Raw genomic sequence first — 53337 nt, 5'->3', positions numbered from 1 at the left:
GAATTAATGATCGCCCGTCAGCTGACCTATTATTCTGCCTGGCAAAAGGACCACGACAAACGTTGTGACCTTGAAGCAGGTATGGCGAAATTGCTGGGCGCGCGCGTGGCCTGGGCCTCTGCCGATAACGCACTACAGATCCACGGCGGCAATGGCTTTGCGTTAGAATACCAGATCTCCCGCGTCCTTTGTGATGCCCGCATTCTGAACATCTTTGAAGGCGCGGCTGAAATCCAGGCCCAGGTGATTTCCCGCCGTCTTCTTGGGTAAATCGGCCTCTGGCTTGCGCAAAAACGCAGCGCGGGCCAGATTTATCGCATGAAAAATCTTCTCCTCCCCGCAGGCCTCCTGCTTTTGGCTGCCTGTGCTGACGAAACCTCATCTGGTTACGCAACACCGGGCGCGGAATATCATCTGCGCGAAATCAACGGCGCTGCCTTCAACGCAACGGCAACGATTACTTTCCCGGAAAAAGGCGCAATTGCCGGTCGGGGCCCCTGCAACCTATGGTTTGCAGATCAACCCGCGCCTTATCCCTGGTTCACCCCCAGCCCCATTACATCCTCAGAAATCGGCTGCTCGGACCTCGACCAGGAACAGGTGTTTTTCACCACCCTTTCCACCATGGATCTGATCGAATTCAGCGGACCTGTCTTGCTGCTCTCAGATGGCGAAGGCGGCAAGATGCTGTTTGAAGCGCGTTAATCCTGCCGCGCCAGAAGCTCGATCAGACGCTGCCGCGCCGCAGGCAAGGAACGTGACCCCAGCGATGGCGCGACATGATGCGCTAGGAAATGCCCTGTCGTATGCAACCCGTCCCGGATTTCATCATCCGTGACGGCCCCCTGCCCAAGCAAACATTGCGGCAGGGGCAACAGGCGATCCACCCATTTCCCGGCTCCGGCCCGGCTGACAGCCCGCCCGGTTTTCGGTGACACATAAATCAGATCATCCCGTGACCCGGTGACCGCGCATTTCGACAGCGACAGACCAAAGCCCAACTCGTCCAGCAACGCCGCCTCCCAGCGCAGATAGGCCAGCGGCCAGGCCTCTGTGGCAGCGAGCAGATCAAACAGCGTGATCGTGCGCTGATATAATCCCGGATGTTTTTCACGTTCCGCAAAAGCAAAACTGATCAGGGCACAAATCGCATTAAGCCCTGCGAGCGCCAGACGATCGTTCATCACCCCAGCCGCCCGCGCACGCAGAGGTTCCACGGTGAAACTGCCTAGGTGTTCTTCCAGCCGCGCACGCCAGGTAACATCCAGCTGATTGCCCGGCTGCAAGTGTGCCGCCAACTTACGGGACGTGCCTCCACGCACGACGCCTGCATGCAGTCCGTGGTTTGCAGTAAATACTTCCAGAATTGCGGAGTTCTCTCCATGCCTGCGCACAGAAATCAAAACCCCTTCATCACGCCAGTCCATAAACAGACTATATGACGTGGCTGCATGGGCGGCCAGTCCCCCAATCTCTCTCGGAATGCTTTCAGAAACAAAATCAAACGTCGTTCGTGGGTGACTTCGTTCTATACATTAATTGAGAAAATCGTGCCGCACCTGTGATTTTTCGGTCAGGAACCCGGGTAATCCCCGCTAAATTTAAGGTGTTAAAAAATAGAGTTTCCCTGCCAAATTAAAACAACTTACGGCTCATATTTGATCTCTGGAAGTTTCCCGGGAAATGCGGGGAGTTGCCCCCCGGAGGTTACAAAAAGCCTGGTTCATCCAATAGATGACGTCCAGCTTTATCTTCCACTTCAATCACCCAGAGGTCGGGGTCAAAGCTACGTTGTTTCGCAAGAGTCGTGTCGACTGTTGCTTCATCCCCTTGCACCAGAGAGATCCAAGCACGTTCCCCAGTCATCAGATCAAAGCTACGTTGAAAAGCTTCTGCCTGCCCATCAAGCGTGTTCAGTTTGATCAGTACAGCACCCGCCGTCAAATCGCCTTTTTTCACAACAAATACCGGGATATCCGCCAGACGTAGGCGCGTCAGATAGGCAGATACCCAGAATTCAGCCGTCAGGCGGCTCATGCGTTGCCGTCACGAAAGTTAAGGCCCATTTCGTTGTAGCGTTCTTTTTCTTCCAACCAGTTCGGGCGCACTTTCACCTGCAAAAACAGGTGCACACGACGACCTAAGAATTCTTCCAGTTCCTCACGCGCGGCTTTGGATACAGCCTTGATGGTTTCACCCTTATTGCCCAGAACGATCCCTTTGTGACCATCGCGCATCACAAAAATCTTCTGATCAATTTTGCAGGACCCATCTTTACGTTCTTCCCAGTGCTCGGTCTCCACCGTCATCTGATACGGCAACTCCTGGTGCAGACGCAGGGTCAGTTTTTCACGGGTCATCTCTGCTGCAATCATCCGCATGGGCAAATCAGCGATCTGATCCTCAGGATACAGCCAAGGACCTTCGGGAACTTGTGTTGCCACCCATTCGCGCAGCGCATCAACACCATGTCCACGCTCGGCAGAAATCATAAATGTTTCTTTGAAGTCATAGGCTTCGTTCAAATCCTGGGTCAGCTTCAGCAGCACTTCAGACTTTACCCGGTCAATTTTATTGATCGCCAGCGCAACGATCTGGTTTGGTGAGATACGTTCAACCAAAGCATCGATAATTGCCTGGGCGCCTTCGGTAATCCCACGATGCGCTTCGATCATCAGAACCACAACATCCGCATCTGCAGCGCCGCCCCAAGCCGCCGCCACCATCGCGCGGTCAAGCCGACGACGTGGACGGAACAGGCCGGGTGTATCCACAAAGACCAGCTGTGCATTTCCTTCAATCGCGACGCCGCGAATGCGGGCGCGTGTGGTTTGCACCTTATGGGTCACAATGGAAACTTTCGCCCCCACCATCCGGTTTGTCAGGGTGGATTTGCCCGCGTTGGGTTCACCGATCAGGGCCACAAAGCCCGCGCGTGTATCTGTCATTTTGCTATCTCCAGACGTTCAAGCAACGCCTTTGCTGCGGCCTGCTGGGCCTCGCGCTTATTGCCTGCGGTGGCTTTTTCAGCTTCACCCGTCTGCATCTGCGCTTCAATTGTAAAAACCGGGGCGTGATCCGGCCCGGAACGGGCCACTTCCACGTATTTCGGCGGCTGTTGTTTGCGGGCCTGGGCCCATTCCTGCAATGCGGTTTTCGCGTCGCGCGCGTCTTCTTCGACCTGATGAATACGTGCGCCCCAGAGACGCAGGATCAAGTCACGGGCCGCATCAAAGCCGCCGTCGTTATAAACGGCCGCAATGACCGCCTCCATGCCATCACCAAGCAGCGCATTTTTGCGACGCCCACCTGACAACATTTCAGAACGGCCCAGTTTCAGGACAGCCCCCAGATCAACTTCACGGGCAACATCCGCACAGGTTTCTTTACGTACCAGCGCATTAAACCGCGGCGCAAGTAGCCCTTCAGCCGCCTTCACATCTGCCGCGAGCAACGCATCTGCCATCACCAGACCAAGCACACGATCCCCAAGAAATTCGAGCCTCTGGTTGTCATCCCGCGTGGCCGAAGACATAGAAGAATGTGTCAGCGCACGGATCAACTGGGCTGGATCCTCGAAGCGATGCCCTATGCGGCCTTCAAAGGCCTTGAGTTCTGCTGAAAGTTTCACTCGACCGCCTTAAAGAAACGATCTGATCGCCAGGTCCAGAAGTAAAAGATACGTGTCCCAGCAGAAGAAAACATGACGCGATCAGCACGGCCAATCAGACGATCAAAGCCAACAAATCCAACGCCACCACGGTTCTGTGACACGCGTGAATCGCTGGAATTGTCACGATTGTCCCCCATGAAGAAAAACTCTCCTTCCGGCACAGTGAATACCGGAGTGTTATCTGTACGTGCCGGGGAAACATCCAATATCGCATGCGAGACACCACCTGGCAGCGTTTCGATATAACGATCTTTGGTGCACTCACCTGTGCGCGACTGGCAAACCGGCGTGCGGCCTTGGCTGCCCTGTGGGCCGCGTGGTTCCACGAATACCCCGTCCGGCACCTGCGGTGCAGCTTCGCCATTGATATAAATGATGCTGTCTTTCACCTGAACGCGGTCACCAGGCAGTCCGATCAAGCGTTTGATATAATCTTGATTGTTGGTTGGATGGCGAAAAACAACCACATCGCCACGTTCCGGCATAGATCCGAACAAACGGCCAGAAATCGGGCACGCTGAAAACGGGCAGGAAAACTGTGAATATCCATAGGCCATTTTGTTCACAAACAGGAAATCCCCGACCAGAAGCGTGTCTTTCATTGACCCAGAAGGAATGAAAAACGGCTGAAAAAACAACGTACGGAAGACGCCTGCAATCAGCAGGGCCCAGAAAACGGTTTTAATCGTCTCAACAATGCCGCCTTCGGCTTTTTCTTCCAGTTCTTCGCTGTGCATCAGCCTGTCCTGTTTTGTGGCAAGCCTTAAGCGGCTGCAAAATCTGTCCTGCCGGATATGAGGTGCCAGGCGCACAGAGTCAACCTGATCAGCCGTTTTGCGCGGCTGGGCGACGGGCTTCAATAACCACAAAAGCCTGTGCCCATGGGTGGTCATCGGTCAGGGTCACATGGATGATGGCTTCATGTCCTGGAGGGGTCATTTCATCCAACCGTTCCTTTGCCCATCCCGTGACTTCCATCACAGGCTGGCCCGTTTTCAGATTGCTGACCGCCATATCTTTCCAGGAAATGCCCATAGCAAGCCCAGTACCCAGCGCTTTGGAGCACGCCTCTTTTGCCGCCCAACGCTTTGCATAAGTCCCGACCACATCTTTGCGCCGCTCTGCTTTGGCACGTTCAGTTTCAGTAAAGACACGATTTTTGAAACGATCGCCGAAACGATCCAGCGTACCACTGATACGTTCAATGTTCGCAAGATCCGTGCCAATACCTAAGATCATTCCGGGCTCCGGAAAATTTCGCCAACAAGTTCACCTGTTGATTGATTCAGCCAGAACGCCAGTTCCACCTCAGTTGAAGATGTACCGTCGTCGCCATACAAAAACGCCGGAACCTCAAAGATCAGACCAACCGCTGGATCATAACGGGCTTCAAGCTTGGAAAACTCAATCCCAGTGAAGCCAAAACTTTCGTTCAAAGAAATCACCTTGCATTGGCGTGCGCCAACTTCATCATAAGGCGGCGACAACACCAAAATATGAAACGCCGCAGCCGCAGGTTCGATGGTATCCACCAGCGCAAGGCGCACTTTTCCCTCGGCAAACATACGTGTGTTTTCGGACCATGGTTCAGCAATATTACGTGCCGATGCCTGCCAGTCACACTCATTGATCATCTGTGCTGACGCCCCCTGCGCACCAGCCACCAGAAACACACCTGCGATCATCGTGTTCAAAAATGTCTTCATATCAACCTCGCTGTAAAAATCTTCAGCGCCGCTGCACCAAACAGTGCGGCAAAGGTAAATTCAAAGCCACGGCGCATTTTCATATATGCACGTACCATTCTGTCAGATGAAAACAAAAATGCATAGCCAATGAACACAAGAGCCGATCCAGTCAGCAAAAACGCCCAAAGTGCCAGTGCGCCCCAGATCCCAGCATCTGCCGGAATAACAATCGCATAGACAGATCCCCAGGACAGGATCGCCTTGGGGTTGGTCAAATGTAACAGCATCCCTTTGCCAAATATTTGCGCAGGCGTGCCGTGATGGGCATTCTCAGCCTTCAGTCGTGAAGGGTTCAAAGCAGATCGCAGGGATTTCACCGCCAAAAACAGTAAGTAAGCTGCACCACTATAGCGCAGGATTTCAAAGATCCAGACATGGGTCATCATCAATGCCCCCATACCCAACGCTGCCATCAGTCCCCAGAATGTACTGCCACTCAGGACGCCCAGCGAAAAACACAGGCCTGCCTTACGCCCAACTTGCATCGAAGTCCCCGCAATCGCAAGATTTGCCGGGCCAGGACTTCCCCCGGCCACAATCCAAGCCAGCCAAAGGAATGCCAGCTCAGCTAAAGTCATCTTCGATCTTCCTATCCATTATTTTACGCTTATTTTTAAAGCCTAACGTCAGAAAGAACCGATTCACCAATAAGGAAACAATACCGGAAATCGCAACAAGCAGCACCCAAATACCGACCGAAAACGACCCGAATATCCGTGACCATTCAGGAAGGAAGCTCATGAAAAAACCAAGGATCGCTGTAATCCCAAGCGCAACAACCGTCATTACCATTGCTGCCGTCCATGCCTCGCCATTGGTAAATGCGCCCTCATCTGACTGGGCACGTTTCTGTCCCTCGAACATAGCCGCTATCATTGCGGGCATTATCGACGTTGCACTGCTGCTCAGATCAATTCCGGTCACACGCAGTAAAACTTCTAACCCAATTCCAAGACCGAAGGCCGTCGCGATATAAACCAGCCCATAGCGTATTGGGTTTATCAGCCCCATCAGCTTCGCGCCTCATCCATCAGGCGACGCATCTCAGAGATCGCCGGCGTCAGGCCCCGGAACATGGCTTCGCCCATCAGGAAATGTCCGATATTCAGTTCCATTACTTCGGGGAAAACTGCAATCGGCTGTACCGTATCATAGGTCATCCCGTGGCCCGCATGGACTTCTAGCCCAAGGGAATGCGCAAATGTGGACATCTCGCGCAAGCGTTCCAATTCCGCATCACGTTCTTCAAAGCGGCCTTCCGCATGGGCATCACAATAGGCACCCGTGTGCAATTCAATCACCTCTGCACCAATACGGTTCGCAGCTTCAATCTGGGCACGGTCCGCCGCGATAAAGATCGACACACGACAACCTGCCTCACGCAGGGGGGCAATGAAATGCGCCAGACGGTTTTCATCGCGTGCAACTTCCAGCCCCCCTTCTGTGGTTTTTTCTTCGCGTTTTTCAGGCACGATACACACAGCATGGGGTTTATGGCGCAGAGCGATTGCCTGCATCTCATCCGTTGCCGCCATCTCAAAGTTGAGAGGGATGTTCAAAGCATCCATCAGCCCGTCGATATCACTGTCGGTAATGTGGCGGCGATCTTCGCGCAAATGTGCCGTAATGCCATCTGCACCGGCTTCTTCTGCCAGCTTTGCCGCACGCACTGGATCAGGGTATTCACCGCCACGCGCATTACGCACCGTAGCCACGTGATCAATGTTCACACCAAGTCTGAGCTTTCCAGCAAAATTTGCGCTCATGGCACACTCCTGTCCGTTCTGCGGGCCTGCCTTGCATTCCCACCTGATTCTTACAGAAGCCTACTCCCCCCGATCAGGAAGGTCAGCCGCTTTTTGCGCCATTTCTTCCTGCACTCGCGCCGCTTGTTCTGCTGCTTCTTCCGCTGCATCTCTGGCATCTTCCCATTTGGCGCGGGCTTTCTCAGCTTTTTGCGCAGCCGCAACCGCCGCATCTTCCGCAGCCTTCGCTGCTTTCTTTGCGCGCAGTTCTTCGAATTTCTGCAACAAACGTCCTTTGCGGCGCTTCTGATACAGATCAATCACAGGCACCGTCATGTAATAACAGATGGTTCCAGCAATCAGGCCCGGTATGATACCGCCCACCAGATAGGGCAGGAAAATAGTATCGTAGAAATCCCAAAGGAACGTCCAGTTGGCATCTTCTTCATTGAAAATCGCAAGAAAATTCCGCCAAAGCGTCACACCAACTCCGACATCATCCGTATGTGGTGTCGCAGACGTGGCATGCCCCATCAGCCCAAGCAGATATTCCCCCAGCTTTAGGCTGGAGGCCGCAATAAATGGAAATGTCAGTGGATTGCCAAAAAACGTTGCCAGAAGGGCCGCAATGATATTGCCCCGCATCACTTTCGCAAGACCAGCTGCCACAAAGAAATGCAGGCCAAAGAATGGCGTAAAGCTTGTGAACACCCCAGCAAACATACCGCGGGCAATACGGTGGGGCGGATCCGGTAGGCGGTGCAGGCGATGTTTCACATACATATACGCCCGTTTCCAACCGGTTTTCGGCCAGAGAAAATCCCGCAGGATGACCAAATTCGGTCGTTTATCGCGTCGTTTAAAGACCACCTCAGCCCCTTATGCTGCCTCTATCAGGCAGTGTTTCCTGGTTTGCGGTCCACATTCCGAAAGCGCTCTACCGAAGCAACATCACTGTCCGCCTCAAGCCCCATCATCACCATATGCAGATGTTCAGCATCCCGCAGATCTATATCAATCAGAAGGCGGTAAAAGTCTGGTTTACGTTCCACAAATTTCAGATCCGAGATATTGGCCTTTTGTTCGCCAATCAATGTGCAAATTCGTCCCAACACACCGGAATCATTGCTGATGGTCACATTCATTGTCACCGTGTGTTCAGCCGCATGCCGGCCGGAATGCCAGTGCAGATCAACCCAGCGTTCGGTTTGATCTTCCAGTTCACCCAACACCGGGCAGTCAATGCCATGCACAACCACACCTTCACCGCGATAGGTAATACCAACGATACGTTCTCCGGGCACGGGCTGGCAACAGCTTGCACGTTGCGAAGTCTGATCTTGCGCAAGCCCTAAAACCGCACGTCCGGTTTCAACTTCGTCGCCCTGATGTTCCGCCAGTTCAGGATAAAGGGTTTCAACAACATCCCGTGCTGTCAATTCTGCGCTGCCAAGACGCGCCAGTAACACATCACTGTCCTGCAACCCCAGGTGCCGCGCAGCCGTAGCAAGGGCCTTATCACTTGCCACTTTACCGATATGTTCAAACGCCACACGGGCCAGTTCGCGCCCCAGTTTAACAAATCGTTCGCGATCATCTTCACGCAAGGATCTCCGGATCGCGGCCTTGGCTTTGCCGGTTGCCACGATATCAAGCCATGTTGCCTGTGGGCGCTGTCCTTCGGCGGTTGTGATCTCAACCGATTGTCCATTGCGAATCCGGGTCCACAGTGGCACCCGAATGCCATCAATCTTTGCACCGACACAACTGTCCCCGATCCGGGTGTGAATAGCATAAGCAAAATCAAGCGGTGTTGCCCCACGGGGCAGCTTGATCACCTCGCCCTTAGGGGTAAAACCAAAGACCTGATCCGTGTACATTTCAAGCTTCACATGCTCAAGAAACTCGTCGTGATCATCCGCCGTATCAAAGCGCTCATTCAGCGTGGCAACCCATTGGGCCGGATCAACAGCAAAGGGGTTTTCGCTTTGCACACCATCCTTATAAGACCAGTGCGCCGCGACACCAACTTCCGCCACATCATGCATCTGCGGCGTACGAATTTGCACCTCGACACGCTTACCATCACGCCCCGAAACCGTGGTATGGATGGAACGGTAACCGTTTGATTTTGGTTGTGAAATATAGTCTTTAAATCGTCCTGGAACCGCACGCCAGCGTGTGTGAATTGCCCCCAGAACACGATAACAATCTGCATTATTTTCCGTAATAACACGGAAGCCATAGATATCCGAAAGCCGTGAGAACCCCTGGTCTTTTTCTTCCATCTTACGCCAGACAGAATACGGGCGCTTGGCCCGGCCATAGACCTCGGCTTTGATGCCCGCCTTTTCCATTTCCAGTTCGATGTCGCTGGTAATCTTTTCTATGACATCGCCGCTTTCATCGCGCAGATGTACAAAGCGGCGCATGATGGATGTCCGGCCCTCAGGGTTCAAGACGCCAAAGGTTAGATCTTCCAGCTCTTCGCGCATCCATTGCATCCCCATCCGGCCTGCAAGGGGAGCAAAAATATCAACGGTTTCACGGGCTTTCTGCACCTGCTTTTCCGGACGCATGGATTTGATCGTGCGCATATTGTGCAGACGGTCAGCCAACTTTACCAAAATTACCCGCATGTCCCGCGCCATTGCCATGAACAGTTTGCGAAAGTTTTCGGCCTGCTTTGTCTCACTGGACGACAACTGCAGATTGGTCAGCTTCGTAACACCATCCACAAGATCTGCAACTTCGCGGCCGAACATTTCCGCCACTTCACCAAAGGTCGAACCGGTGTCTTCAATCGTATCATGCAGCAATGCAGTAATGATGGTTGCATCATCTAAACGCTGCTCAGCCACAATCATCGCCACGGCAACGGGGTGGGTGAAGTAGGGTTCACCTGAATGTCGGAACTGCCCTTCATGCATACGCGCGCCGTAATCAAACGCCGCGCGGATCAAATGTTCATTGCATTTAGGATTATAGGCGCGGACGCATCCGATAAGATCGTCGACAGTAGTTTCTTCTGCCATCCTGGCCGTACTCTTCCGGGCCTTGAAAGGCCCTGCTGGGGTTAACCCTGGCCCTGTGCTTCCATCAGCTGGCGCAGCAGGCGCTCTTCACTCATATCGTCGTCCGCAGGTTTATCTGCCTCAGCGCCCATCAAAAGTGCCATTGCATCTTCTTCCGGTTCATCAACTTCGATCTGGGTTTGGTTGCTTTCGATTGCGCGTTCGCGCAGCTCATCAGCAGTTTGTGTTTCGTCCGCGATTTCGCGCAGTGCAACAACAGGGTTCTTGTCATTGTCGCGATCAACCGTAATTTCCGCACCCGCAGAAATTTCACGTGCCCGGTGAGAGGCAAGCATAACCAGTTCAAACCGGTTCTGTACTTTGTCGACGCAATCTTCAACCGTAACGCGGGCCATGGGAGCTCCAATTTATAGCGGATGTCTGAAACCGATGATTTACGCTGCGATGCAACGGAATTCAAGCAACATTTGAATCAATCCCCTGATCCCGTGCAATTCTTTCCGGTTTCCGACAGATTATGTCCCCATTGGCTGATCTACAGGCCGAATTCCCGCACATGCCCCCTCCGGAAGTGCCGAAATCAGGGTTTTCAACGACTGCCCGGTTACCGGATGCACCCAATCCGGGACCACATCCTGCATGGGCAACAGCACAAATGCCCGGTCAGTGATTCGGGGGTGTGGCAGGATAATCTCTTCCGGCGCACGCTCCATTTGTGTCGATAAAGATAGGTTGCGCCAGAAATCGAAGGTCTCGAGATCGGGCAAAATAATTTTTTCTACAGCCAATAAATCAAGGTCTAGGGGGCGTATCCCCCACCTTTTCAGTCGCTTTCTACCAGCATTTTCTTCAACCTCATGTAACCTTATCAGCAAGTCTTCAGGTGCTATTGTGACCTTCAGAAGGGCCACCGCATTTACAAAATCGTTACCGATTCCTTCTGGAAAACAAGGGCTATGGTAAAAATGGCTGACCTTCTCGACATCGATCTCTTCGCTGGTCAGTTCCCTGAGGGCATTTTGTAGCCTTTCAGCCATAAGATGTGATTCGCCGGTATCATTTGCACCCAGTGCAATCAGCGCCCTCATCGGGCTAATGTTACTTTTCAACTGCGTCCCCCCTGCCTATATGCAATAAATGTGGTAAGTTTCGAACCTGAGGTCGCCAGGCCTCTCGTAATTAGTAAATCGGGACGGAACGTTAAGATACCGAAAGGGATTTCATGTTTTATCGAGACGAACGGCTGGCGCTGTTCATTGATGGCTCTAACCTATACGCTGCTGCAAAGTCACTGGGTTTTGACATCGACTACAAATTGTTGCGACAAGAGTTCATGCGCCGTGGCCGAATGCTGCGTGCGTTTTACTATACTGCGCTTCTGGAAAATGATGATTATTCACCGATCCGACCTCTGGTCGACTGGCTGAACTATAATGGGTTCACAATGGTCACCAAACCGGCACGGGAATATACGGATTCCATGGGTCGCCGTAAGGTGAAAGGCAATATGGATATCGAACTTGCTGTGGATGCTATGGAGCTTGCGCCCCATGTCGATCACATTGTCCTGTTCTCCGGGGATGGAGATTTCAGGCCACTGATCGAAAGCATTCAACGTAAAGGTGTTCGTGTATCTGTGGTGTCTACCATTCGCTCGCAGCCCCCAATGATCTCAGATGAACTTCGCCGCCAGGCGGATAACTTCATCGAACTGCAGGATCTCAAAGATGTAATCGGGCGGCCTCCGCGCGAAAACTTTGATCCCGCAGCGCCTGAGACACCTGAGTAAACTATCAGGATTATGACAACTATGGGCGCGGCAGACCACGGCGTCGCGCCCATAGATCCCTTTCCGGTTCCCAGCTGACGCTAGGTATGGACCTCTGCAGTCTCCGCGCCTAAACATAGGGCAACAAACAGGACGGCAGCATGACCAAACTTCCCCCACTGACCATCTATCTTGCCGCTCCGCGCGGTTTTTGTGCCGGTGTTGTGCGCGCCATTCGTGTTGTGGAAATGGCACTAGAAAAATGGGGCGCACCTGTCTATGTGCGCCACGAAATCGTGCACAATAAATTTGTCGTCGACGGGCTGAAAGCCAAGGGCGCAGTGTTTGTCGAAGAATTATCAGATTGCCCGGATGATCGTCCGGTCATTTTTTCCGCCCATGGCGTGCCAAAATCCGTACCTGAAACCGCCACCGCGCGCGAAATGATCTGGGTGGATGCCACCTGCCCACTGGTGTCCAAAGTGCATATCGAAGCCGAACGTCACTCCGCCAACGGCTTGCAGATGGTGATGATCGGTCATGATGGGCATCCCGAAACCATTGGTACTATGGGACAACTGCCCGACGGTGAAGTCTTACTCGTCGAAACCCCGGCAGATGTCGCAAAGCTTAACGTCCGCGACCCGGGACAACTGGCCTATATCACCCAAACCACTCTTTCTATTGATGACACCGCAGATATTGTCGACGCCCTAAAAACCCGTTTCCCGGCCATCGTCGGCCCGCATAAAGAAGACATCTGTTACGCCACCACCAACCGCCAGCACGCGGTCAAGGCGATGGCACCAAAGGCTGATGCGATCCTAGTGATCGGTGCACCCAATTCCTCAAATTCCCGACGCCTGGTCGAAGTCGGAGCCGCTGCCGGATGCAATTATTCGCAACTGGTAGAACGCGCGACCAACATCGATTGGCGCGCGTTGGAAGGGGTGAAATCAGTCGGCTTGACAGCGGGTGCATCCGCCCCCGAAGTTCTGATGGATGAGGTCATTGAAGCTTTCCGCACGCGTTTTGATGTTAATGTCGAACTTATTGAAACCGCTCAAGAAAACATAGAATTCAAAGTGCCGCGCATCCTGCGTGTACCGGCCTAAGGATCCAGTAATATGTCTCCTGAATTTCTGCTAATCGCTTTGATTGTTGTCTGCGCCCTTGGCAGCGGTGTGATCTACGGTGTGTTTGCTTCTTTCGAACGCCACAAAGTTCTCGAAAGCCCCCGTGCACGGGCCTGGATTAGACGTGCTTTTGCAGCAAGCTTCGCCGGGTCTGGCTTGAATTTTGCATTCGAAAAGGCCTGATATGACAGCCGATTTAGAAACCATAAAAGTCTACAACGCCCCCAGCGCCGATTACGCGGATATCAATCTTAAAGACGCTGCATCGCCAGAACTTCTCGCTTTCATCGATCGCTTGCCGGTCAAAGCCCATGTATTGGATCTCGGTTGTGGTCCCGGTCACATGGCAAAAACCATGATCGACGCAGGCCATGTGGTTGACGCCGTTGATGCTTCGCCCGAAATGGTAAGTCTTGCACATCAGGCCATGGTTCCAGCGCGGGTCGCTCGCTTTGAGGATATCCATGAAGACCAAATCTATGACGCGATCTGGGCCAGCTTCAGCCTGCTGCACGCCCCACGCGAAGCCTTTCCAGCCCTTCTCGGTCAACTCAGCAGCGCCCTAATGCCAGGCGGACTGTTCTACATTGGGATGAAACTTGGACACGGTGAACATCGCGACAGTATCGGACGTCTTTACAGTTACTTCACCGAGGATGAGCTGCTGATACATCTCGCGAATGCTGGCCTGACAGATCCGCAGATCACGCGTGGATCTTCTATCGGACTCAGCGGTGAAGAAGCACAACACATCACAATCACACTACGAAAGCCTGACAATGCCTGATCTTCACGCCTGGACCGATGGTGCCTGTTCCGGAAATCCTGGCCCCGGTGGCTGGGGCGTGCTTTTGCGCGCGCTAGACGGAGAGAACATCCTAAAAGAACGCTGCCTGAAGGGCGGCGAGGGTGAAACCACCAACAACCGAATGGAATTGATGGCGGCAATATCGGCACTTGAAACACTGGAACGTGCCTCTGAGTTGACCATCACCACCGACAGTTCATACGTCAAAGATGGCGTCACAAAGTGGATTTTTGGCTGGAAGAAAAACGGCTGGAAAACCGCGGCGAAAAAACCGGTGAAAAACGAAGATCTGTGGAAACGCCTTGATGCCGCCCAGGCCCGTCATCAGGTGACGTGGAAATGGATCAAAGGACATGCCGGTCATGCAGAAAATGAGCGTGCCGATGAATTGGCGCGGGAAGGTATGGAACCGTTCAAGAAGAAGCGCTGAGCCGTTTCAAAATTTCAGGCTACGGATCGAATACACCGTAACAAATTTAAAATTCAGCGTGTCGGTCCGTATTTCTGCCATAACCAGATCAACAGAATGGCCGCCAGAACTGCTCCGACAAAACCGCCAAACCAACCCGCAACATGAGCAACAAAACGCAGCAGTACGCCACCAATGATCGCCCCCAGAACACCAATAGCGACAGTGGTCAGGATGTCTGTTTCAAGATCCATCACACGGGTTGCAATAAAGCCTGCCCCCGCTCCGATAATCAGTAAAAAAATAATGATCCCCATTACTTCCTCCAGTGAAAAGGCACGATGATCAGGGCGCCGACCGACGAAATAATTGCATTCATTCCCGGTGAGGAAAAACCAATTCCAAACATGATGCGCACAAAATAAAATAGAAATGCACCACCGACGCAAATGATGATCGACTGCAGATAACCATTCTCCGTAAATCCAGATTTTTCAGAGGCATAGCCTATAATTCCGGCGATTACGACCGTTCCCATCAAGACCAGAAACATGTATTTTCCTTTATAAAACCGTGCCTTTTTCAATCGGCTTGCCACGTTGAAACACATCCGCATCCTGCGCAGCTTTCCCGGCACGCTGCAAGCGTTTCAGGCGCACAGCCCCCGTACCACAGGCAATAAGCAATTGGTCGTCAAGCACTTCTCCTGGCTGACCTTCGCCCTCTGCCAACTCAGATCCATGCAGCTTCAGGCGTTCTTTTCCCAACATACACCAGGCCCCCGGAAATGGCGAAAGACCACGGATCTGACGGTCAATTTCTACGGCGTCACACATCCAATCAATTTGCGCCTCTGACTTATCAATCTTGTGGGCATAATTCACACCTGCATCAGGTTGCGGCACCGGCGCCAAATCGTCATATTTCTCAAGAGATTGAACGATCAGATCCGCCCCCATAACCGCCAGGCGATCATGCAATTGCAAAGTGGTTTCAGTTGCACCAATCACCAGTTCATCCCGCAGTAGAACGTCCCCCGTGTCCAGTCCTGCATCCATTTGCATGATGCATACGCCAGTTTTCTCATCCCCAGCCATAATCGCACGATGGATGGGCGCAGCCCCCCGCCAACGCGGCAGCAACGATGCATGAATATTCAGACAACCCTTTGAAGGGGCGTCCAGAATCGATTGTGGCAAAATAAGACCATACGCCACGACAACCGCGATATCCGCCTTCAAATCGGCAAAGGCCCCGACATCCACCGGATCTTTGAAATTCAGCGGATGGCGCACAGCCAGACCAAGTTCCTCTGCCCGTGCCTGCACAGCGGTCAGCCGGTCTTTCTTGCCACGCCCTGCAGGACGCGGTGGTTGGCAATAAACACAGGCAATTTCATGCCCGGCATCAATCAACGCGTCCAACGCTGACACTGAAAAATCAGGAGAGCCCATAAAGATGACGCGCATCACTTGCCCCCGGACTTCATGAATTTTTGCGCTTTTTTTACAAGCATCTGGCGTTTCACAGGTTTCAGGTGGTCAAAGTACATTTTTCCCGCAAGGTGATCGATCTGGTGCTGAACAGAGGTTGCCCAGATGCCTACGAAATCGCGTTCTTCCATCATCCCATCCGCGTTCATAAATTCGACCGTCACCGCACGTGGACGGCTGATCACGGCAGAGACACCAGGCAGATTTGGGCTGGCTTCTTCGTGTTCGCGCAATTGCCCCGAGGCATGCAACACCTTTGGGTTCGCCATTAATACAGCCTTGCCACGTTCATCCGACGCATCCACCACCGCAAGCCGCTGCATCACCCCGATCTGCACTGCCGCCAATCCGACACCCGGCATTGCATCCATCGTAGATACCATGTCTGCCCAAATCTGACGGATTTCATCTGTGATCTCAGTTACATCAGCTGCAACCGTGCGCAGACGCTTGTCAGGCCAGGCCACATAGGCACGTGAATTACCCTGCATGTTCATCCTTCCGGTAATCAATACATAAGACCCCGTTCAGGTGATCCAGTTCATGTTGCACACAGGCCGCCGCAAAGCCTGTAAATTCTTCGCTATGTTCTGTGCCCTGCAGGTCCTGCCAGCACATGCGCACCGATGCCGGGCGCGTCACCGATGTCAGATCTCCGGGAATCGACAGACACCCTTCCTCACGGCTTGCCGTCATTGCGGACACAGCGGTGATCTGGGGGTTCACAAAAACCATCGGGCTGCGCCGACCTTCTTTCCAGGTCACGTCCATGACGAACATCCGTCGCGTGATCCCCACCTGAGGTGCGGCAAGGCCACGGCCAGGCGCATCATACATGGTTTCCAACATGTCATCGGCAAGCGCCGTCAGCATGTCGTCAAAGCGATCTACAGGATCACACATCTTACGCAAAACCGGGTCCGGATGTTCAACGATTTTGCGGATCATACGTTATCCCCGTGCCATTTCACGTTTTAATTTCTGCATCTTACGCGTAATCATCTGACGCTTCAGGGGTTTCAGATAATCGATAAACAACGTGCCTTCCAAGTGGTCAATCTCGTGTTGAACACAAGTCGCCCAAAGCCCATCGAATTCTGCTTCGCGGATCTCGCCATCACGATCCATCCAGCGCACAGCAACCTCAGCTGGGCGTTCGACCTCAGCATACTGATCCGGAATGGAAAGACAGCCTTCGTCATAGACACTCCGGCTTTCGCTCTCGTGAATAATCTCTGGGTTAAACATCACGATCGGCGCGGGATCCACATCATCATCTTTTTCGCAATCCAACACGATCAACCGCTGCAAGATACCCACCTGGGGGGCCGCAAGGCCAATGCCAGGTGCATCATACATTGTGGACAGCATATCATCGGCAAGCTTCTTCATCTCATCGGTCACAGATGCGATGGGGTCACAAACCTTTTTCAGGCGCGGGTCGGGATGGATCAAGATCGGGCGTATGGTCATGGGCTTGATTTAAGACATGCGCGCCCGTGTTGCAACGCCTCTTGCACCCGAGAACAAAGCCTGTAACGTGCTGCACAACAGAGAAGGAACTGACATGAATTTCGACGAGATTATCGACCGGCGCAACACACATTCTGCCAAATGGGACGCGATGGAGCCCGTTTACGGCGTTCCGCGTGACGAAGGCATTGCGATGTGGGTGGCCGATATGGATTTTCGTCCACCTCAATCTGTGCAAGACGCGCTTGAGACAATGAAAGATCAGGGCGTATACGGATATTATGCCGACGAAAAATCCTACAAAGATTCAATCTGCTGGTGGATGGAAACCCGTCACAACTGGACAGTGGATCCGGCCGCAATCTTTACCACCCACGGTCTGGTAAACGGCACATCCATGTGTGTGGACAGCTTCACGAAACCAGGCGACGGCGTGGTTCTATTCACCCCGGTCTATCACGCCTTTGCCCGCGTCATCGAAGCATCTGATCGCCAGGTTGTCGAATGCCCATTGGTGGTAGAAAGCGGTAAATACAAACTGGATTTCGCGGCATATGATGCGCAAATGACCGGCAATGAAACCATGCTGGTGTTCTGCTCTCCCCATAACCCTGGTGGCCGTGTCTGGTCGCGCGACGAATTGCAGGGCGTCATTGATTTCGCGAAACGCCATGATCTTATTCTGGTATCTGATGAAATTCACCACGATCTGGTTTTCCCTGGCGCCACCCACATTCCGATGGCGAACGTAGATGACAGTGTCGTAGATCGTCTGGTGATGATGACCGCAACGACGAAGACATTCAACATCGCAGGCAGCCATTCCGGCAACGTCATCATCCATGATCCTGATCTGCGCGCACGTTTCCAAAAACGCATGAATGCCATGGGGATCTCGCCAAACTCCTTTGGCATCTACATGGCCGAAGCTGCATATTCCGAAACGGGTGCCGCCTGGCTTGAAGCACTGATCGCTTATCTCGACGAAAACCGCCGTATCTTGGATGAAGGTCTGAATTCCATTCCCGGCGTGAAATCCATGCCAATGGAAGCAACCTATCTTAGCTGGGCAGACTTTTCCGGCACAGGCATGAACAGTGACGAATTTATCAAGCGTGTTCAGGAAGATGCCAAGATCGCCGCCAACCACGGCATCACATTTGGCAAAGGTGGTGAACAATACTTGCGCTTCAACTTTGCCACGCCACGCGCAAATATCATTGAAGCCGTCAGCCGCCTGAAAGACGCCTTCAGCGATATGCAGTGAAACGTTTCTTAAGAAACCTTGTCCTGGCGATTTTTGCAGTTCTGGCAATTTTCGCCGGGGCAATCTACTGGCTGCAACATTTTGCACCGCCCCCCCTGCCGCCGGATCCTCTGACCGGGCAGATTGATCATATTTTTATTGAGAAATCTGAACGTCGCCTGACGGTTTTTCGTCAGGGCAAAGCCCTACGCAATTACCGAATTTCTTTGGGTTTTGAACCTATAGGTGACAAATTTCAGGAAGGTGATGGCAAAACTCCGGAAGGCTTGTTCACCATCAACCGGCGCAATCCGCAAAGCGCCTATCACCTGTCTCTTGGCATCGATTACCCACAGGCTGATGACCGCGCGCGTGCCCAGGCGGCCGGTGTTTCGCCTGGCGGTGACATTTTCATACATGGTCAGCCCAATGATAGATTCGGGATGACCGCAATTCCATGGGACTGGACAGCCGGATGCATTGCGGTTTCCGATCCGACCATACAGGAATTATGGCGCATCACCCCAGACGGCGCCACTGTTGAAATCAGACCTTAAGACGACCCAAGCAACGCGATTGGCGCATCCTCTTCGCGCACAAAATCCAGCGGCGCGCGATCAAGAACAGCAGTGCTGCGTTTGAAATCGTAGTTCATGCGACCGAACTCTTCTTCAGACGCCACAATCAAACACTGATACAGGTGGCGCGAACCATCAAACAGATCGACCAATCCGCGTAATTTCGGCGCGTCAGCTGCATCTAACGAGAACCCGGTATCCCATAGTTTCAGCACCGGATACATTTTTTCATCCACTTGAACGCGCAGACGACTGCTGCGTTTTTCGGCCTTCAGACGTGCCTGATCCAGACCGTCCTGTACTTCCTGAGAAATATACGTAGACATGTTTAACCTTTTCATCACCCACCCCCATTCTTGCGCGCTTACGGTGAAAATCAAGTTAACCTTTTGTCTGTTCTGAATTTTGCTGCGCGAATATCACATGCCCCCAATAAAGTTTCTTCTCAGTACCCTCATGTCCGCACAGAAAATGCGCGCAGATGGACACTTTCGGATCAACGCGTTTCCATAGATCCTAGCATGATACATCCGCAGGAAAGGGAATGTGCAATGGGGCTTTTGGTTGACGGGATCTGGCAGGATAGCTGGTATGATACAGCATCTGAAGATGGCAAATTCAAACGCCAAGAAGCAGGTTTTCGCAACTGGCTTACCTCTGATGGCACAGCCGGCCCATCCGGACGCGCCGGATATGCTGCGGAAAGTGGTCGGTATCATCTATATGTGTCCCACGCTTGCCCATGGGCCCATCGCGCGTTGATTTTTCGTGCGCTTAAGGGACTGAAAGACCACATCTCAATCTCTGTCGTCCATCCGGATATGTTGTCCGATGGCTGGACATTCGCCACTGATTTTGACGGGCTGAAAGGCGATACATTGCTTGGAAAACGTTTCATGCGTGACGTTTACCTTAAGGACACCCCGGACCTGACCACACGTGTGACCGTGCCCGTACTATGGGATAAAGAAACCAATACGATCGTTTCAAACGAAAGCTCCGAAATCATCCGGATGTTTAATTCTGCCTTTAATGACATTACAGGAAACACCCTAGATCTTTGGCCCGCCGCCCTGCGCAGCGATATAGAAGACATCAATCAACGTGTTTATAATGACATTAACAATGGTGTGTATCGCGCGGGATTTGCCACATCTCAACAAGCCTATGATCAAGCCGTGCATCAATTGTTTGATACGCTTGACTGGCTAGAAAACCGCCTTGCCGATCATCGCTACTTGGTTGGCAACCGTCAGACAGAAGCAGACTGGCGCTTGTTCACAACGCTTATCCGATTTGATCCGGTCTATCACCTACATTTCAAATGCAACCGCAAACGCCTGATCGATTATCCAAATCTCTGGGCATACACACGTGATCTGTTTCAGACGCCCGGCGTAGCAGAGACCATACATATGGATCACATCATACGGCATTATCATTACAGCCATGACACGATTAATCCGAACCGCATTATACCGATCAATCCTGTACTAGATTATTCAGAACCACATGAACGTGGTCAGTTGGCGCCTGCGTAAAAACGTACCATTTCGGTCAGATCCGACGGACAGGTTTCACGCTGCACGACGGCACGCAAATTCGGGATATGTTGGAAAAGTGTTCCGTCAGAAAAGAAGGATGTGTTGGTGACAAAAACCACCTGCGCATCTGGCTGACGGAAACTGGCATGATCAGCCAAGGCAAGAGCACTGCCACCTTCCAGAACCAGATCTAGAATGATGACGGAGAATTCCTGTTCCATCAGGATTTCTGTCGCAGTTTCCTGGTCCCGGGCAAGTGTCACATCACAATCAGCACGCTCAAGATGTCGTTTCCAAAGCTGACCCAGCTCCTTTTTTGATTCAACGATCAGAACGCGCACATTGTCCTCCAAAATGGACCTCCCTAGGTCAATAATTTTTAACTGTTTCGTGGCGAACTTACTACCTGGTCAAAAGTTCAAAGTCGCCGCAAAAAACTGATACTCAGTACCCTGAGTTGATTTTTCGGCAAAATTTCGCCTTTAGCGCGGGGAAACTTTATCCGAAAGCATCACATCCCAATAATACCACCATCTGATCGCACTTGTTATAGAACTTCCTGTGAAGCTATCCTTCCGCTGGCAAGGCGCTGAGAAACCTTATAAATAGGGTAATATCCGTATATTCACGGTATCGCCCCTGAGATGAAATCAATTAAATTCCCGACATCTCACCATCCCACACAAAAACGTAAGCTTCTGTAATATTCCGAAAACCTCAGGTGGTTCAGGCCAAATCTACAGGGCGGCAAATTACGAATTCCGTCATCACGAATCAATCTGCCAGCTTCCCCCCGGGAATCGCACAAGCTAAAAGACCGCAACGACTCACGCTAACAGGACGATCCCCGGAATGACCCACGCCCTTCTGAAGCAGGCAACACGCGATCACGGCGGCGGACTGGATGCGGCTATACAGACATTTGGCGGCCGGCGAGACCAGTGGCTAGACCTGTCGACCGGCATCAACCCAATCCCTTGGCCATTGCCTGAATTCACCACAGACGCCTGGACGCGTCTTCCTGATCAGGGTGCAGTGCGCCAACTTTGTGATGCCGCGCGCGATTTCTGGAACGTCCCAGATGGCGCTGACATACTACCATGTCATGGCGCATCTGCTGCCATCGCGCGCCTGCCTGCTCTGTCCCAGGGGCGCAGCGTACAGATAACAACACCCACCTATAATGAACATGCTGCGTCCTTTCGAAACCACGGCTGGGATGTATCAGATCACGCAGGTGACTGTCGTGTTGTTGTTCATCCAAACAACCCGGACGGGCGTCTCTGGAATGCAGAAGAATTGACATCATCCTTCACCGTGATTGATGAAAGCTTTTGTGACATCTGCCCGGATCAAAGCCATATCACACGTGCCACACGCCCCGGCACTATAGTCCTGAAAAGCTTTGGGAAATTCTGGGGTCTGGCTGGCCTGCGACTGGGCTTTGTTATTGGTGACCCTGCACTTGTTGGCCATCTGCGAGAAATCCTCGGGCCTTGGTCTGTATCCGGCCCAGCACTCGAAGCGGGCACAGCAGCCTTGCAAGATCTGCAATGGGCCAGTGACACCCGCACACATCTTGCGTCCGACACAGACCGTCTGGACACATTGATGGTGAAAGCTGGGCTCAGAAATCCCCGTGGGACCACGCTCTTCCGACTGTATGACACAGCCAACGCCCAAACCTTACAAAACCACCTGGCCCAGCATCACATCTGGTCTAGGATCTTCCCATATTCAGACAGTTTTATCCGTCTGGGCCTGCCCGGCACAACGGCGCAATGGCACCAGCTGGAAACTGCAATTTCAACAATGGAACTCTCCGTATGATACCTGTATTCGCCCTTTTGTTTGACGCATTGATCGGTGATCCGAAAACCCTATGGGCCAAACTGCCCCACCCTGCCGTTCTTATGGGGCGGCTGATTGGCTGGGCCGACACCCGTTTTAATGATGACGAAGATCCGGATGCCACACGCCGCGTCAACGGGATCCTGTTTTGCATCGCCCTGGTCATTGGTGCTTTTGTTCTTGGAAAGCTCCTACAGGCCCTTCCATTCGGCTGGCTTATCTCGGTGGTGTTGGGCGGGATACTTCTGGCACAGCGCAGCCTGATCGATCACGTTCAGGCCGTTGCCGATGGATTGCGCACGTCACTGCGCGATGGTCAGATCATGGTAGGCCGAATTGTTGGCCGTGACACCTCGGCCATGGACGAATCCGCCGTCTCTCGCGCAGCTATCGAAAGTGCTGCCGAAAACTTTTCAGATGGTCTGGTCGCCCCATTGTTCTGGTTTATCATCGGCGGTCTGCCCGGCCTTCTGGTATATAAAGCCGTCAACACTGCGGATTCCATGATCGGATATCGCACCCCACGCCATCAAGCTTTTGGCATGGCCGCTGCCCGGGTTGATGATGCCCTGAACTGGATCCCGGCCCGCCTGACAGCCTTACTCATCCTGCTGGCAAACGGTCAGTATCAGCTGCCGTTTTTCCTGCGTCCGGATGCTAAATTGCATCGTTCCCCAAATGCCGGTTGGCCCGAAGCCGCCATGGCACGTATCCTAAGTATCGCACTTTCCGGCCCCCGCTCCTACGAAGGCGAAATGCGCGATTTTCCTTGGGTAAATGAAAATGCGCGCAAAAACGCGGGCATTTCTGACATCGAAAGCGCCACTCAGGTGCTTTGGAAAACATGGGGCCTGTGTCTAGGTCTCGCGCTTCTTATGGCGGCGATCCGCGCAATTTCCTGATCCTGCAAAGATGAACAACCACGCGCGTTGCCAGACGGTGACGTGCGACCTATCCTGCGCCAAATTTGCAGGAGCATCATATGCGATTTTCTTCTTTTCTGGCAGGCGCAGCCCTGCTGATTTCCACGACAACGGCCTACGCCCAAGGCTGCGGCGGCGGTTTCAACAATTTCGTAAACGGTCTGAAGCGCGAAGCACGCCAAAGCGGCCATGACCGGGCAACCGTTGATCGTTTCTTCGCCAACGTCCGCCAAGATCAGGCCACGTTACGTGCAGACCGATCACAAGGTGTATTTCAGAAAGATTTCCTTGAATTTTCCCAACGTCTGATTTCCCAAGGGCGCATCGACAATGGCCGCCGCAATGCGCAACGTTACAGCGCTGTTTTTGACCGGATGGAACGCGAATATGGCGTCTCCCGTGGTGTTCTTCTGGCCTTCTGGGCTTTTGAGACCGATTTTGGCGCAGTCCAGGGCGACTTCAACACCTTGAATTCACTTGTAACCCTTGCCCACGACTGCCGCCGCCCGGAACTGTTCCGCCCTCAGGTGTTCGCAGCGCTTGAGCTTTACGAACGTGACAATTTTGATCCTGCGCGCACCCAGGGTGCGTGGGCCGGTGAAATCGGCATGGTGCAGATGCTGCCCGAAGACATCATCCGCAACGGCATTGATGGCGATGGCGATGGCCAGGTCAGCCTGAAAACCTCTGCACCTGACGCCTTGCTCTCTGGTGCCAACATGTTGCGCAGCCTTGGTTGGCGCGCGGGGGAACCCTGGCTTCAGGAAATCACCGTGCCATCAAATCTGGACTGGGCCCGCACCGGCCTGAACCACACGGCATCTGTGCGCGACTGGCAACGCATGGGCGTCCAGGCCCGCGAAGGCAACCTGGCCGCAAACAATTTGCAGGCATCCGTTCTGCTGCCAATGGGGCGCAACGGCCCGGCTTTCCTCGCCTATCCGAATTTCCATGTATACTTTGAATGGAATAAAAGCTTCGTCTACGTGACCACTGCCGCCTATTTCGCAAACCGCCTTGAAGGGGCTGCACGTTATAACGCGGGGAACCCGACGCCTGCGCTCTCTGGAAATCAGATGGAAAGCCTGCAACGAAAACTGCAGAACCGTGGTCATGATGTTGGTGGTGTAGACGGCATCCTTGGCGCAAAAACCCGCGCAGCTGTACAGGCCGAACAAATCCGTCTGGGTTTGCCCGCAGATGCCTGGCCCACAGTTGAACTGCTCAACACGCTCTAAGCTAAAATGGGGCGATGAAATTTCGCCCCATTTCCTCTTGTCTCAAATACCCTAGGGAAGTCAGCTTGCTGATGGGGCTGCGCCCCCTTCCCCGTTACGCCACGAGAGACTCAGCGTTTTTCAGATCCACTGAAACCAGCTGGCTCACGCCTTGCTCTGCCATCGTCACACCAAACAATCGATCCATCCTGGCCATGGTCACTGCATGGTGGGTGATGATCAAGAAACGGGTTTTCGTGCGGCGACACATTTCATCCAACAGATCACAAAACCGCGTGACGTTCGCGTCATCAAGCGGCGCATCGACCTCGTCCAAGACACAAATTGGGGCGGGGTTTGCAAGGAACACCGCAAAGATCAGGGCCATGGCTGTCAGGGTTTGTTCGCCACCTGACAACAGGGACAGTGTCGAAAGTTTTTTACCCGGTGGCTGACACATGATCTCAAGCCCTGCTTCCAGCGGATCATCGCTTTCCACCAGAACAAGCTTTGCCTCACCTCCGCCAAACAGATGCGTAAACAACACTGAGAAATTTGAATTCACTTGATCAAATGCCGCCAATAGGCGTTCTCGCCCTTCCTTGTTCAGACTGGCAATTCCCGAACGTAGCGCCTTAATCGCCTCTTCTAGGTCGTCCTTTTCGATCGCAAGTGCGTCATGTTCTTCACGCACCTCCTTGCTGTCTTCTTCCGCCCGCAGGTTCACTGCACCCAGCGATTCACGTTGACGTTTCAGCCGGTTCACATCAGCTTCAATCGTCTCAACGGGTGGCATTGCATCCGGGTCGATCTCTAGGGTTTCCAGCAGAACAGCAGGTGTGCATTCCTGCTCTTCATTGATGCGTTCTTCGGCATAGCTGACCGCCTCACGCGCAGCTTCCGAACGGGCTTCACCACGGGCACGGGTTTCACGCGCTTCCGATGCCGTACGTTCAGCCGTACGCTCGGCCTCTGTCACCTCACGCAGGTTTGTTTCGCCTTCCGCCAAACAGTCTGCGGCTTCTATGCGTCGTTCCTGCGCTTCTTCGATGGCATCCGTCAACTCTTCGCGTTTCGCCGCCAGTTCATCAGGTGCAGTTGACGCATCTTTCAGTTCAACCAAAGTTTTTTCGCGGCGTTCATCGACTTCAGCCAATTGCTTTTCAGCAGTCTGCAAACGGTGCCGCCAGCCGGACATCTCTTTGATGATTTCCTGCTTGCGCTTCAGTCGCGCTTCGCCTTCTCGGCGTAGTTCCTCATAGGCGGATCGTTTTGACATCATAGTCATACGGGCCGCTTCAACGGTCATTTTGATGTCTTCGACAGACGCCCGCGCGGCATCCAGATCACCCAGCCCAGCCACCTGTGCCTCGGCTTCCTGAACGGCCTGACGCGCTGACATAGCCTCTTCTTCAAACCGCGCCACCGCAAGACCAAGGCTTTCAAGCTTGCCACCGGCAATGGACAAATCAGCTTCGGCAGATGACATAGCGCGGGTCGCATCCGCAAGCGCACGATCTGCGTGTTTGCGCGCTTCACGCGCAGCGCGGTCTGCTTCCGTACGTTGCGATAAAAGACGCGTCAGATCTTCATGCCCCTGCACCGCAGTTTCCGCACGTTGTGTTGCATCTTCCATGGCCCGTTTCAGTTCAGCCAAGCGGTTCAACTGTTGCAAACGCATTGCCGCAGCAGACGGGGCATCCTCGGCCCCCAAACGAAACCCATCCCAACGCCAGAGATCGCCTTCACGGCTGACCAGACGTTGCCCAGGCAACAAAGCCGCCTGCAAATCGGGCCCATCCGCCTGTGACACAAGCCCTACCTGTGCGATCCGACGGGACAGAACATCGGGCACGGTGACATGCGACCCAAGCGGAGCGGCCCCGGCAGGCAGATCCTGGGTCACATCATATCCCGGCATCAGAGCCCAACCAGATACATCTTCAGCAGAAATTTCAGGCGACTTCAGATCATCCGCCAGCGCTGCGCCCAGCGCCAGTTCGTAACCATCAACCACTTTCACATGATCCAGCAACTGGCCATGTTCGCCTCTGTCTCGCTCCACAAGCCGCGCAAGCGCTGCCACCTCTGCCCGCAAGGCATTGGCTTCCCCTTCTGCTTCTGAACGTTCCGCACGGGCATCAGATTCCTGTTCTTGGGCTTCTTCCCTTGCTTGGTCCGCAACACTTAAGGAGATATCAGCTTCTTCTGCTGCGGCCTGGGCATTTTCTCGGGCGTCAGATGCAATAGTCAGACTGTCTCGTGCCTGAACTTCGGCTTCCTGCGAAAATGCCATATCCTGGCGGGCACGTTGTGCATCACTTTCGTTTTTCGCCAGTGTTTTTCGGGTATCATCCAGCAAACGGTTCACCGACTGGTGCCGTGCAGCAAGACGGGCTACATCTTCTGTCAGCTCTGCAAGATCGTCTTCGCGTTCTTGCAGGATGGATGCACCTTCACGGCTTTGGTCTTCCGCGATATACAGCTTTTCCTCATGTCCATCTGTCGCCTTGGCAATCTGATCCTGTTCCCACTCTAGACGTTCGATGGTTTCACCCGCATCGCGGTTCAGCCCGGTTTCACGTTCTTTGTCACGCACTAGCTGTTCAATCCGAGCTTCCAACCGTTCAATCACCTGGCGGGCGTTGTCTTCCTGATCACTTAATGTGTCACGTTGCACCTGCAGGCGTTGCAGCAACGCGGCTGCGATGGCTTCTTCTTCCCGCAATGGGGGCAGTTTTTCATCCGCTTCGATCCGCAGCTTAGCCTTCTCGCGCACCTGACTTTCTGCCTGTGACGCCAGAACAATCGCTTCGCGCAGATGTGCATCTGCAATTAAACGAGCTTCATCTGCTTCTTTCCAGCGACGAAACAGCAAAAGCCCCTCAGCCCTGCGCAAATCGGTACCAATAATACGATAACGTTCTGCCTGACGGGCTTGACGGGCAAGCGTTGCAATCTGGGCCGCAAGCTGATCAATCACATCATCCACACGGGTCAAATTGGTTTCAGCACCTTTCAGTTTCAGTTCTGCCTCATGGCGACGCTGATAGAGCCCCGAGATACCAGCGGCTTCCTCAAGAATCCGGCGGCGTGCTTTGGGTTTGGAATTGATCAGTTCCGCGATCTGGCCCTGACGCACAAGCGCGGGGGAATGTGATCCGGTCGATGCATCAGCGAACAACATCTGAATATCACGTGCGCGGACATCTTTGGTGTTCGCTTTATACGCGCTGCCCGCATCCCGGGTGATCCGGCGGGTGACTTCCAACACGTCTTCTTCGTTAAACCCCGCAGGTGCCAGACGTTCTGAATTATCAATATGCAGGACAACTTCTGCAAAATTGCGTGCAGGACGTGTCGACGCCCCAGCAAAAATCACATCTTCCATGCCCCCGCCACGCATCGCAGATGGCCGGTTTTCCCCCATTACCCAGCGCAGCGCTTCCAGCAAATTTGATTTGCCACAACCATTCGGTCCGACCACGCCAGTCAGCCCTTCCTGTATCAGAAGGTCCGTCGGATCAACGAAGCTTTTAAAGCCATTAAGTTTAAGGCGTGAAAACTGCAAAATCTGCCTGTTACGATTCTAATAGTGCACCAACTTGTGAAACTGGCAGGGCTGAGTCAACGAAGAATACCCATGGCCGGTTTCAACCGTGGCCTGCCCTCCACAGTCGATCTGCACGAATTTTGGGCAATTCCCACGTTCTACGTTGCTTTTACACACAGGGAAACGTCAGGTTTCCTTAGTCCCGCACAGGAGAAAACATGTCCGTTGTTATTGAAACTGGTGATCCCCGAGATCCCGCAGCAACCCGCCTTTTGCAACAAAGTCACGCGCTAATGCAGGATCTGTTTCCCGCAGATAGCAATCACTTCCTGTCCATTGACGCCCTGTGTACGCCAGACATCCATTTTTTCGTCGCACGTGTGGACGGTGCGATCATGGGCTGCGCCGCGCTTGCTGCAAAAGATGGCTATGGTGAGCTAAAATCCATGTTTGTCGATCCAGACGCACGGGGCAAACAGTTGGGGCAGAAACTGCTGGCTCATATTGACAACGCTGCAGCTGATCTAAAGCTGCCCCTGATCCGGCTTGAAACCGGTGATGCCCTGAAGGCTGCCCACAAGCTGTACGAAAATCACGGCTACGTCTATCGTGGCCCCTTTGGTGATTACCCGGATGATCCAATCAGCCTGTTTATGGAAAAACCTGTCTGACCTAGATTAACACACAATCCGCGCCCGGATCAGGGCCGCATCACCATGCAGGTTACCATCCGGAATGCGACATCCGGAAACCTGTTCTATCGCGATGCGCGCCCTAGGGAAAACGGTGCTTATCCTGGCCGGGAACTCAAAACTTGTCCGGACCGCTTCAGCCGCATTACCTTTGATATACACAGTGAACAGGGAACCCTCTACGGTCACTTCTTGGCCAGAAACACCCATCATTCGAACACCGGGTCCGGAACAGGCCGCAGACAAGAGTGCCATACTCAGCACCACAGAGATGTTTAGCCTTTGCATGATCTGCGCCCTTAGACAGTGACTTCACATAAACAGCCTGAGCCAACCCTGGTTAACAGAACGTTAAGAAATTAGTTTTCAAAAATTCTTCACAACTTTGACTCAATTCACTTTTAGCCTCGCAATCATAAGTGGTTTTTCTTTTTACCCACTTAACAAGTTCCGGATCCTAAGGGTCCATTATCGTAAAACAGGGAAGTACATGAAACGCGCAATTTTCTTACTGCTCGCTCTCACCCCCAGCTCTATTTACGCGCAGGCGGAACATGGAGAAAGCGGAGAGCACCAAATCACTGACATGCTGACCATCGGACATCATTACGAATGTATTTCCGAAAAAGATCTGTCCCATGTTTTCACTGTTCATCAGAATGCCGGTGAAGAAATCGGCACTTACGCAATGAACGGTGAAGAAAAGGAAGTCATGATCTTTTCCGGTCTCGATACTGTCAGCTATGTCTACATAAAGGACAATTCTTCGATCAACCTGACGGTACACACGGACAGCGGCAAATTTGAAGTCAGCTACGGTGGTGATCTGTTTGGTGAAGAACATGGCACCTGCACGCTACTCGGGTCTTAAATCGCAACTTCTGTGCGAAATCGCGCAATAGATGTATATATGAAAAGGTTTACCTGCGCGCACAGCCCGGCCATGCTGGGGGCAGATATGTTCACACAGCACAGGTAAACCCATATGTCTGACTTTTCTCTTCTTGGTCTTTCCGGATCCCTGCGTCAGGATTCTTTCAACCGTAAACTTATCCGCGAAGCCGGGCGTCTGTCCGGTGCGTCATTTACCGAAGCCGATTTGAACGTCCCACTTTACGATGGTGATGTCGAAGCAATTGATGGCATCCCGGCCAGTGTCCAGACCCTCGCTGATCAGATCGCGGCGGCCGATGCCGTCGTCATTTCCACCCCCGAATATAATCAGGCCCTGTCTGGTGTTCTGAAAAATGCGCTTGATTGGGTCAGCCGTACCGAAGGCAATCCTTGGAAAGACAAACCTGTCGCAATCATATCTGCCGCTGCGGGCCGTGCAGGTGGTGCACGTGCGACTTACAGTCTGCGCCTTGCAATGACCCCCTTCCAACCCCGCCTTCTGACCGGACCCGAAGTCGGCATTGCCGGTGCACATAACGAATTTGACGATAACGGGCATCTCAGCAACGACCGATACGCACAAGGCCTGACAACCCTGATGGAAGCCCTAAAGGCCGAAGCCATCCGTTAAATCTGGTTAGAAATCTCGATCAGATTGCCATCCGGATCGCAAATATAAATCGACATCAAAGGCCCGCAAGCCCCGGTTCGGTGCAGTGGGCCTTCGATTATGGTCACATCATGATCCACAAGATGTGACTGCCAATCCTCCAGATCCGTTCCACTGAGAAAACACAGATCTGCAGTCCCAGGGCTTGGGTGTTGTGCATGGGGTTCAAACTCCTGCCCCGCCTGGTGCAAGTTAATTTTCTGAGCCCCAAACTGTAACGCATAACGTGTAGATCCATCTGCCGGCTGGAACTCGTCCACCTTCATGCCCAGCACGCGGCCATAGAAGGCGATGGTTGTTTCTAGACTGGCCACAGTCAGAACCAGGTGATCCAGCGAAGTGAGTTGCGGTCTTTCGGACATGCCAGCACCATACCATCACATCCACGCCTGACAATTGCTTCGTCACGGGATATGATCCGCCTATGATACATAATATCGGCAAACAGCAGGTTATTTCCTGCCAACTTGACCCTGCCCGTGCGCAGGCTTTGCATGTGGTCCTGGGCTGTGACGGTGATACCCCCAAGATCAGTGATTCCCTGCCCCCTTTCTGGCATCAGATCTATTTCTGGGATCCCCTGGCCGAAGCCCAACTTGGCCGTGACGGACATACGGCAAAAGGGCAATTCATCCCGGATCTGGGTCTGCCACGTCGTATGTGGGCCAGTGGCGCGTTGCTATTTCATGCGCCGCTGTTGATTGGGCACGAAGCTGTAAAAACCTCTACCATTGAAGACGTTCAATTGAAAAACGGGCGCTCTGGCCCGCTGGGATTCTGCACAATACGGCATGATATATCGCAAAACGACAAGCTCTGCGTTACCGAACGCCAGATCCTTGTGTTTCGCCAAGATCCCGCCCCGGATGGCCCTAAACCGGTTGTAAAACAGGCCCGTGTCGACGAGATTCGCAAGGTCACTCAAATCTTCAGTCCCACAACCTTGTTCCGCTACTCTGCCCTGACACTGAACGGCCATCGCATCCATTATGATGAACCCTATGCGCAAGACGTAGAAGGCTATCCCGGCATCGTCGTGCACGGCCCGCTTTTGGCGCAGATCATGATGCAAATGGCTGCTGAAAAAGGCGATTTGGCCGGATTTGAATGGCGCAATTCAGCGCCCTTCTTCGCCGGAGAGGACGGGGATTTCTGCGAATTCAGTGATTGCTGGCAATTGCGTGGCGCAGATGGTCGTCTAATCGTCGAAGCCAGCGCCAAATATCGCTAAATATTTGCCTCAACCCGAAAATCATCCGGGATAGTATCGACATCATCCAACACAAGATCCGCCATAATCGTTGCGATCTTTGGGGCCATGCCAAAACCGATCTTAAAGCCACCATTGCTGACAAAAACATTCTGCGCACCGGGCACGGCACCAATCATCGGCGCACGAGATTTGGCACGCGGACGCACACCGGCCCAGCGTTCCACCACATCAACCCCTTGCAAAACCGGAACAGCTTTCATTGCCTTTTCGATCACCGCATCAAGCTGTTCATCTACGCTATCAGGGGATTCAAATTCACGTTCCGAAGTCGAACCTATTGCCACAGTTCCATTCGCATGCGGCACAATATGAACGCCATCCGCAAACAGTTGCGGCGCGTCGCCGGCGTCATAATTCAGCAAAGCCCCTTGCCCCTTTACACCATTTCCAACAGGTTTTTCGAAGACTTCTGACAACTCCAGCAAACCCTCATATCCCGTCGCGTAAACAACCTTGCCCTCAGGTTCAGGTTCCGCATCCACAGGCAAAATTCGTCCGCCTTCCGCCTTGATTGCCGCAACCAGCGCAGCGCAGGCTTTGCGCGGGCTCAAACGTGCAGTCAGCGTGTCATGGATCAGCCAGCCACTGGGGGTTTTTGGGGCCCATGCCCCGGCTCTCTCAGCCTGAACGACATCCCAACGTGCCTGTCCTTCCCAAAGAACCTTGGCGTTTTCCAGGCGCGACCGTGCCAACAATAATGCCGCCCCATCCGAAATCGGCTGCAAACGTCCAGACCGGCTGTATCCCGGGTCCATGCCCGCCGCCGCACCGATTTCTGCCCAAAAGGGTTCTGCCATCATAAGGCTTTCAAACTGAAAGGCTTTCTTCGGGTTCCAGTTTTCCGGCACATGGGGGGCAAGTGCCCCGACCAGACCACCGCTGGCCCCAGCGCCAGGTGCACGTTTATCCCAGACCTGTACCTTTGCACCACGTTGCACACAGGTCCAGGCCAGCGTCAGCCCGGCAATCCCCGCGCCATAGATCGTCACATCAGCCATTGCCATTTCCGTGTGCTTTCGTATTGGTAAACCCTGCTTTCACCTCTGCACCTTTGGGGCCTCAGATGCAAGATACACAAGACCCGCAACTCTCTTGGCGTGATGATGGCGTGCCTGTCTCAGACCGCTTTGATGATCCGTATTTTTCCGTCGTCAACGGGCTTGAGGAAACGCGTCATGTTTTCCTAGGCGGCAATGGCCTTCCCGCGCGCTTTCGCGATGGGTTTCACATCGCAGAACTGGGTTTCGGCACGGGATTGAACATGCTTGCGACATATCTGATGTGGCGGGAAACAGATCAGACGGGCACGTTGCATTTCACATCCTTCGAAGCCTTCCCAATGCAGGCTTCTGAAATGGATCAGGCCCTGTCTCACTTCCCCGAAGCCCACGCCATTGCTGCACCTTTCCTAGATCAATGGAACGCAGGCAACAGACAGATCGAACTGCCCGGGCTTGTCGCAAACATACATATTGGGGATGCACGTGAAATATTGCCCAAGTTAAATTTATTCGCAGACGCATGGTTTCTTGATGGTTTCGCCCCCGCAAAGAACCCCGAGCTCTGGTCCACAGAAATTTTACACGGGGTCGCAAAGAACACAGCAAAGGGCGGGACTTTCGCCACATATACAGCAGCAGGCTTTGTGCGTCGCACATTAGACGCCGCCGGATTTGATGTGACCCGCGTGCCGGGCTTTGGCCGCAAACGCCATATGAGCACCGGGATTTTAAGGCCAGAAGGTTAAGGACCACAAAATGAGCGAAAACAACACCCGCCTGGGGATCTGGCTGATGACCGCCACCACCCTGGTTTTTGCGGTGCAAGACGGGCTCTCGCGCCACCTAGCTGATGAATACAACGTTTTGATGGTGGTGATGATCCGCTATTGGTTCTTCGCCGCCTTTGTCATTTTTCTTGCGAAACGTCAGGGCATTCTAACCCAGGCGCTGAAAACCGAACAACTTGGCCTGCAGATTTTTCGTGGTGTCCTTCTGGCCGCGGAAATCTGTGTCACGGTGCTGGCCTTCGTCTGGCTTGGCCTGATCGAATCTCACGCTGTTTTTGCCTGTTATCCGCTTATTGTCGCCCTCTTGTCCGGTCCAGTGCTGGGGGAACAGGTGGGCTGGAAACGGATGATCGCCATCGCCATTGGTTTTGTGGGTATCCTGATCATTCTGCAACCAGGCAGTGGCGTCTTTTCCATTGCGGCCCTTGTTCCGCTACTGGGGGCTGCCATGTTTGCGCTCTATGGGTTGCTCACACGATATGCCTCCCGCAAGGACAGTGCTATGATCAGCTTTTTCTGGACAGGTATTGGCGGTTCCGTCGCGATGACATTGGTGGGCATCTGGTTCTGGAAACCCATGGCGAGTGACGACTGGGTCTGGATGATAACATTATGTTTCTCTGGGGTTCTGGGCCATTGGCTGCTGATAAAATGCTATGCCGTGGCCGAAGCCAGCGCCGTGCAACCTTTTGCTTATCTGCAACTGGTCTGGGTCAGCATACTGGGCGTAACCCTTCTTGGGGAAACCCTGCGCACCAATGTGATGATCGGCACAGTTGTGGTTGTTGGTGCCGGCGTCTTTGCGCTTTGGCGGGAACGGGTGGCCGCGAAAAAGGCGATCAGAAACAACTGATTCCATCGGAACCATCCCGAACAGACCCGGATTTCGCCTTGTGATCCGGGATTTCGACAGGTCAATGTTTCCCCATCGGCACAGCCCAAAAACCATGGCGCAGAAAAATCGAAAAAGAATCCAAAATCTTCTGTTTTTCCTCTTGCCGAGTCTCCGGCGACAAGCTAATACCCGCTCACCGAACGGTGCTCCCTTCGTCTATCGGTTAGGACGTCAGGTTTTCAACCTGAAAAGAGGGGTTCGATTCCCCTAGGGAGTACCACGGTATGGCGCGGTAGCTCAGTTGGTTAGAGCGCTCGACTCATAATCGAGAGGTCGGGAGTTCAAGTCTCCCCCACGCCACCACCGTCAATCTCAAAAAAATTCCACACTAAATCAACCGACTTGGTTCGAGCACGCTCGTCACAGGCTATTTTTTACGATAAGCTAGTAGCAGATACTGGCTCGCTAGAAGTTCCATGGTGATTTTGTCAGGAGCTATTTCACCTACCAGAACTTTTTCAGCGATTTCGATAGCGTGAGATGAGGGTTTTCTATTCTTCATTGTTTTCTTTCATTTGCAAACGGTAGGGGTAAAAATATATCAACGCCGACAAGGTAGGCAAGTATCAAAAGCGAAAAAACACTACATATAGCAATCACCTGGAAAGTGATTACCATATATGGTGAACATTTTCAAATGATCACTCTTTGCCCTACCATGTATTCCGATCGATAATTACCGCAACACCTCAAACAAAGCCCGTTCCGCACGGCAATCCCGGATCACATCTTCACCGCAGGTGCGGGGTTCCATTTCAGGCGTCAGACAGATCCGCACTTCCTGAATATGGTTGTCACGGCAGGTCACCGATATCATATCAGGCTCTAACGCTGGGTTTTCCTTCAGGAAGGCTTCTTCAACCACACGGGCAGGCAAGCGCACAGCATCATCAAGTCGACGAAACACAGACGGGCGCGTGACCTGACCATAAGCATCCCGTGACAGCGCGTAATAGTCATCCGACGACAGCCCAGTACAGCGCCCGTGTTTGTTCCATTGATGCCAAGCCAGACCAGACGAGCCCATGATATCAGCCATCTCTGCCGTATCGCCACGCGTTGGGTTACGGTGGTTCGTTGGACAGTAAGACGGCCAACCGCGCTCGTACTGCGGCCAAAGACCGTGCAAGATCCAGCCATGACCTGATCCATCTTCGCACTGCGGAGAATTGCGTGCATCACCTTCCAGCACACACCAGTTTGGTGACCAAGAAAGGCTTAACACATAGTAATCAAAATCACCGGCGCGTTCGCCATCCGCCTGGGCAAATGTTGCAAAACCTGCAAATATCAGCGTCAGAATCTTTAAAAACTTGCAATTTTGCATTTGCTCTTCCCTCTTTTACAGCTTGGTATTATATACAGGATAAGTTCCCCGACAATGTGAACCCGCCTGGCTGGCAAAACCGCCACAGGCCGCCCTTTCGGGGGCACGAAAAAGTTATGGTTTCACACTGTCAGTCAAAGTTAAGGAGAGGGCCCATGGCCAAACCAATTATGGCGAAAGCCACCGCTGTATGGCTGGTTGACAACACCACGCTCAGCTTCAAACAGATCGCTGATTTCTGTCAGCTGCACGAACTCGAAGTGCAGGGCATTGCCGATGGTGATGTTGCAACTGGTGTGAAAGGCTTTGATCCGATTGCCAACAACCAGCTGACTCAAGACGAAATTTCCGCCGCTGAAGCGGATATCATGCACAAGCTAAAACTGAAGTTTAACGCAGCTGCTGTAGGCGAAGAAAAACGTCGCGGCCCCCGTTATACACCTCTGTCCAAGCGTCAGGATCGCCCGGCGTCTATCTACTGGCTTGTGAAATTTCACCCAGAACTGTCAGACGCGCAAGTGTCCAAATTGGTCGGCACAACCAAGCCAACCATTCAGGCCATCCGCGAACGCACCCACTGGAACATTGCAAACATCCAGCCAATCGATCCGGTCGCACTGGGTCTGTGTAAGCAGTCTGAACTGGATGCAGCCGTTCAAAAAGCGAACGAGAAAAAACTGCGCGACGGCGAAGCAATGTCAGACGAAGAACGTCGCAAACTTGTGTCTACTGAACAAAGCCTTGGCGGTGTCGAAGAACCCAAAATACCAAGCGCGATTGAAGGCCTCGAAGCCTTCACCTTGGGCGGCGCTGACATCGTGGAACAAGACGAAGACCAGCGGTCTGATGATGACTTCGCAGACGCCGACAGCTTCTTCAACCTGCCGGAAGGCAATGGCGAAGAACAGCCATAATTGGTTTTTACGAATGAATAGATTTGGCCCCGAGTTAACGCTTGGGGCCTTTTAATTTGAGGTATTAAAGGGATCTGCGCGCACGCAGAGCAGCGGAAATCGTGCCGTCGTCCAGATAGTCCAATTCTCCACCAACAGGCACGCCTTGGGCAAGGGACGTCACCTGAATGCCACGTCCTTCCAACTCATCCGCGATATAATGGGCGGTGGTCTGGCCGTCGATGGTGGCGTTTAAGGCCAAGATCACTTCAGTGATATTTTCATCCTTCAAGCGCGCCGTCAGTTTCGGGATACCCAAATCTTCCGGCCCGATGGCGTCCAGCGCCGACAGTGTGCCGCCCAGCACATGGTAGCGCCCTTTAAAAACCTGCGCGCGTTCCATCGCCCAGAGATCGGCGACATCTTCGACGATACAGATTTCACCCGTGGCACGTTTCTCGGATGTACAGATTTCACAGCGTTCGGTCGTGCCGATATTACCACAACTGATGCATTCACGGGCTGTTTCCGCAACCTGTTGCATGGCCCCCGACAAAGGTGTCAGCAGCAATGCGCGTTTCTTCACCAGATGCAGCACCGCACGCCTGGCAGAACGCGGACCCAGCCCCGGCAATTTTGCCATCAGCCGGATCAGGTCTTCAATTTCGCGCGGTGCTTCTGACATTACATTCCCGGGATATCCATGCCGGCGGGCAGGCCAAGGCTTTGCGTCAACTCTTGCATTTCACGCTCAGAACGGTCGCGGGCTTTGGCTTGTGCGTCTTTGATCGCGGCCAAGATCAGGTCTTCAACCACTTCTTTTTCATCCGGGTTAAAGATGGATGGATCAATATCCAACCCAGTCAGTTCACCCTTTGCCGTAGCTGTTGCTTTCACAAGGCCCGCACCGCTTTCACCAACCACAGTCAAGGTCGCCAAGCGTTCCTGCAATTCACCCATCTTGCTTTGCATTTCCTGGGCTTTTTTCATCATTCCGGCCATATCACCGAGACCGCCAAGACCTTTGAACATCGTATCTTCCTTTTAATTTCAGCCCCGCAGGGGCGTTGCCCGGTGTTATCGCGCCTGTGCTATTACGGCAAGGGTCACTCGTCTTCGAACGGATCCCATTCGTCTTCCACTTCGGGCAAAGCTTCTGCGGCAACGCTTTGCTCTAACTCTTTTGCCGTGCGGATTTCTGCGATCTTGGCGCCTGGAAAAGTCGCGATCACAGCCTGAAACAGCGGATGAGATCTGGCTTCAGCTTCACGCGCGTATTTCTCAGCGTTTCTCACCTCATCAATGGTTTCGCCACCGCCCTCAGACACAATCGACACGGCCCAGCGGGCACCGGTGAATTGCTGCAACTTCTGGCCAAGACGTTGGGCAAGATCACCCGGCGCATCATCGGTTGGTTGGAACTCGATCCGGCCAGGGGCATAGCTGACCAGGCGCACGTAACGTTCAATTTCCATCTTCAGCATGGCATCACGGTTCGACCGGATCAGTTCGATCACATGGCGAAATTCTGCAAAGCGTGCGAGCGGGTTTTCCTGCTGCGGGGCAAGGGCTGTGACAGTCCCGCCACCGCCGCCGCCCATCGGGGCCGCCCCGCCATAAGCCGTTGCGCCGCCGCCCGCAGGCATGCCACCACCGCCGCCGCCACCTGTTGGCGCAGGGCCAGAGGGCGCGGGTGTGTTCTGCAGTTTTTTAATCAAATCATCCGGTGTTGGCAGATCGGCCACATGGGTCATGCGAATGACAGCCATTTCCGCCGCCATCATGGAATTCGGGGCCATCGCGACTTCTTCAAGGGACTTCAACAGCATCTGCCACATGCGCGTCATCACCCGCATGGGCAGGGCTTCCGCCATGGCCTGGCCGCGCATACGTTCATCCGGGCCGACGGTGGGATCTTCGGCGGCTTCGGGGGTGATCTTAATCACGGAAACCCAATGGGTGATTTCGGCAAGATCGCGCAGTACAGCAATCGGATCAGCCCCATCGGCATATTGCGAAGACAGTTCCGTCAGCGCACTGGCGGCATCGCCTTTCATGATCATATCAAACAGATCCAGCACACGGCCCCGGTCTGCAAGGCCCAGCATCGCGCGCACCTGATCGGCGGTGGTTTCACCGGCCCCATGCGATAGCGCCTGATCGAGCAGAGACATGGCATCCCGCGCCGAGCCTTCTGCAGCACGTGTGATCAGGGCCAGGGCATCATCATTGATCTGCCCGTTTTCCTTGCCCGCGATTTCGCGCAGGTGATCAATCATCACTTCGGGTTCAATCCGGCGCAGATCAAACCGCTGACAGCGCGATAGAACGGTGACCGGCACCTTGCGGATTTCGGTGGTCGCAAAGATAAATTTCACATGTGCCGGGGGTTCTTCCAGCGTCTTGAGCAGCGCGTTAAACGCACTGTTGGACAGCATGTGAACCTCATCGATGATGTAGATCTTATAGCGGGCCGAGGCGGGCGCATAATGCACGCTATCCAGCACGTTAGAGCGGATGTCATCAATCTTGGTCTGGCTCGCGCCATCCATCTCGATCACGTCCACGTGGCGGCCTTCCATGATCGATGTGCAATGTTCACACTGCCCGCAGGGTTCCGTCGTCGGGCCGCCATTTCCATCGACACCAATACAGTTCATGCCCTTGGCAATGATCCGTGCGGTGGTGGTTTTGCCGGTTCCGCGAATCCCCGTCATCATGAAGGCCTGGGCGATACGGTCGGCTTCAAAGGCATTCTTCAGGGTGCGCACCATGGCGTCCTGGCCTTTCAGGTCAGCAAAACTTGCCGGGCGGTACTTACGCGCCAGCACCTGATAGCCGGTGTCTGTGGTCTCGGACATATGCATTCCCTGGGTCAAAATAATCAGCTTGCACAGACTACGGTGCCTCTTGCCTGGCGTCCAGTGATCTGGCATGTTTTTGTCAGGCGGATCAGAGACCGCCCCCTGGTCCGCGGAAAGCTTATTGCGCATCTCTTTCAGACTGACATGACCATATTGGTTTGTCCTGACCCCGGGCAGCGGACCGGCGGGGATATGAAGGAGAACCTTATGACCTCTCAAACACCCGAAACATCGGCACAGGCGCTGGACCGGTTCCGTCGCCAGGCAAAACAACTTGGCCAGGCTTTTGCTGCTGGCGATTCCCATGCGCAGCTGCGGGTTTCGATGCACCCGCCCGGTCCTGCTGGCAAACTGTTGCGCCATACGGATTTCCTGCATGTGGTGGCGCAGGAACAAAGCTTTCCGACCTGGCCCGCGCTGAAGCTGGCTGTCGAAACGCAGGGTATGGATCGTGCAGCCAAAGTGCAACGTCTGAAGCTGGCCCTGGCCAATGGGCAAGTGCATGTGGTGAAGCATCTCATGTGGGACAGTCCAGATCTCGCGCGCGGGCAGTTCGGCTTGCAGGTGGCGCTTTATGATCTGGCGGCCGTCGAACATGCCCTAAAGCGTGATCCTGCGCTTGCGACAAAACACGCCGGGCCGCGCTCGCCCATGGCGCATCTCTGTTTTTCCCCGACCCTGCAGATCTGGCCAGAACGCGAAGCGGAGATGCTGAAAATCGCTGCGCTGCTGAAGGCCCATGGTGCAGATGTGAACGACAGTATCGCCCAGCCCGGCACGGATCACCGCCTGTCGGTGTTGTACGGGGCGTCGGGGCATGTGGGCAATCTACCCCTGACCCGCTGGCTGCTTGAGGCCGGCGCAGACCCGGATGACGGCGAGTCGCTTTATCACTGCACAGAACCGGGACGCGGGGCGATGTTGCAGCTGCTTCTGGAACATGGGGCAAATCCCAAAGGCACAAATGCGCTGCTGCGGGCGATGGATTTCAATGATCATACAGCGGTGCGTCTGTTGCTGGCACATGGCGCCGACCCGGATGAGTTTAATGCAGATGAGGTCGGCGGAGAAACGCCCTGGGTGATCCCAGCCCTGCATCAAATTGCACGCCGCGATTGCGACGGGGAAATGGCGCAAATCCTAGTCGAAGCCGGGGCCGATCTGACGCGCTTGTGGCAGGGCGTCACGGCCTATGCCATGGCGCGGGTTTACGGAAATGATGCGGTGGCTGAGGTCTTTGCAAGGGCCGGGACAAAGGTCGCGCTGAGTCCGTTGAAACAGGCTCTGGCAGATGCTATAACAGAGTCTAATTCAGGGAAAATCCTGTCTGAGGTCCCTGAGATTTATAAACATCTCCTGCATGAGCTCATCCCACTGGATCGTGTAACTGTTCTTTGGCTGAAATCGTTGATTTCCTCTGGGTTAGACCCTGATATGCCCGATGGCATGGGGCTGACACCAGCAATGATCGCGGCCTGGGAAGGGCAGGCGGATGTGCTGGAGTATTTCCTGTCGCTGGGTGTGAACCTGAATCATGTGAACGCCTATGGTGGCAGTTATCTGGGCACTTGTATGCACGGGGCAGAGAATAGCCCGAACCGCGATAAACGCGATCATCTGCGCTGTCTGGACCTGCTGTTACAGGCGGGTGTGCCCCTGCCCAAACGGGCCGCAGATCTATGTGGTGTGCCAGAGCTGTCAGAGTTTTTGCGCGCTTACGGGGACGAGTATCCGGAGCAATTGGTCGAGGGCGCTACATAAGAGGGATTGCGCTGGCTTCGCCATCGCCGTGGGGCGCGCCGGACCGCCCGCATACTGAAATGTCAGCGACGTTTTTTATGTTTGCCTTTACGCGACGCAGCTTCTTCCTGGGTGCGCCGCTGGTATCGTGTCGTGGCTTTGCCGCGTGACCGGGCCTCATGCACCGTTTCCGTGTTCAGCGCATCTTCCTGGGTCAGCTTTTGCCAACGTGTCAGGCGATCTTCTGACAGATCACCTATCTTGATTGCCGCACCAATCGCGCAGCCAGGTTCTCCGCCATGGGCACAATTGCGAAACTTGCACTGAGCCGAAAGCTCTTCCAGATCCGCAAACACCGCGCCAATCCCATCTTGCGCGTCAAGCAACTGCAACTCTCGCATACCCGGCGTATCGATGACCCAACGACCGTTGAGAGCGGGGTAGAGATTGCGGGTGGTGGTCGTGTGTCGCCCCTTTGCATCATCTTCACGGATCGCAGCGGTCAACGGAGCACCATCCACAACACCTGTCAGCGCATTGGTCAGGGTCGATTTACCAACACCGGATGATCCCAGCAGAGCAGCAGTTTCCCCAGCCTGCCAATGTTCCATCAATTGCGCAACGGCATCAGGATTTTTCGCATTCAGGGCAACCACCGCAAGACCAAGCTGCAACTCCTGTGCCTGCTCAATATAGGGTGCAGCTTCCTCCAGATCAGCTTTGGTCAACACCAGCACCGGCACACAACCCGCACTTGCGGCCATAACCAGATAACGTTCCAGACGGGCCGCGTTGAAATCTGCGTTGCAGGATGTCGTAACAAAAAGCACATCCACATTCGCGGCAATCAACTGAGACCGCGCATCGTGGCCCGCAGCCCGCCGATTGATCCGAGTGCGTCGTTCAAGCACCCGTTCGACACGGTTTTCAGATCGTGCAAGCACCCAGTCGCCCACGGCAAGTTCCGACACGGACATATCCGGCGGAGTGATCAAATCAACCACACCATCCGCAGAAAGGGCCATCACCACATCGCGGCGAACCTCAGAGATCCGCGCGGGGATCAGATTCGCATCATTTTCATCAAGTTGTTCAGCAAAGAAAGAGGTCCAGCCAAGGCTGGTCAGTTCATTCAGTTTCAAAGACATTGTTCTGCCTGTTCAAAGTAAAATACGCCGCAACTTGCACCGCAGAAAGCGGGCGCAGGCGGCAGATTTGCCGGCAGTTGTTCGGTGCTGAAAGCTTCAGACACACCCTGCCGGGAGCATACACATTACAATCATCAGATGCCCTCCTGTGCGGGTGAAAATCAGGTGAGAGGCTGGACAACGACCCAAACGGGACTCGTTACGGCTGCTTCCTTCCGGATCTGACCGGGTTGGCGAGGCGTCTGCCCGCGCCAACCTCTCGGGACTCTATTTAGGGGGTTTTCAAAGCTTCCGCAAGGGGCCGGACACATGATCTTGCAACCAAGATCTACCAACAGATATGAACACGGCTTCGCCAGCCATAGCCAGAAAATCAGATTACATGGCTGCCTTCACCAGTGAAGACATCTTCGGCATAACGGACTTTGCTCAGATACAATCCCTGCGGCGGGGCAACCGGACCGCAGGCCTGACGATCCATAGCATCCAGGACATCTTTGAAATCATCCGGTGTCCAGTTCCCACTGCCAACGCGTTCAAGCGAACCAATAAGTGACCGGATCTGGTTGTGCAGGAAACTGCGCGCTCGACAGTGAAACTGAACTTCGCGCCCTTCCAATGTGTCGTGGATCTCAAAGCGTGCTTCATCGATTGTCTTCACAGGAGACGAAGCCTGGCACATGGTAGACCGAAAAGTCGTGAAATCATGAGTTCCGATCAGATGGTCTGCCGCTTCTTGCATCGCATCCACATCTAAAAAATATGGCACACGCCAGACCTGCCCCCGATGAAACGTTGCAGGCGCGCGGCGGTTCAGAATGCGATAAATATACTGACGTTCCTGGGCAGAAAACCGTGCACTGAACTCATCATCCACCCGCGCCACATCAAGAATCGATACAGGGTTCGGCTTCAGGTGAAAATTCAGGGCTTCGGACAGGCGGAACGGTTTCCAATCTTTCTGCATTTCGCAATGGGCAACCTGCCCCAATGCATGCACGCCTGTATCCGTGCGCCCCGCCGTCACAATAGAGGGGACATTTTTCTCAAGTTTCCCCAGGGCCTCTTCAATGGTTTGCTGAACAGAGGGCTGATCCGCCTGTCTTTGCCAGCCTTTAAAGGGCTTTCCGTCGTATTCGATTTTCAATGCATATTTCGCCATGCCCCCCGATAACGCAGGATTTCGCGCCTTGCAATCATCCACGCTTTGCAATGGCACCTTCGGGCGCTTATCTTATCCATAACAGGCAGGAGCAGAGATTGGTTATCACGACAATTGCAGAAGGCATCACCCGTGAAATTGAACGCACTGGGGATCGGGTTAACAGTATGTTTGAACCTGTGTTGCGCATTGGCGTGACCGGGCTGTCACGGGCGGGCAAGACAGTGTTTATCACATCCCTTGTGGCAAATCTTCTAGATCGGGGTCGGATGAACCAGTTGGTCGGGGCCTCAAGTGGGCGTATCTTGGCGGCATGGCTGCAACCCCACCCTGATGACACAGTGCCACGCTTTGATTACGAAGCCCGCCTTGCGGCGCTGACGGGGGCCAACCCACACTGGCCCGAGGGCACTGCATCCGTATCAAAGCTACGCATATCCTTTCGCATTCAGCCCGGTGGTATTCTGGGGCGGCTAAGCGGCCCAAAAACCTTGCATGTGGATATTATGGACTATCCAGGCGAATGGCTAACAGATCTGACCCTGCTGGAACAAAACTATGCAGAATGGTCAGAACAAACCCTTGCCGCAATGAAAACCCGAGATCAGGGGGCCGAATTTCTGGAACGCGCAGACCTTCTGGCCGGGACAGAGAAATTTGAAGAACTTCAGGCCAAAGAACTTGCCACGCTTTACACCAAACATCTGCAGGTGGCGCGGGATGCGGGTTATTCTCTGTGTACGCCCGGTCGGTTTCTGATGCCCGGCGATCTTGCCGGGGCGCCTGCCCTGTCCTTTGCCCCGCTGCCTGTCACCGGCGAAAGACGTCCTGCGCGACGCAGCCTTTGGCGTGAAATGGAACGGCGCTTTGAGGCCTATAAATCTCAGGTCGCGAAACCTTTTTTTCAAACCCATTTCTCAGGTGTTGATCGTCAGGTTGTGCTGGTGGATGCCCTTGGTGCGATCCATCGCGGCCCGGCAGCCGTCGATGATATGCGCGAGGCCATGGCAGGTATTCTGAAGGCCTTTAAACCCGGCGGAAATGGCCTTTTGTCCTGGCTCTGGCGTTCGAAGCGGGTTGAGAAGATCTTATTCGCCGCCACCCGCGCCGACCTTTTGCATCATTCCCAGCATCCACGCCTGACCGCCATTATGGAAGCACTGGTGCGTGACGCCCGGGATCGTGCGGATTTCGCAGGTGCTGAAACAGAGGCGCTGTCTATTGCGTCTCTGCGCACAACGGTTGAAGAAGTCCACCGTCAGAACGGTGAAGATCTCGACTGTGTGCGGGGATTGCGTGCGCCCGGACAGGAGGCTCTTTTTTACGCCGGTGATCTGCCTGCTGATCCCAGCATACTGCTGACCGAATCCCGAGATCAGAAACGCCGCTGGCTGGCGCATGAATTTGACGCCATGGATTTTCTGCCCGCACCCGACGCCCTGCGCCCAGGGTCGGGCCCACCCCATATCCGCTTGGATAAGGCTGCACAGTTCCTGATCGGGGACAGCCTGTAATGGGGTTTCGGATTGCCACCGCACAACCAGATGACACCAGCGCCTGTACACATATTCTGATCACCTGGGTCAGGGAAAATAACTGGATGCCCGAACTGTGGACCATAAAACAGACAACAGAATTTGTTGCCGATCTGATCCAACGTAGAACAGTGCATGTCTTGCAGGATCACGCCAGACATGTGGTGGGTTTTCTGGATCTGCATGACGGATGGGTCAATTGTCTTTATCTGGCAGACCATGCGCGCGGGCAGGGTCAGGGAAAGGCGCTGATCCATCATGCCGCGCGCCTGCATCCAAACGGTCTGCATCTCTGGTGTTTTGCGCAAAACCAGGCGGCCATCCGGTTTTACACACACCTGGGATTTCGTGAAGTTGCCCGCACGGATGGCGACAATGACGAACGTTTGCCCGATATTCAGTTTTACCGTCCCGGAGAGGGAACATCATGAGTGACACCGAGAAAAATCACCGCGGTCCTATTCGCCTAGACCTGGAGAAATCCGAACGCCTGACACCCTCAGACGCGCCCCCCGTGCCTGAGACACAGTTTCCCGGCACGTCTGCTGCAATGGATCGCGTTGTCAGCCTGGGTACACGTCGTATGTCTTTCCTTGCCCGCGCTTTCTGGTGGCTTTCAAGTGTCCTGATCTCTCTGGCACTTGGTCTTTGGGGCTGGGACATTGCCATGGGGCTGATCAATCGCAACACCCTCTTGTCACAAATCCTTCTTGGGCTGACAGCCCTGTTGGTCGTGGTCATCCTTTTGATTGCCCTGCGGGAAATCACCGGTTATCTGCGCCTGAAACGGCTGGATCGCATCCATGAAGAGGCTGGACAGGTGCTGGCCAGCGGGGATCTAACACGAGCTCGCGACCTGACACGCCGCCTGACAAAACTATATCGACGCCGTGAAACCCTGACCTGGGCCTTACAGAATTTTGACGCCAAACAGGCTGACACCTATGATGCGGATGCCCATCTTGCCCTGGCCGAAAACGAAATTCTGACCCCGATTGACAAAGCCGCCAGGCGCGAAGTTGAAGCTGCAGCGCGCCATGTTGCCACGGTCACTGCCCTTTTGCCGCTGGCCTTTGCTGATGTACTGACAGCCCTTGTTGCAAATCTGCGTATGATCCGACGGATCGCGGAACTTTATGGCGGGCGCACCGGCAGCCTGGGCAACTGGCGCCTGATGCGATCAGTGCTGACCCATCTTGCCGCAACCGGCGCTGTGGCTGTGGGCGATGATCTGATCGGTTCCGTTGCCGGGGGATCCGTTCTGTCAAAATTCTCGCGCCGGTTCGGTGAAGGCGTGGTCAACGGCGCCCTGACCGCCCGAGTGGGCATTGCCGCGATGGAGGTTTGCCGCCCCCTGCCCTTTACGGCAGAGAAACCACCACGTGTCACTGCGGTTCTCAGCAGCGCTCTAACAGGTCTTTTCGGACGCGGTGAAAGGCCTCAGAACGACAGCTGAGGCGGTGCATCTTTCGGTGCACGATCCTCAGCCATGCGAATGCGAAACCCACGTGCAATCCGATGCGCCATCGCCCCCCAGGCGGCCGCGGTTTCGGGTTGCAATTCTGCTGCCAACACCTCTTCAAACACATCCAACCACATGGGGAAATGTTCATCCAAGATTGTCGGCGTATCCAGATGTACCTGCATTGGGTTGCCAGAATAGCTTTGTTCCCGCAGCAGCGCATTGCGCCAGAAACCGGCAATCTTATCCTCATGCAGATCCCATTCCCCCTTATCCGTACCAATGATATTGTTAAACACCGGGCCCAAAACAGGATGCACGCGAATACGCGTATAGAATTTTGTCATGACACGCGTGATTTCTTCGGCGTTGATCGGAAAACGCTGGACGGGATAGGACATATTGGCCTCTTTGATTTGACCAGGTAAAATTATCAGAAAATGACGTCATGTCAGCGAGGTGACTTGACGCATAGCCAATCAACACGGACAGGTCTGCGCAATTAGACCTTTAGCACGATCTTTCCAATATGATTTGAGGTCTCCATCCAAGCATGGGCCTTTGCGGCATCTTCAAGCGCAAAAGTCGAATCCATCACCACCTGTAGTTTACCTGCGTTCAAAAGGGGCCAGACATGTTCGCGCAACTCATTCGCCATACGTGCCTTTGAAAGATCGCTTTGTGGGCGCAGAGTGGATCCAGTCACCGTAAGACGTTTCGCCATAATCATCGCAAAATTCACCTCGGCAACGGGACCTTCCAGAAACGCGATATGTACCATGCGGCCATCAGGAACCAGGGTCTTGATATTGCGATTGATATAACTGCCACCAACCATATCAAGGATCAGATCAGCGCCACCTTCATCTTTCAGAACAGATACAAAATCCTCATCCTTATAATTGATCGCACGCTCTGCGCCCAGATCAGAACAAACGCAACATTTCGTGTCATTGCCCGCAGTCGTGAACACGCGTGCCCCAAAGGCATGGGCCAGCTGGATCGCCGTTGTTCCGATGCCGGAAGATCCCCCATGCACAAGGAAACGTTCGCCCGCTTTCAGGCCGCCCCGCATGAAGACATTCGACCATACGGTAAAGTAGTTTTCCGGGATGCAGGCAGCCTCAGCCATGGACATGCCATCGGGCACAGGCAGGCAGTGGGCGGCAGGGGTTGAAACATATTCCGCATAACCGCCACCGGGCAGCAGGGCGCAGACTTTGTCACCAATGGACAGACCTGTAACGCCATCACCCAGGGCCACGACTTCGCCTGCGCCTTCAAGGCCCGGCAGATCAGATGCGGTCGGGGGTGGGGCATATTTGCCTGCGCGTTGCAGCGCATCCGGGCGGTTCACACCTGCATATTCTAGACGCAACAGCACCTCGCCCATGCGGGGCTGTGGCACGGGCCGCGCGCAGGGTTTCAACACCTCGGGCGCGCCAGGTTCAGTGATTTCAACGGCACGCATTTCAACTGGCAGTGTCATATTAAGTCCTGTTGTTAAGAGAGCCCGGCAGATCATCGCGCGTGGCGGTTCCCGGGGCTTTTACATTGCTCATGACGGAACTGATCAGCCCGCCGACAAAAGGCAGTTTCTGCGCTTGGGCTTTGGCCTTTTCAAACTGCATGACGTTTTCGATACGGCGATCTAGGAATTCGCGGGTGGCCTGATGATCAGGTGTTTCATCGCCCAGCCAATACAACACAGTTGATCCGTAGACACCGGACAGAACCGCACGTTTGGAATACCAGTTCCCGTCTTCTGATGTATCACCCAAAGCCGTCCAGATCGCATCCGCAGTGCCCCAGATCAAAGCTGCGCCTTCCGACGCATTCCCCGGCAAGGCAAAAAGCGAAGATCCACGCCGCACCAGTTCCTTGTCTTCCGCCGCATCAAGGCGCGCCATCACAAGCGCCGCTACACGATCGCGAATGCGCATTTCAGTCAAAGGCATCTTATTGGCTGCGGTCAACATCACAACATCGCCCGCCTTATGGAAATCCGCAGCCAGATCCAGCGCACCGCGCGGGCAAGCTGCCTTGGCATCGCCCAGCGTCACATCACAATCCGAGGCCGCCATAGCAAAACTATCGGGCCCCCAGCCATCAAAGATGACATGCCCGGTTATGGCGTGAAGCAGACGGGTCCTGAGGGGGTCGGTCATAGCGCGCTCCTGCGTAGGTTCGGATCATCTTATCGCGCCCTGATGGGAATTGGAAAGCCCTGCAATGCCGCAGCCGCACAAAACTGGACAAAGGACAGATTCGTTGCTATAGGGCCGTGTCCTGCAATTTTGCAAATCCAACTTAGAAAGGTGGTGTAAACCACATGCAGGTTAGTGTTCGTGATAACAACGTCGATCAGGCGCTTCGTGCTCTGAAGAAGAAACTTCAGCGTGAAGGTGTCTTCCGTGAGATGAAACTTCGTACAGCATACGAAAAGCCGTCTGAGAAGAAGGCGCGTTGTAAAGCCGAAGCAATTCGTCGCTCCCGCAAGCTGGCTCGTAAAAAAGCTCAGCGCGAGGGTATGCTTTAAGCAACCGTTTTCAGATCGTTCTGAACGCAGAAAAAAGAAAGCCCCGGTGAAGCAATTCACCGGGGCTTTTATTTCATCTGACAGAATGCGAGATCAGATTGCTTCAAGTTGGATAACAGAATTCGTCAGACCAGTTACGCCAATAATGGTGGCGACGGGCGTGCCATCGATGCTGATGACACTATTAATGCCACTGTCCGCAACAGTCACTGGTCCGGCCAAATCATTGTCATGCAATAACTTAATTACGTCACCCTCTGAGGCCTTAAAATCTGTAATCGTCGCTGTGGAGCTTCCATCCAGCCAAGATCCCAGAACAAAGGTATCCGCATCAGCACCACCTGTAGCTTGATCCCCATTACCGATATAAAGGGTATCGTCGCCTGCTTGCCCGCTCAAGGTATCTCCAGCGGCATTGGTTTCAGAACCATTGTAACCAGCCAATGTAACAGTGCCTGTGTTTGAATCAGAGCCCGCAGTAACAGTCGAAAATGCCCCCTCAAGACCATAGATTGCGTCATTTCCAGTACCGCCCTCCATGTCGTCAACACCTTCTCCACCGATCAATGCATCTTTACCTGCACCGCCCAACATCGTGTCGTCACCAGCTTCACCGTAAAGCTTGTCGGAGCCCAGTTCGCCCTCTAGTCGATCGTTGCCTTCACCACCGTAAATAGTGTCATGACCCGCATTGCCGTTCAAATCGTCGTTATCGGCATCCCCGTATAAAACGTCATTACCTTTACCACCGTTGATTTTGTCTTCGCCATCGCCGCCATGCAGTTCGTCGTCACCAGCCTGACCGTGCAGCTTGTCATTGCCACCATCGCCATACATCTTATCATTGCCAGCTCCATCCGCGACAGATAGCCCATCTCTATCGCCGAACATCGTGTCGTTACCCTCCCCCCCACGCAGGGTGTCGGATCCCTCATCACCACGTATGATGTCAGCCCCATCGCCACCATCCAAGGTGTCATCGCCAAGCAACCCGAACAGTTTATCATTCCCGTCCATTCCATTCAGGGTATCATTGCCATCGCCGCCAGTCATATTGTCGTCACTTGCATCGCCATCCCGGTTCTGAGATGCCGGGCCCGCAGAACCATCATCTCCGCCACCGCCGCCAAGGCCTGCAATCGCTAGGCCACCAAAAAGCAATGCTAATAATCCAAAAGAACCCATCATCTCATCGTACCTTTATCACGAAAACGCCAATTTTCTTCGAAATTACCTATCCACCGAACATACAGCAAGCCTTAAAGATGCATTATCCTTAATTGCACACGAATTGACGCTCTGTTGTTACAGTTTTTCCTGCTTTGTTCTGCGGATGCATTGTAACGTCCACGAAGCTCCCCCTTACAAACAAGCTAATAGATGTGATTATCTATTTTAGATCAACTGATTGAATGAATGAACACAATACTATTCAACTTTGGAAAACAATACCGCGGCTATACCGGAATTGTACATATATCAGCCAATACAATTTGAATTGTCGAATCCTTTGCTCAGTTGCGATCACCGCAAGCAGTCCTTCAATGGCCACAAATCTAGGGAATCACCCCTGATCTCCTTTTCCATTGCGACCCCGCTTCGAATCTGAAACACCTCGCCCATGGACCGTTCTCTTCTGCCTGCCATTTCCCTGATCTGCGCTGCTATGATCCTGATCCCCGGTGGTGACGCGGCCGGGAAAATCCTGACGGCTGACTTGGGTGTATCGCCATTCTTTGTCGCCTTCAGTCGGTTCCTGATCGGAATGTTGATGTTTCTGCCCATCGTCGGACGCTTTGATCTGCGCCTGTATCTGGACTGGCGGATCTGGCTGCGTGGAGCATTTATTACATGTGGCATCGCGTCGATCCTGACCGCCCTGCGCACCGAAGACATCGCCAATGTTTTTGCCATTTTCTTTGTCGGTCCAATCCTAAGCTATTTTGCTTCCGGCCTGTTTCTAAAAGAACAACTGGATCATCGTCGCACAATTTTGTTGTTGGTCGGGTTCTGTGGCGTGCTGTTGGTTGTGCGCCCCGGTCCGGATATGGGGACGGGCGCATTATTCGCCCTGATGGCCGGGATCTTCTACGGCAGCTATCTGACCGCAAGTCGATGGCTGGCAACCCGCGCAAGACCACTGGAAATGTTGCTGTCCCAACTTGTGATCGGTACGTTGCTACTTGCCCCTATAGGCGTCACCGCCCTGCCAACCTACGCCCCCGAGTTGGTTATTCCTGTTCTGATCAGCGCCTTTGGATCTGCCATCGGAAACTATTGCCTGGTATTGGCCTATCGCCGGGCAGAGGCCTCGCGCCTGGCGCCTTTCATCTATCTTCAACTGATTTCTGCCACAGTCTTTGGCGTGTTAATCTTCGACAGCTGGCCAGATGCCTTGGCCTTTTGTGGCATCGCCTTGTTGCTAACTTCGGGTTTCGCGACGCTGATATTGCGGCCGAAAGCCTGAAACATCACGAAATCGCGATTTGCAAGGACATCCGCAACAGGTCAGATTGCGCGTTGAAACGCATGAAAGGCCATCACATGAAACCGCAAACCGGCAAATCCTTCCCCGCCATCACTCTGCCGACCCTGTCCGGCAAAGAAGTGACCCTTGGCAAAGCATCCGGCGACAACTGGGCGCTTGTTCTGGTCTATCGCGGCGCACATTGCCCGCTGTGCCGCCTACAGCTGAAAGCGATGCAGAAACATGTCGCCGCCTTCACCGAAACCGGCGTTGAAATCATCGTTGTGTCCGGCGACCCGGAAGAAAAAGCCCGCAATTTCCATTCCGACATCAAATTGGATGCAGAGGTAGCCTATGGTCTGTCCATCGATCAGATGAAAGAACTGGGTCTTTATATTTCAGAGCCACGCAGCGCGGCAGAAACCGATCGTCCCTATGCGGAACCGGGCCTGTTTGTCGTGAACAATGAGGGCATCCTGCATCTCGCAGATATTTCAAACGCACCGTTTTCTCGCCCGGATATGGGCGCGATCGCTGGTGGTGTGAAGTACATCCGCGAAAACAATTACCCGATCCGTGGTGATTACAAAGGTTAAACCCTTTCCTGCTCTGCCGGGTCAGACCGGCAGGGCAGTTGTCTTGAACACCGTACGCAGCGCAAAAGAACTTTGCATCTGCGTCACCCCAGGCAAACGTGACAGATGTTGACGATGGATACGCGCAAAATCTTCGGTATCCAGCGCCACAACCTTCAGCACATAATCTGACTTCCCGGCCATCAAGTGGCATTCCAATACATCCGGGATTTTGGCAACCGCACGTTCAAATGCATCCAGCACCTCATCCGCCTGGGCCGCAAGGGTAATTTCCACAAAAACGGTCGTCGGACGGCCCAATTTGCGCGGATTTAAAAGCGCAACGTAGTCCTTGATATAACCTTCGGCTTCCAGCCGCTGCACACGTCTGTGACAGGCGGATGCCGACAGGTTAATCCGTTCTGCAAGCTCGGCATTGGACATCCGACCACTTTTTTGAAGTTGAATCAGTATTCGTCGATCTACGCTGTCGATGCTCATAATCTTCGTGGATTCTTCTGATAATTTCGCATTACATCGAAGATACTTCATATTTACCGACATTACACCCCATAAATTCCCAGACAATTGCTTGGCATCCTTGCGACAGTCTGTCTCAGGAGAATTGAGAGAGGAACTCAAAATGAAAATCGGTTGCCCCAAGGAAATCAAACCCCAGGAATTCCGCATCGGCATGACACCTGCCGCGGCTCTGGAAGCTGTGAACAACGGTCACGAAGTCTTCATCGAAGCTGGTGGCGGCATCGGTGCTGGCTTTGCTGATGAAGATTACATCGCGGCCGGCGCGACAATGCTGGACACCCCCGCTGAAATATTCGCAATTGCGGACATGATTGTGAAAGTAAAAGAGCCACAGCCGGGCGAGCGCAAGATGCTGCGCAAGGGTCAGCTGCTGTTCACATATCTGCACCTGGCACCCGATCCCGCGCAGACCAATGATCTGATCGAAAGCGGCTGTACGGCGATTGCTTACGAAACCGTAACCGACAACAACGGCGGCCTGCCCCTACTTGCGCCTATGTCCGAAGTTGCGGGTCGTCTTGCCCCACAGGTTGGCGCATACACATTGCAAAAGGCCAATGGCGGTCGCGGCGTTCTGATGGGCGGCGTTCCTGGTGTGGCCCCTGCGAAAGTTCTGGTCATCGGCGGCGGTGTTGTTGGCACCCACGCAGCAAAAATCGCTGCTGGCAT

At 53.8% G+C, this 53337-nt stretch carries 65 protein-coding genes, 2 tRNA genes and 1 other RNA gene (2 of these 68 running past the window's edge); 30 read left to right on the top strand and 38 right to left on the bottom strand.

Features of this window, described 5'->3' with window-relative positions:
• Positions 1 to 270, top strand: the final stretch of a protein-coding gene (locus tag ACPGUT_RS00925; RefSeq protein ID WP_423988354.1) for an acyl-CoA dehydrogenase family protein. The gene continues 1389 nt to the left of window position 1, outside the view; 270 of the gene's 1659 nt are visible here — the last part of the coding sequence; its start codon lies off the left edge, out of view; its stop codon occupies positions 268 to 270.
• 48 nt (positions 271 to 318) lie between these two features.
• Positions 319 to 705 carry an META domain-containing protein gene (locus ACPGUT_RS00920; RefSeq protein ID WP_423988353.1) on the top strand — a complete coding sequence of 129 codons (387 nt, stop codon included), beginning with the start codon at positions 319 to 321 and terminating at the stop codon, positions 703 to 705.
• Here ACPGUT_RS00920 and recO read toward each other — a convergent pair.
• The 14 genes from recO to folK form a co-directional block, all read right to left on the bottom strand.
• The gene (gene recO / locus ACPGUT_RS00915; protein WP_423988352.1) at positions 702 to 1427 is read right to left on the bottom strand and encodes a DNA repair protein RecO; all 726 of its coding nucleotides are present in this window, start codon (positions 1425 to 1427) and stop codon (positions 702 to 704) included. The two genes, ACPGUT_RS00920 and recO, sit on opposite strands and share 4 nt — an antisense overlap.
• Before the next feature lie 280 nt (positions 1428 to 1707).
• Positions 1708 to 2037 carry a DUF1491 family protein gene (locus tag ACPGUT_RS00910; RefSeq protein ID WP_423988351.1) on the bottom strand — a complete coding sequence of 110 codons (330 nt, stop codon included), beginning with the start codon at positions 2035 to 2037 and terminating at the stop codon, positions 1708 to 1710.
• Positions 2034 to 2948 (bottom strand): GTPase Era, encoded by a 915-nt coding sequence (gene era / locus ACPGUT_RS00905; RefSeq protein WP_423988350.1) that lies wholly within the window; start codon positions 2946 to 2948, stop codon positions 2034 to 2036. The genes ACPGUT_RS00910 and era overlap by 4 nt, the downstream gene beginning before the upstream one ends.
• Complete coding sequence (gene rnc / locus ACPGUT_RS00900; RefSeq protein ID WP_423988349.1) at positions 2945 to 3631, bottom strand: ribonuclease III; 687 nt, start codon at positions 3629 to 3631, stop codon at positions 2945 to 2947. The genes era and rnc overlap by 4 nt, the downstream gene beginning before the upstream one ends.
• Positions 3628 to 4410 carry a signal peptidase I gene (gene lepB, locus ACPGUT_RS00895; protein ID WP_423988347.1) on the bottom strand — a complete coding sequence of 261 codons (783 nt, stop codon included), beginning with the start codon at positions 4408 to 4410 and terminating at the stop codon, positions 3628 to 3630. The genes rnc and lepB overlap by 4 nt, the downstream gene beginning before the upstream one ends.
• A gap of 88 nt (positions 4411 to 4498) precedes the next feature.
• Positions 4499 to 4912 (bottom strand): holo-ACP synthase, encoded by a 414-nt coding sequence (gene acpS, locus ACPGUT_RS00890; RefSeq protein WP_423988345.1) that lies wholly within the window; start codon positions 4910 to 4912, stop codon positions 4499 to 4501.
• Positions 4909 to 5379, bottom strand: coding sequence for a hypothetical protein (locus ACPGUT_RS00885; RefSeq protein WP_423988343.1), 471 nt, complete (start codon positions 5377 to 5379; stop codon positions 4909 to 4911). Before ACPGUT_RS00885 ends, acpS begins: the two co-directional genes overlap by 4 nt.
• A complete protein-coding gene (locus ACPGUT_RS00880; RefSeq protein WP_423988342.1) occupies positions 5376 to 5999 on the bottom strand; it encodes a LysE family translocator in 624 nt (207 codons plus the stop codon). Before ACPGUT_RS00880 ends, ACPGUT_RS00885 begins: the two co-directional genes overlap by 4 nt.
• Entirely contained in the window at positions 5986 to 6432 is a 447-nt protein-coding gene (locus tag ACPGUT_RS00875) for an ABZJ_00895 family protein (protein WP_423988340.1), read from the bottom strand. Before ACPGUT_RS00875 ends, ACPGUT_RS00880 begins: the two co-directional genes overlap by 14 nt.
• The gene (locus ACPGUT_RS00870) at positions 6432 to 7187 is read right to left on the bottom strand and encodes a pyridoxine 5'-phosphate synthase (protein ID WP_423988338.1); all 756 of its coding nucleotides are present in this window, start codon (positions 7185 to 7187) and stop codon (positions 6432 to 6434) included. The genes ACPGUT_RS00875 and ACPGUT_RS00870 overlap by 1 nt, the downstream gene beginning before the upstream one ends.
• A gap of 60 nt (positions 7188 to 7247) precedes the next feature.
• The gene (locus ACPGUT_RS00865; RefSeq protein WP_423988336.1) at positions 7248 to 8036 is read right to left on the bottom strand and encodes a DUF2062 domain-containing protein; all 789 of its coding nucleotides are present in this window, start codon (positions 8034 to 8036) and stop codon (positions 7248 to 7250) included.
• 23 nt (positions 8037 to 8059) lie between these two features.
• Positions 8060 to 10201, bottom strand: a complete 2142-nt coding sequence (locus tag ACPGUT_RS00860) for a RelA/SpoT family protein (protein WP_423988335.1) — start codon at positions 10199 to 10201, stop codon at positions 8060 to 8062.
• Between the two features lie 41 nt (positions 10202 to 10242).
• Positions 10243 to 10596 carry a DNA-directed RNA polymerase subunit omega gene (gene rpoZ, locus ACPGUT_RS00855; protein WP_423988334.1) on the bottom strand — a complete coding sequence of 118 codons (354 nt, stop codon included), beginning with the start codon at positions 10594 to 10596 and terminating at the stop codon, positions 10243 to 10245.
• Between the two features lie 120 nt (positions 10597 to 10716).
• Positions 10717 to 11310, bottom strand: a complete 594-nt coding sequence (gene folK, locus ACPGUT_RS00850) for a 2-amino-4-hydroxy-6-hydroxymethyldihydropteridine diphosphokinase (RefSeq protein WP_423988333.1) — start codon at positions 11308 to 11310, stop codon at positions 10717 to 10719.
• A gap of 113 nt (positions 11311 to 11423) precedes the next feature.
• On the opposite strand from folK, the gene ACPGUT_RS00845 reads away from it, so the two are divergent.
• From ACPGUT_RS00845 to rnhA, 5 genes are all read left to right on the top strand, one after another.
• Positions 11424 to 11990: an NYN domain-containing protein gene (locus ACPGUT_RS00845; protein WP_423988332.1), complete on the top strand. Its 567-nt coding sequence runs from the start codon at positions 11424 to 11426 to the stop codon at positions 11988 to 11990.
• Between the two features lie 140 nt (positions 11991 to 12130).
• Complete coding sequence (gene ispH / locus ACPGUT_RS00840) at positions 12131 to 13084, top strand: 4-hydroxy-3-methylbut-2-enyl diphosphate reductase (protein WP_423988330.1); 954 nt, start codon at positions 12131 to 12133, stop codon at positions 13082 to 13084.
• Positions 13085 to 13096: 12 nt separating this feature from the next.
• Positions 13097 to 13288 (top strand): hypothetical protein, encoded by a 192-nt coding sequence (locus ACPGUT_RS00835; protein ID WP_423988329.1) that lies wholly within the window; start codon positions 13097 to 13099, stop codon positions 13286 to 13288.
• 1 nt (position 13289) lies between these two features.
• Complete coding sequence (locus ACPGUT_RS00830; protein WP_423988328.1) at positions 13290 to 13892, top strand: class I SAM-dependent DNA methyltransferase; 603 nt, start codon at positions 13290 to 13292, stop codon at positions 13890 to 13892.
• Positions 13885 to 14343 carry a ribonuclease HI gene (gene rnhA, locus ACPGUT_RS00825; protein WP_423988327.1) on the top strand — a complete coding sequence of 153 codons (459 nt, stop codon included), beginning with the start codon at positions 13885 to 13887 and terminating at the stop codon, positions 14341 to 14343. Before ACPGUT_RS00830 ends, rnhA begins: the two co-directional genes overlap by 8 nt.
• A 53-nt stretch (positions 14344 to 14396) precedes the next feature.
• On the opposite strand, the gene ACPGUT_RS00820 is transcribed toward rnhA, so the two are convergent.
• Genes ACPGUT_RS00820 through def (ACPGUT_RS00795) form a run of 6 tightly spaced genes read right to left on the bottom strand, consistent with a single transcriptional unit; the run spans position 14397 to position 17288 of the window.
• Complete coding sequence (locus ACPGUT_RS00820) at positions 14397 to 14639, bottom strand: GlsB/YeaQ/YmgE family stress response membrane protein (RefSeq protein WP_423988326.1); 243 nt, start codon at positions 14637 to 14639, stop codon at positions 14397 to 14399.
• On the bottom strand, positions 14639 to 14875 hold the full coding sequence (locus tag ACPGUT_RS00815; protein WP_423988324.1) for a hypothetical protein: 237 nt from the start codon (positions 14873 to 14875) through the stop codon (positions 14639 to 14641). The genes ACPGUT_RS00820 and ACPGUT_RS00815 overlap by 1 nt, the downstream gene beginning before the upstream one ends.
• A gap of 10 nt (positions 14876 to 14885) precedes the next feature.
• Positions 14886 to 15791 carry a methionyl-tRNA formyltransferase gene (fmt, locus tag ACPGUT_RS00810; protein WP_423988323.1) on the bottom strand — a complete coding sequence of 302 codons (906 nt, stop codon included), beginning with the start codon at positions 15789 to 15791 and terminating at the stop codon, positions 14886 to 14888.
• Positions 15791 to 16306, bottom strand: coding sequence for a peptide deformylase (gene def, locus ACPGUT_RS00805; RefSeq protein WP_423988322.1), 516 nt, complete (start codon positions 16304 to 16306; stop codon positions 15791 to 15793). The genes fmt and def (ACPGUT_RS00805) overlap by 1 nt, the downstream gene beginning before the upstream one ends.
• On the bottom strand, positions 16296 to 16763 hold the full coding sequence (gene def, locus ACPGUT_RS00800) for a peptide deformylase (protein ID WP_423988320.1): 468 nt from the start codon (positions 16761 to 16763) through the stop codon (positions 16296 to 16298). The genes def (ACPGUT_RS00805) and def (ACPGUT_RS00800) overlap by 11 nt, the downstream gene beginning before the upstream one ends.
• 3 nt (positions 16764 to 16766) lie before the next feature.
• The gene (gene def / locus ACPGUT_RS00795; protein ID WP_423988318.1) at positions 16767 to 17288 is read right to left on the bottom strand and encodes a peptide deformylase; all 522 of its coding nucleotides are present in this window, start codon (positions 17286 to 17288) and stop codon (positions 16767 to 16769) included.
• Positions 17289 to 17382: 94 nt separating this feature from the next.
• Here def (ACPGUT_RS00795) and ACPGUT_RS00790 point away from each other — a divergent pair, with 94 nt between their 5' ends.
• A complete protein-coding gene (locus ACPGUT_RS00790; protein ID WP_423988316.1) occupies positions 17383 to 18555 on the top strand; it encodes a MalY/PatB family protein in 1173 nt (390 codons plus the stop codon).
• Positions 18552 to 19091, top strand: a complete 540-nt coding sequence (locus tag ACPGUT_RS00785) for a L,D-transpeptidase family protein (RefSeq protein WP_423988315.1) — start codon at positions 18552 to 18554, stop codon at positions 19089 to 19091. The genes ACPGUT_RS00790 and ACPGUT_RS00785 overlap by 4 nt, the downstream gene beginning before the upstream one ends.
• Here ACPGUT_RS00785 and ACPGUT_RS00780 read toward each other — a convergent pair.
• Positions 19088 to 19438, bottom strand: coding sequence for a hypothetical protein (locus tag ACPGUT_RS00780; protein ID WP_423988313.1), 351 nt, complete (start codon positions 19436 to 19438; stop codon positions 19088 to 19090). The two genes, ACPGUT_RS00785 and ACPGUT_RS00780, sit on opposite strands and share 4 nt — an antisense overlap.
• Positions 19439 to 19663: 225 nt before the next feature.
• Here ACPGUT_RS00780 and ACPGUT_RS00775 point away from each other — a divergent pair, with 225 nt between their 5' ends.
• Entirely contained in the window at positions 19664 to 20653 is a 990-nt protein-coding gene (locus tag ACPGUT_RS00775; RefSeq protein WP_423988311.1) for a glutathione S-transferase family protein, read from the top strand.
• Here the strand turns inward: ACPGUT_RS00775 and ACPGUT_RS00770 are convergent.
• Positions 20635 to 20997, bottom strand: a complete 363-nt coding sequence (locus ACPGUT_RS00770; RefSeq protein WP_423988309.1) for a response regulator — start codon at positions 20995 to 20997, stop codon at positions 20635 to 20637. The two genes, ACPGUT_RS00775 and ACPGUT_RS00770, sit on opposite strands and share 19 nt — an antisense overlap.
• A gap of 511 nt (positions 20998 to 21508) precedes the next feature.
• Between ACPGUT_RS00770 and ACPGUT_RS00765 the strand changes: the two genes are divergently transcribed.
• The 3 genes from ACPGUT_RS00765 to ACPGUT_RS00755 all read left to right on the top strand — a co-directional run bounded on the left by ACPGUT_RS00765 (position 21509) and on the right by ACPGUT_RS00755 (position 24668).
• Complete coding sequence (locus ACPGUT_RS00765; protein ID WP_423988307.1) at positions 21509 to 22486, top strand: threonine-phosphate decarboxylase; 978 nt, start codon at positions 21509 to 21511, stop codon at positions 22484 to 22486.
• Positions 22483 to 23409 carry an adenosylcobinamide-phosphate synthase CbiB gene (cbiB, locus tag ACPGUT_RS00760; RefSeq protein WP_423988305.1) on the top strand — a complete coding sequence of 309 codons (927 nt, stop codon included), beginning with the start codon at positions 22483 to 22485 and terminating at the stop codon, positions 23407 to 23409. Before ACPGUT_RS00765 ends, cbiB begins: the two co-directional genes overlap by 4 nt.
• Positions 23410 to 23489: 80 nt before the next feature.
• Positions 23490 to 24668, top strand: a complete 1179-nt coding sequence (locus ACPGUT_RS00755) for a lytic murein transglycosylase (RefSeq protein ID WP_423988303.1) — start codon at positions 23490 to 23492, stop codon at positions 24666 to 24668.
• 94 nt (positions 24669 to 24762) lie between these two features.
• On the opposite strand, the gene smc is transcribed toward ACPGUT_RS00755, so the two are convergent.
• Entirely contained in the window at positions 24763 to 28218 is a 3456-nt protein-coding gene (smc, locus tag ACPGUT_RS00750; protein ID WP_423988302.1) for a chromosome segregation protein SMC, read from the bottom strand.
• Between the two features lie 200 nt (positions 28219 to 28418).
• Between smc and ACPGUT_RS00745 the strand changes: the two genes are divergently transcribed.
• On the top strand, positions 28419 to 28871 hold the full coding sequence (locus ACPGUT_RS00745) for a GNAT family N-acetyltransferase (protein ID WP_423988300.1): 453 nt from the start codon (positions 28419 to 28421) through the stop codon (positions 28869 to 28871).
• Positions 28872 to 28877: 6 nt separating this feature from the next.
• Here ACPGUT_RS00745 and ACPGUT_RS00740 read toward each other — a convergent pair whose 3' ends face one another.
• Complete coding sequence (locus ACPGUT_RS00740; RefSeq protein ID WP_423988299.1) at positions 28878 to 29147, bottom strand: hypothetical protein; 270 nt, start codon at positions 29145 to 29147, stop codon at positions 28878 to 28880.
• Between the two features lie 235 nt (positions 29148 to 29382).
• Here ACPGUT_RS00740 and ACPGUT_RS00735 point away from each other — a divergent pair, with 235 nt between their 5' ends.
• Positions 29383 to 29763 carry a hypothetical protein gene (locus ACPGUT_RS00735; RefSeq protein ID WP_423988297.1) on the top strand — a complete coding sequence of 127 codons (381 nt, stop codon included), beginning with the start codon at positions 29383 to 29385 and terminating at the stop codon, positions 29761 to 29763.
• A gap of 114 nt (positions 29764 to 29877) precedes the next feature.
• A complete protein-coding gene (locus ACPGUT_RS00730) occupies positions 29878 to 30417 on the top strand; it encodes an NADPH-dependent FMN reductase (RefSeq protein WP_423988296.1) in 540 nt (179 codons plus the stop codon).
• Here ACPGUT_RS00730 and ACPGUT_RS00725 read toward each other — a convergent pair.
• Positions 30414 to 30818: a VOC family protein gene (locus ACPGUT_RS00725; RefSeq protein ID WP_423988294.1), complete on the bottom strand. Its 405-nt coding sequence runs from the start codon at positions 30816 to 30818 to the stop codon at positions 30414 to 30416. The two genes, ACPGUT_RS00730 and ACPGUT_RS00725, sit on opposite strands and share 4 nt — an antisense overlap.
• 62 nt (positions 30819 to 30880) lie before the next feature.
• On the opposite strand from ACPGUT_RS00725, the gene ACPGUT_RS00720 reads away from it, so the two are divergent.
• Positions 30881 to 31687 carry an FAS1-like dehydratase domain-containing protein gene (locus ACPGUT_RS00720; protein WP_423988293.1) on the top strand — a complete coding sequence of 269 codons (807 nt, stop codon included), beginning with the start codon at positions 30881 to 30883 and terminating at the stop codon, positions 31685 to 31687.
• Here the strand turns inward: ACPGUT_RS00720 and ACPGUT_RS00715 are convergent.
• Complete coding sequence (locus tag ACPGUT_RS00715) at positions 31684 to 32733, bottom strand: NAD(P)/FAD-dependent oxidoreductase (RefSeq protein WP_423988291.1); 1050 nt, start codon at positions 32731 to 32733, stop codon at positions 31684 to 31686. The two genes, ACPGUT_RS00720 and ACPGUT_RS00715, sit on opposite strands and share 4 nt — an antisense overlap.
• 59 nt (positions 32734 to 32792) lie before the next feature.
• On the opposite strand from ACPGUT_RS00715, the gene mnmD reads away from it, so the two are divergent.
• The 4 genes from mnmD to ACPGUT_RS00695 all read left to right on the top strand — a co-directional run bounded on the left by mnmD (position 32793) and on the right by ACPGUT_RS00695 (position 34716).
• Complete coding sequence (gene mnmD / locus ACPGUT_RS00710; protein WP_423988290.1) at positions 32793 to 33476, top strand: tRNA (5-methylaminomethyl-2-thiouridine)(34)-methyltransferase MnmD; 684 nt, start codon at positions 32793 to 32795, stop codon at positions 33474 to 33476.
• Positions 33477 to 33486: 10 nt separating this feature from the next.
• Complete coding sequence (locus ACPGUT_RS00705) at positions 33487 to 34371, top strand: DMT family transporter (RefSeq protein WP_423988288.1); 885 nt, start codon at positions 33487 to 33489, stop codon at positions 34369 to 34371.
• A 187-nt stretch (positions 34372 to 34558) separates the two neighbouring features.
• Positions 34559 to 34633 (top strand) — tRNA-Glu (locus tag ACPGUT_RS00700).
• Positions 34634 to 34639: 6 nt separating this feature from the next.
• A tRNA-Met gene (locus ACPGUT_RS00695) sits at positions 34640 to 34716 on the top strand.
• Between the two features lie 373 nt (positions 34717 to 35089).
• On the opposite strand, the gene ACPGUT_RS00690 is transcribed toward ACPGUT_RS00695, so the two are convergent.
• A complete protein-coding gene (locus tag ACPGUT_RS00690) occupies positions 35090 to 35740 on the bottom strand; it encodes a ribonuclease T2 family protein (protein ID WP_423988286.1) in 651 nt (216 codons plus the stop codon).
• A 155-nt stretch (positions 35741 to 35895) separates the two neighbouring features.
• Between ACPGUT_RS00690 and ACPGUT_RS00685 the strand changes: the two genes are divergently transcribed.
• Positions 35896 to 36654 (top strand): DUF1013 domain-containing protein, encoded by a 759-nt coding sequence (locus ACPGUT_RS00685; protein WP_423988284.1) that lies wholly within the window; start codon positions 35896 to 35898, stop codon positions 36652 to 36654.
• Between the two features lie 64 nt (positions 36655 to 36718).
• Here ACPGUT_RS00685 and recR read toward each other — a convergent pair whose 3' ends face one another.
• The 3 genes from recR to ACPGUT_RS00670 form a co-directional block, all read right to left on the bottom strand.
• A complete protein-coding gene (gene recR / locus ACPGUT_RS00680; protein ID WP_423988282.1) occupies positions 36719 to 37318 on the bottom strand; it encodes a recombination mediator RecR in 600 nt (199 codons plus the stop codon).
• A complete protein-coding gene (locus ACPGUT_RS00675; protein WP_423988280.1) occupies positions 37318 to 37665 on the bottom strand; it encodes a YbaB/EbfC family nucleoid-associated protein in 348 nt (115 codons plus the stop codon). The genes recR and ACPGUT_RS00675 overlap by 1 nt, the downstream gene beginning before the upstream one ends.
• A 74-nt stretch (positions 37666 to 37739) precedes the next feature.
• Entirely contained in the window at positions 37740 to 39494 is a 1755-nt protein-coding gene (locus ACPGUT_RS00670; protein WP_423988278.1) for a DNA polymerase III subunit gamma/tau, read from the bottom strand.
• Positions 39495 to 39704: 210 nt separating this feature from the next.
• Between ACPGUT_RS00670 and ACPGUT_RS00665 the strand changes: the two genes are divergently transcribed.
• Entirely contained in the window at positions 39705 to 41258 is a 1554-nt protein-coding gene (locus ACPGUT_RS00665) for an ankyrin repeat domain-containing protein (protein WP_423988276.1), read from the top strand.
• A 62-nt stretch (positions 41259 to 41320) separates the two neighbouring features.
• Here the strand turns inward: ACPGUT_RS00665 and rsgA are convergent, their stop codons facing one another.
• The 3 genes from rsgA to truA all read right to left on the bottom strand — a co-directional run bounded on the left by rsgA (position 41321) and on the right by truA (position 43547).
• The gene (gene rsgA / locus ACPGUT_RS00660) at positions 41321 to 42385 is read right to left on the bottom strand and encodes a ribosome small subunit-dependent GTPase A (protein WP_423988274.1); all 1065 of its coding nucleotides are present in this window, start codon (positions 42383 to 42385) and stop codon (positions 41321 to 41323) included.
• Positions 42386 to 42549: 164 nt separating this feature from the next.
• Positions 42550 to 42646, bottom strand: an RNA gene (gene ffs, locus ACPGUT_RS00655) — signal recognition particle sRNA small type.
• Positions 42647 to 42758: 112 nt separating this feature from the next.
• Positions 42759 to 43547 (bottom strand): tRNA pseudouridine(38-40) synthase TruA, encoded by a 789-nt coding sequence (gene truA, locus ACPGUT_RS00650; protein WP_423988273.1) that lies wholly within the window; start codon positions 43545 to 43547, stop codon positions 42759 to 42761.
• Between the two features lie 98 nt (positions 43548 to 43645).
• On the opposite strand from truA, the gene ACPGUT_RS00645 reads away from it, so the two are divergent.
• The 3 genes from ACPGUT_RS00645 to ACPGUT_RS00635 are packed head-to-tail and all read left to right on the top strand — an operon-like array spanning position 43646 to position 46538.
• Positions 43646 to 45061 carry a YcjX family protein gene (locus ACPGUT_RS00645; protein WP_423988272.1) on the top strand — a complete coding sequence of 472 codons (1416 nt, stop codon included), beginning with the start codon at positions 43646 to 43648 and terminating at the stop codon, positions 45059 to 45061.
• Positions 45061 to 45513 carry an N-acetyltransferase family protein gene (locus ACPGUT_RS00640; RefSeq protein ID WP_423988271.1) on the top strand — a complete coding sequence of 151 codons (453 nt, stop codon included), beginning with the start codon at positions 45061 to 45063 and terminating at the stop codon, positions 45511 to 45513. The genes ACPGUT_RS00645 and ACPGUT_RS00640 overlap by 1 nt, the downstream gene beginning before the upstream one ends.
• Positions 45510 to 46538, top strand: a complete 1029-nt coding sequence (locus ACPGUT_RS00635) for a YcjF family protein (RefSeq protein WP_423988270.1) — start codon at positions 45510 to 45512, stop codon at positions 46536 to 46538. Before ACPGUT_RS00640 ends, ACPGUT_RS00635 begins: the two co-directional genes overlap by 4 nt.
• Here the strand turns inward: ACPGUT_RS00635 and ACPGUT_RS00630 are convergent.
• From ACPGUT_RS00630 to ACPGUT_RS00620, 3 genes are all read right to left on the bottom strand, one after another.
• Positions 46523 to 46945: a group III truncated hemoglobin gene (locus tag ACPGUT_RS00630; RefSeq protein WP_423988268.1), complete on the bottom strand. Its 423-nt coding sequence runs from the start codon at positions 46943 to 46945 to the stop codon at positions 46523 to 46525. The two genes, ACPGUT_RS00635 and ACPGUT_RS00630, sit on opposite strands and share 16 nt — an antisense overlap.
• A gap of 101 nt (positions 46946 to 47046) precedes the next feature.
• The gene (locus ACPGUT_RS00625; RefSeq protein ID WP_423988266.1) at positions 47047 to 48033 is read right to left on the bottom strand and encodes an NAD(P)H-quinone oxidoreductase; all 987 of its coding nucleotides are present in this window, start codon (positions 48031 to 48033) and stop codon (positions 47047 to 47049) included.
• Position 48034: 1 nt separating this feature from the next.
• The gene (locus ACPGUT_RS00620) at positions 48035 to 48712 is read right to left on the bottom strand and encodes a COQ9 family protein (protein WP_423988265.1); all 678 of its coding nucleotides are present in this window, start codon (positions 48710 to 48712) and stop codon (positions 48035 to 48037) included.
• Positions 48713 to 48876: 164 nt separating this feature from the next.
• On the opposite strand from ACPGUT_RS00620, the gene rpsU reads away from it, so the two are divergent.
• Complete coding sequence (gene rpsU, locus ACPGUT_RS00615; protein WP_423988264.1) at positions 48877 to 49083, top strand: 30S ribosomal protein S21; 207 nt, start codon at positions 48877 to 48879, stop codon at positions 49081 to 49083.
• A gap of 93 nt (positions 49084 to 49176) precedes the next feature.
• Here the strand turns inward: rpsU and ACPGUT_RS00610 are convergent, their stop codons facing one another.
• Complete coding sequence (locus ACPGUT_RS00610) at positions 49177 to 50271, bottom strand: calcium-binding protein (protein WP_423988263.1); 1095 nt, start codon at positions 50269 to 50271, stop codon at positions 49177 to 49179.
• Positions 50272 to 50704: 433 nt separating this feature from the next.
• On the opposite strand from ACPGUT_RS00610, the gene ACPGUT_RS00605 reads away from it, so the two are divergent.
• Both ACPGUT_RS00605 and ACPGUT_RS00600 read left to right on the top strand, forming a co-directional pair.
• Entirely contained in the window at positions 50705 to 51550 is an 846-nt protein-coding gene (locus ACPGUT_RS00605) for a DMT family transporter (protein WP_423988261.1), read from the top strand.
• 77 nt (positions 51551 to 51627) lie between these two features.
• Entirely contained in the window at positions 51628 to 52146 is a 519-nt protein-coding gene (locus ACPGUT_RS00600) for a peroxiredoxin-like family protein (RefSeq protein WP_423988260.1), read from the top strand.
• Between the two features lie 21 nt (positions 52147 to 52167).
• On the opposite strand, the gene ACPGUT_RS00595 is transcribed toward ACPGUT_RS00600, so the two are convergent.
• Positions 52168 to 52626 carry an Lrp/AsnC family transcriptional regulator gene (locus tag ACPGUT_RS00595; RefSeq protein ID WP_107496816.1) on the bottom strand — a complete coding sequence of 153 codons (459 nt, stop codon included), beginning with the start codon at positions 52624 to 52626 and terminating at the stop codon, positions 52168 to 52170.
• 142 nt (positions 52627 to 52768) lie between these two features.
• Between ACPGUT_RS00595 and ald the strand changes: the two genes are divergently transcribed.
• Positions 52769 to 53337, top strand: the 5' portion of a protein-coding gene (gene ald, locus ACPGUT_RS00590; RefSeq protein WP_423988259.1) for an alanine dehydrogenase. It continues 550 nt past the right edge of the window; 569 of the gene's 1119 nt are visible here — the first part of the coding sequence; its start codon is at positions 52769 to 52771; the stop codon falls past the right edge of the window.

Origin of the sequence: Halocynthiibacter sp. (assembly GCF_049608145.1) — a bacterium.
Taxonomy (GTDB): domain Bacteria; phylum Pseudomonadota; class Alphaproteobacteria; order Rhodobacterales; family Rhodobacteraceae; genus Halocynthiibacter.
The sequence above is the reverse complement of the archived record's forward strand: the minus strand, read 5'-3'. Positions and strand labels throughout refer to the sequence as shown.

What these genes read in the sequence shown, in the direction of transcription:
- ACPGUT_RS00730 (WP_423988296.1), top strand. Translation starts at nt 29,878, where the DNA reads ATGTCTGACTTTTCTCTTCTTGGTCTTTCCGGATCCCTGCGTCAGGAT.
- ACPGUT_RS00910 (WP_423988351.1), bottom strand. Translation starts at nt 2,037, where the DNA reads ATGAGCCGCCTGACGGCTGAATTCTGGGTATCTGCCTATCTGACGCGC.
- ACPGUT_RS00685 (WP_423988284.1), top strand. Translation starts at nt 35,896, where the DNA reads ATGGCCAAACCAATTATGGCGAAAGCCACCGCTGTATGGCTGGTTGAC.
- ACPGUT_RS00835 (WP_423988329.1), top strand. Translation starts at nt 13,097, where the DNA reads ATGTCTCCTGAATTTCTGCTAATCGCTTTGATTGTTGTCTGCGCCCTT.
- ACPGUT_RS00875 (WP_423988340.1), bottom strand. Translation starts at nt 6,432, where the DNA reads ATGGGGCTGATAAACCCAATACGCTATGGGCTGGTTTATATCGCGACG.
- ACPGUT_RS00815 (WP_423988324.1), bottom strand. Translation starts at nt 14,875, where the DNA reads ATGTTTCTGGTCTTGATGGGAACGGTCGTAATCGCCGGAATTATAGGC.
- ACPGUT_RS00705 (WP_423988288.1), top strand. Translation starts at nt 33,487, where the DNA reads ATGAGCGAAAACAACACCCGCCTGGGGATCTGGCTGATGACCGCCACC.
- era (WP_423988350.1), bottom strand. Translation starts at nt 2,948, where the DNA reads ATGACAGATACACGCGCGGGCTTTGTGGCCCTGATCGGTGAACCCAAC.
- def (WP_423988322.1), bottom strand. Translation starts at nt 16,306, where the DNA reads ATGCAGGGTAATTCACGTGCCTATGTGGCCTGGCCTGACAAGCGTCTG.
- def (WP_423988318.1), bottom strand. Translation starts at nt 17,288, where the DNA reads ATGACCATACGCCCGATCTTGATCCATCCCGACCCGCGCCTGAAAAAG.
- ACPGUT_RS00625 (WP_423988266.1), bottom strand. Translation starts at nt 48,033, where the DNA reads ATGACACTGCCAGTTGAAATGCGTGCCGTTGAAATCACTGAACCTGGC.
- ACPGUT_RS00765 (WP_423988307.1), top strand. Translation starts at nt 21,509, where the DNA reads ATGACCCACGCCCTTCTGAAGCAGGCAACACGCGATCACGGCGGCGGA.
- rsgA (WP_423988274.1), bottom strand. Translation starts at nt 42,385, where the DNA reads ATGTCTTTGAAACTGAATGAACTGACCAGCCTTGGCTGGACCTCTTTC.
- ACPGUT_RS00790 (WP_423988316.1), top strand. Translation starts at nt 17,383, where the DNA reads ATGAATTTCGACGAGATTATCGACCGGCGCAACACACATTCTGCCAAA.
- rpoZ (WP_423988334.1), bottom strand. Translation starts at nt 10,596, where the DNA reads ATGGCCCGCGTTACGGTTGAAGATTGCGTCGACAAAGTACAGAACCGG.
- ACPGUT_RS00820 (WP_423988326.1), bottom strand. Translation starts at nt 14,639, where the DNA reads ATGGGGATCATTATTTTTTTACTGATTATCGGAGCGGGGGCAGGCTTT.
- rnhA (WP_423988327.1), top strand. Translation starts at nt 13,885, where the DNA reads ATGCCTGATCTTCACGCCTGGACCGATGGTGCCTGTTCCGGAAATCCT.
- ACPGUT_RS00670 (WP_423988278.1), bottom strand. Translation starts at nt 39,494, where the DNA reads ATGTCCGAGACCACAGACACCGGCTATCAGGTGCTGGCGCGTAAGTAC.
- cbiB (WP_423988305.1), top strand. Translation starts at nt 22,483, where the DNA reads ATGATACCTGTATTCGCCCTTTTGTTTGACGCATTGATCGGTGATCCG.
- ACPGUT_RS00745 (WP_423988300.1), top strand. Translation starts at nt 28,419, where the DNA reads ATGTCCGTTGTTATTGAAACTGGTGATCCCCGAGATCCCGCAGCAACC.
- ACPGUT_RS00620 (WP_423988265.1), bottom strand. Translation starts at nt 48,712, where the DNA reads ATGACCGACCCCCTCAGGACCCGTCTGCTTCACGCCATAACCGGGCAT.
- ACPGUT_RS00600 (WP_423988260.1), top strand. Translation starts at nt 51,628, where the DNA reads ATGAAACCGCAAACCGGCAAATCCTTCCCCGCCATCACTCTGCCGACC.
- lepB (WP_423988347.1), bottom strand. Translation starts at nt 4,410, where the DNA reads ATGCACAGCGAAGAACTGGAAGAAAAAGCCGAAGGCGGCATTGTTGAG.
- ACPGUT_RS00630 (WP_423988268.1), bottom strand. Translation starts at nt 46,945, where the DNA reads ATGTCCTATCCCGTCCAGCGTTTTCCGATCAACGCCGAAGAAATCACG.
- ACPGUT_RS00870 (WP_423988338.1), bottom strand. Translation starts at nt 7,187, where the DNA reads ATGAGCGCAAATTTTGCTGGAAAGCTCAGACTTGGTGTGAACATTGAT.
- ACPGUT_RS00920 (WP_423988353.1), top strand. Translation starts at nt 319, where the DNA reads ATGAAAAATCTTCTCCTCCCCGCAGGCCTCCTGCTTTTGGCTGCCTGT.
- ACPGUT_RS00725 (WP_423988294.1), bottom strand. Translation starts at nt 30,818, where the DNA reads ATGTCCGAAAGACCGCAACTCACTTCGCTGGATCACCTGGTTCTGACT.
- ACPGUT_RS00755 (WP_423988303.1), top strand. Translation starts at nt 23,490, where the DNA reads ATGCGATTTTCTTCTTTTCTGGCAGGCGCAGCCCTGCTGATTTCCACG.
- rpsU (WP_423988264.1), top strand. Translation starts at nt 48,877, where the DNA reads ATGCAGGTTAGTGTTCGTGATAACAACGTCGATCAGGCGCTTCGTGCT.
- ACPGUT_RS00780 (WP_423988313.1), bottom strand. Translation starts at nt 19,438, where the DNA reads ATGTCTACGTATATTTCTCAGGAAGTACAGGACGGTCTGGATCAGGCA.
- recO (WP_423988352.1), bottom strand. Translation starts at nt 1,427, where the DNA reads ATGGACTGGCGTGATGAAGGGGTTTTGATTTCTGTGCGCAGGCATGGA.
- ACPGUT_RS00635 (WP_423988270.1), top strand. Translation starts at nt 45,510, where the DNA reads ATGAGTGACACCGAGAAAAATCACCGCGGTCCTATTCGCCTAGACCTG.
- ACPGUT_RS00595 (WP_107496816.1), bottom strand. Translation starts at nt 52,626, where the DNA reads ATGAGCATCGACAGCGTAGATCGACGAATACTGATTCAACTTCAAAAA.
- acpS (WP_423988345.1), bottom strand. Translation starts at nt 4,912, where the DNA reads ATGATCTTAGGTATTGGCACGGATCTTGCGAACATTGAACGTATCAGT.
- ACPGUT_RS00735 (WP_423988297.1), top strand. Translation starts at nt 29,383, where the DNA reads ATGAAACGCGCAATTTTCTTACTGCTCGCTCTCACCCCCAGCTCTATT.
- ACPGUT_RS00880 (WP_423988342.1), bottom strand. Translation starts at nt 5,999, where the DNA reads ATGACTTTAGCTGAGCTGGCATTCCTTTGGCTGGCTTGGATTGTGGCC.
- ACPGUT_RS00845 (WP_423988332.1), top strand. Translation starts at nt 11,424, where the DNA reads ATGTTTTATCGAGACGAACGGCTGGCGCTGTTCATTGATGGCTCTAAC.
- ACPGUT_RS00690 (WP_423988286.1), bottom strand. Translation starts at nt 35,740, where the DNA reads ATGCAAAATTGCAAGTTTTTAAAGATTCTGACGCTGATATTTGCAGGT.
- ACPGUT_RS00610 (WP_423988263.1), bottom strand. Translation starts at nt 50,271, where the DNA reads ATGATGGGTTCTTTTGGATTATTAGCATTGCTTTTTGGTGGCCTAGCG.
- ACPGUT_RS00885 (WP_423988343.1), bottom strand. Translation starts at nt 5,379, where the DNA reads ATGAAGACATTTTTGAACACGATGATCGCAGGTGTGTTTCTGGTGGCT.
- ACPGUT_RS00830 (WP_423988328.1), top strand. Translation starts at nt 13,290, where the DNA reads ATGACAGCCGATTTAGAAACCATAAAAGTCTACAACGCCCCCAGCGCC.
- recR (WP_423988282.1), bottom strand. Translation starts at nt 37,318, where the DNA reads ATGTCAGAAGCACCGCGCGAAATTGAAGACCTGATCCGGCTGATGGCA.
- ACPGUT_RS00675 (WP_423988280.1), bottom strand. Translation starts at nt 37,665, where the DNA reads ATGTTCAAAGGTCTTGGCGGTCTCGGTGATATGGCCGGAATGATGAAA.
- ACPGUT_RS00775 (WP_423988311.1), top strand. Translation starts at nt 19,664, where the DNA reads ATGGGGCTTTTGGTTGACGGGATCTGGCAGGATAGCTGGTATGATACA.
- truA (WP_423988273.1), bottom strand. Translation starts at nt 43,547, where the DNA reads ATGGCGAAATATGCATTGAAAATCGAATACGACGGAAAGCCCTTTAAA.
- ACPGUT_RS00715 (WP_423988291.1), bottom strand. Translation starts at nt 32,733, where the DNA reads ATGGCAATGGCTGATGTGACGATCTATGGCGCGGGGATTGCCGGGCTG.
- ACPGUT_RS00860 (WP_423988335.1), bottom strand. Translation starts at nt 10,201, where the DNA reads ATGGCAGAAGAAACTACTGTCGACGATCTTATCGGATGCGTCCGCGCC.
- ACPGUT_RS00720 (WP_423988293.1), top strand. Translation starts at nt 30,881, where the DNA reads ATGATACATAATATCGGCAAACAGCAGGTTATTTCCTGCCAACTTGAC.
- ACPGUT_RS00640 (WP_423988271.1), top strand. Translation starts at nt 45,061, where the DNA reads ATGGGGTTTCGGATTGCCACCGCACAACCAGATGACACCAGCGCCTGT.
- def (WP_423988320.1), bottom strand. Translation starts at nt 16,763, where the DNA reads ATGATCCGCAAAATCGTTGAACATCCGGACCCGGTTTTGCGTAAGATG.
- ACPGUT_RS00740 (WP_423988299.1), bottom strand. Translation starts at nt 29,147, where the DNA reads ATGGCACTCTTGTCTGCGGCCTGTTCCGGACCCGGTGTTCGAATGATG.
- ACPGUT_RS00665 (WP_423988276.1), top strand. Translation starts at nt 39,705, where the DNA reads ATGACCTCTCAAACACCCGAAACATCGGCACAGGCGCTGGACCGGTTC.
- ispH (WP_423988330.1), top strand. Translation starts at nt 12,131, where the DNA reads ATGACCAAACTTCCCCCACTGACCATCTATCTTGCCGCTCCGCGCGGT.
- ACPGUT_RS00605 (WP_423988261.1), top strand. Translation starts at nt 50,705, where the DNA reads ATGGACCGTTCTCTTCTGCCTGCCATTTCCCTGATCTGCGCTGCTATG.
- fmt (WP_423988323.1), bottom strand. Translation starts at nt 15,791, where the DNA reads ATGCGCGTCATCTTTATGGGCTCTCCTGATTTTTCAGTGTCAGCGTTG.
- mnmD (WP_423988290.1), top strand. Translation starts at nt 32,793, where the DNA reads ATGCAAGATACACAAGACCCGCAACTCTCTTGGCGTGATGATGGCGTG.